The following is a 56300-nucleotide window of genomic DNA, read 5'->3' on the forward strand; positions in this document are numbered from 1 at the left end:
TGGTCGAAGTCCACCGGCGCATCGGCCAGGGGCAGGACGAACAACGGCGTGCCCTGGTCCAGGCCCTTTTGCTGGCCTTCGGTCATGCGCCCGGCACGCATCACAAAGCTTTTGATGCGGCGGTGCTTGGACTCGTCGCCTTCTTCCACGGGGTTCGGCGTTTCGTTTGATTCAGTCATCAATGGCTCTTACTTGATCAGACCATCCAGCGGCGAGGAGGCGCTGGCGTAAAGTTTTTTCGGCATACGCCCGGCGAGGTACGCCAGGCGGCCGGCGACAATCGCGTGTTTCATGGCTTCGGCCATCATGATCGGCTGTTGCGCGTTGGCGATAGCGGAGTTCATCAGCACCGCTTCGCAGCCCAGCTCCATGGCGATAGTGGCGTCGGACGCGGTACCGACGCCGGCATCCACCAGCACCGGGATCTTCGCTTCTTCGAGGATGATCTGCAGGTTGTATGGGTTGCAGATCCCCAGGCCAGTACCGATCAGGCCGGCCAGCGGCATGACCGCGATGCAGCCGATTTCGGCCAGTTGGCGCGCGATGATCGGGTCATCGCTGGTGTAGACCATCACGTCAAAACCTTCCTTGACCAGGGTTTCAGCGGCCTTGAGGGTTTCGATCACGTTGGGGAACAGGGTTTTCTGGTCCGCCAGCACTTCAAGCTTCACCAGGTTGTGGCCGTCGAGCAGCTCACGGGCCAGGCGGCAAGTGCGCACGGCTTCGATGGCGTCGTAGCAACCGGCGGTGTTGGGCAGGATGGTGTAGCGATCCGGCGGCAGGATATCCAGCAAGTTCGGTTCGCCCGGGTTCTGGCCGATGTTGGTGCGGCGCACCGCCACCGTCACGATCTCGGCGCCCGAGGCTTCGATAGCCAGGCGGGTTTCTTCCATGTCGCGGTATTTACCGGTACCTACCAGCAAACGCGACTGGTAGGTACGACCGGCCAGGACGAAGGGCTTGTCGCTACGAACGATGCTCATGGGAAATCCTCGAGTTGGGGTGAGGTTCTGCAGAATTCGGGTAGTTGCCCCAGGGCTAGCCGCCGCCGATGGCGTGGACTACTTCGACCTGGTCGCCTTCGGCAAGGGCGGTTTCGGTGTGCTGGCTACGCGGCACGATATCCTGGTTGAGCTCCACTGCGACGCGACGTCCGGTCAGTTCCAGACGGGTCAGCAGGGCCTCGACGGTTTCACCGTCGGGCAGTTCATAGGATTCGCCGTTCAATTGAATGCGCATGCCACGGGCCGCCATCGTTTTTAGGGGCCAGCATTCTAGCCTGATCGTGACCTGAAGGTCAGCTACAAGCGTCAGCCGGTCAGTTGCAGGCGCCAGGCGGCGAGCCCCAGGCACAGCCAGCCAATCAGGAATGCCAGGCCGCCAAACGGGGTGATGATCCCCAGTTTGCCGATGCCGACGGTAGTCAGCAGATACAGGCTGCCGGAGAACAACAGGATACCGATGCTGAACGACACCCCCGCCCACATCACCAGGCGCCCGGGAATATGCGCCGCCAGCAAGGCCACGCCAAACAACGCCAGGGCATGCACCAGTTGGTAAGTCACGCCGGTATGGAAAATCGCCAGGTATTCAGCACTCAGGCTTTTTTTCAGGCCATGGGCAGCGAACGCGCCGAGGGCAACACCGGTAAAACCGAAAAAGGCAGCCAACATCAGAAAGCCACGCAGCATGAGGAACTCCAGTCAGACTCAAAGGGCCGGGTCTGTATAATGGCCCGCTCAACGGGTTCGGCCAAGCCATCTCTATGCTGCGTGTCCTCTTCAGTCGTTTTCTCAAAGTCGTGAAATGGTTTGTCATCGCCAGTGTTTTGCTGGTGCTGCTGTTTCGTGTCGTCCCGCCACCGTTCACCGCGCTAATGGTCGAGCGCAAGATCGAATCCTGGGTCGACGGCGAGCCTATTGACCTGCAACGCAGTTGGGTGCCGTGGGACGAGATCTCCGATGACCTGAAATTGGCGGTCATGGCCGGCGAAGACCAGCGTTTCCCGCAGCATTGGGGTTTTGACTTTGGCGCAATCCAGGCCGCCCTGCTGCATAACGAGCGCGGCGGCTCGCTGCGTGGCGCCAGCACGTTGAGCCAGCAGGTGTCGAAGAACCTGTTCCTGTGGGCAGGCCGCAGTTATCTGCGCAAGGGCCTGGAGGCCTGGTTTACCGGATTGATCGAGATCCTCTGGCCCAAGCAACGGATCCTTGAGGTGTACTTGAACAGCGTGGAGTGGGATGAGGGGGTGTTTGGCGCAGAGGCGGCAGCGCGACACCATTTCGGGGTGAGTGCCAAGGGGCTTTCGCGGCAGCAGGCCAGCTATCTGGCCGCAGTGCTGCCTAATCCGCGGGCTTGGAGTGCTAGCCACCCAACCGCGTATGTGGCGCGGCGGGCGGCTTGGATTCGCCAGCAGATGGGGCAGCTGGGTGGCACGGGCTACTTGAATGAGCTGAACACCACGCGAAAGGCGCCGTGGTCCAATTGACGCCACACAAAGCCGGCTCCTACAGGGGCGCGACACAAACAAAAATGCCCCGATCTTTCGATCGGGGCATTTTTTTGGCCGTTCGCTGCGCGTTAGGCCGCGATCGACAGTTTCAGCTTGTTCATCGCGCTCTTCTCAAGCTGACGAATCCGCTCGGCCGACACGTTGTACTTTTGCGCCAGGTCGTGCAGCGTGGCTTTTTCTTCTGCCAGCCAACGCTGGTAGAGGATGTCACGGCTGCGGTCGTCCAGCACTTCCAGTGCTTCGTGCAGGTTGTGGTTGGAGTTGTCGCTCCAATCGGCATCTTCCAGTTGACGCGCCGGGTCGTACCGGTGGTCTTCCAGGTAGTTGGCCGGCGATTGGAAGGCGCTGTCGTCGTCCGCTTCGGCGGCCGGGTCGAAGGCCATGTCATGGCCGGTCAGGCGACTTTCCATCTCGCGCACTTCCCGAGGCTCCACACCGAGGCTTTCAGCCACACGGTGGACTTCCTCGTTGTTCAGCCACGCCAGGCGTTTCTTCTGGCTGCGCAGGTTGAAGAACAGCTTGCGCTGGGCCTTGGTGGTCGCCACTTTCACAATGCGCCAGTTGCGCAGGATGAACTCGTGGATTTCCGCCTTGATCCAGTGCACGGCGAACGACACCAACCGCACACCCATTTCCGGGTTAAAGCGCTTTACAGCCTTCATCAGGCCGACGTTGCCTTCCTGGATCAGGTCAGCCTGGGCCAGGCCGTAGCCGCTATAGCTACGGGCGATATGTACGACAAAACGCAGGTGGGCGAGCACCATCTGCCGAGCCGCCCCCAAATCCTGCTCATAGTAGAGACTCTCGGCCAGTTCACGCTCCTGCTCGGGCGTCAGCAAAGGAATGCTGTTGACCGTGTGCACATAGGCTTCCAGGTTCGCGCCTGGGACCAGAGCATAAGCAGGTTGCAAAGAAGTGGTCATACGAAAAAACCTCCGACTCACATAACTCGTGCAGTTCAGCACTGCGAAAATTGACCGGGAACCGTAGGACAAGTTCCCTATAAACGCTGAAAGGTCAATACAAGCAAAAAGACACTATTTCGGCGCCAGCTCCCTGAGATGGCGTGCGACTGCGATCCATGCACCGATATAACCCAACAACACCGCGCCAAGCAAGAGCGATAGACCATCGGCAGCGGGTACGCCCGCCAAGGCAAAGTCACTGCCATACAAACCGGCCAGGCCGACTACCGCGTCGTTCAGCCAATCCAGGCCAAACGCCAATACACCCCAGGACAGAATCCCGGCACCGAAGCCATAAAGCGCGCCCATATACAGAAAAGGACGACGCACATAGCTGTCTGTGCCGCCGACCAGTTTAATCACTTCTATCTCGGTGCGACGGTTTTCAATATGAAGACGAATGGTATTGCCTATCACCAAAAGTAATGCAGAAACCAGCAACACCGTCAGGCCGAAGACAAACCGGTCGCCCAGCTTGAGAATCGCCGCCAGACGCTCGACCCAGACTAAATCAAGCTGCGCCTGTTGTACCTTGGGCAGTTCAGCCAATTTTTGTCTTAATGCTTCAAGGGCCGTCTTGTCGATTTCATTTGGCGTCACCAGCACCACGCCCGGCAGCGGGTTCTGCGGCAGCTCCTTGAGCGCCTCGCCCAGACCCGATTGCTGCTGGAATTCTTCCAGGGCCTGGTCGCGGCTGATGTACTCGGCATCCGCCACGCCCGGCAGGTTCTTGATCTGCTCGCGCAAGGCCTCGCCTTCAGTGGCGCTGGCATCCAGTTGCAGGTACAGGGAAATCTGCGCCGCACGCTGCCAGGAGCCGCCAAGGCGCTCGACATTATTAAGCAGCAACGACAACCCCATCGGCAGGCTCAACGCCACAGCCATTACCAGGCAGGTAAAGAAGCTACCAATCGGCTGTTTGCCCAAGCGGCGCAGGCTATCCACCAGGCTGGCGCGATGGCTTTCGATCCAGGCGTGCAGCAAGGTGCTGAAATCGGGGCCGTCATCTTCGTCGCGTTTCTTTTTCTGCGGCTGCGGATCGGCCGCTTTCGGCGCGACGCGCTCGGAGACTTTAGGGCTGCGTGTGGCACTCATACGCCGGCCTCCCCGTCACCAATCAGGCGGCCGCGCTGCAGGGTCAACATGCGATGGCGCATGCGCGCGATCAATGCCAGGTCGTGACTGGCAATCAGCACGCTGGTGCCCAGGCGGTTGATGTCTTCAAAAACCCCCATGATCTCTGCGGCCAGGCGCGGGTCAAGGTTACCGGTGGGTTCGTCCGCCAGCAGCAAGGCCGGGCGGTGGACAATGGCGCGGGCAATGCCGACGCGCTGTTGCTGGCCGGTGGACAGGTCGCCGGGGTACAAATCAGTCTTGTCCGACAGCGCCACGCGCTCCAGGGCCGAATCCACACGCTTGACGATTTCGGCCTTGGACAGGCCGAGAATCTGCAATGGCAAGGCGATGTTGTTGAACACCGTGCGATCGAACAGCAACTGGTGGTTCTGGAACACCACGCCGATCTGCCGACGCAGGAACGGGATCTGCGCATTGCTGATGGTGGCCAGATCCTGGCCTGCCAGCAGCAGTTTGCCGGTGGTGGGGCGCTCCATGGCCAGCAACAGGCGCAGCAAGGTACTTTTGCCGGCGCCGGAGTGACCGGTGACAAACAAGAACTCGCCACGACGCACCCGGAAACTCAGCTCATGCAAGCCGACATGCCCGTTGGCGTAGCGCTTGCCCACCTGTTCAAAACGAATCATGAACGCTCCCGCTCGGCAAACAGTGCCTGGACAAAGGGTTCGGCCTCAAAGGTGCGCAGGTCATCAATACCTTCTCCGACACCGATATAACGAATCGGCAACCCGAATTGTTTAGCCAGGGCGAAAATAACCCCGCCCTTGGCCGTGCCATCGAGCTTAGTCAATGCCAGGCCAGTGAGTTGTACCGTCTGGTTGAATTGCTTGGCCTGGCTGATCGCGTTCTGTCCGGTGCCGGCGTCCAGCACCAACAGCACCTCGTGCGGCGCGTCGGCGTCGAGCTTGCCCATCACCCGGCGGACTTTCTTCAACTCTTCCATCAGGTTGTCTTTGGTATGCAGGCGACCGGCGGTATCGGCGATCAGTACATCGATGTTCCGGGCCTTGGCGGCCTGCACGGCATCGAAGATCACCGAAGCGGAGTCGGCGCCGGTGTGCTGGGCGATGACCGGGATCTTGTTGCGTTCGCCCCACACCTGCAATTGCTCCACCGCAGCGGCGCGGAAGGTGTCACCGGCGGCGAGCATGACTTTCTTGCCTTCCAGTTGCAGCTTCTTCGCCAGCTTGCCGATGGTGGTGGTCTTGCCGGCGCCGTTGACGCCTACCACCAGGATCACGAAGGGTTTCTTCTCGGTGATCACCAGCGGCGCTTCCACCGGCTTGAGCATGGCGGCCAGTTCGGCCTGCAATGACTTGTAAAGCGCGTCGGCGTCAGTGAGCTGCTTGCGCGCCACCTTCTGGGTCAGGCTCTGGATGATCACGGCAGTGGCTTCGACGCCCACGTCAGCAGTCAGCAGGCGGGTCTCGATGTCTTCGAGCAGCTCGTCATCGATGATTTTCTTGCCGAGGAACAGGCTCGCCATGCCTTCGCCGATGCTGGCGCTGGTTTTGCTCAGGCCTTGCTTGAGGCGGGCGAAGAAGCCGGTCTTGCTGGCTTCGGCAGGCGCTTGGACAGGCGCAGGTACTGCGACAGTCTCGATGACTGCGGGCGCAGCATCGATCACCAGCGGAGCGGGCTCGACTACGAGCGGGGCCGGCTCAACGACGACGGGTAGCGGTTCGACAGGCTCGACAATGGCAGGAATCGGCGGCGCTGCATGTTCGGCCTGCACATCCTCCACCAACGCAACGGGCTCTTCAGCCACCGGCAATGACGGCCATGGCCTGTGCTCTGGCTCTGGCTCTGGCGCAGCCTCCACCACCGGTTGCAACACCGGCTCGGCCATAGGCAATACCACCGGCGCCTCGACGACAGGCTCGGCCACCGGCTCAATCGCAGGTTCCGCCTGCAGAACAGGCTCGGGCACAGGCTCATGTTGGACTTGCGACTGTTCGACGACGGTTTCCTGCGGCTTTTTGCGCAGCCATCCGAACAGGCCTTTTTTCTCGCCAGCCGCAGCTGGGCTCTTCTTGTCGTCGTTGGAACCAAACATGGAGGACGGCTATCTCACGGTAGCGACGCGCCTAGGTGGCGCCTCGGTAAATAATATTCGATGCGCAACAGACTGTTTTTTAGCCAGCTTGTTCATGCGCAGCATTTTGTGAGGCGTTAATACAGCCTCAACAAATCGATTCAATATAGGACTGAAGCGATAAAATCGGCGAAAAGCGGATTAAAACCGGGGAAACCCACCGATAACTCCATCTTTACGACGACTGGATCCGAAACGATATGACAGCCGCAGTGGCCGCCGCTAATACGGATCAGTATCCTAGCACCTCCTCGCCCGCCGACGCTAAGACCAAGCGGGCAGCCCAACAGGTTTAAAAACGAATGAATGCTCTAGCCCGCCGCGCCGCAGGCCTGCTGCTCAGCACAGTTTGTCTGCCCCTTTCAGCCTTGGCTGCCGACCCACAACCCACCCATGAATTCACCCTGGACAACGGCCTCAAGGTCGTCGTGCGCGAAGACCATCGCGCCCCGGTGGTGGTCTCGCAGGTCTGGTACAAGGTCGGCTCCAGCTATGAAACCCCTGGCCAGACCGGCTTGTCCCACGCCCTGGAACATATGATGTTCAAGGGCAGCTCCAAGACCGGCCCCGGCGAAGCCTCGTTGATCCTGCGCGACCTGGGCGCCGAAGAAAACGCCTTCACCAGCGACGACTACACCGCCTACTACCAAGTGCTGGCCCGCGATCGCCTGGGCGTTGCCCTGGAACTGGAGGCCGACCGCATGGCCACCCTGCGCCTGCCGGCCGACGAATTCAGCCGCGAGATCGAAGTCATCAAGGAAGAGCGCCGCCTGCGCACCGATGACAACCCGCTGTCCAAGGCCTTTGAACGCTTCAAGGCGATGGCCTACCCGGCCAGCGGCTACCACACGCCGACCATCGGCTGGATGGCCGACCTGGACCGCATGAAGGTCGAGGAACTGCGCCACTGGTACCAATCCTGGTACGTGCCCAACAACGCCACCCTGGTCGTGGTGGGCGACGTGACCCCGGATGAGGTGAAAACCCTGGCCCAGCGTTACTTCGGCCCGATTCCCAAGCGCGACGTGCCACCGGCGAAAAAACCCCTGGAGCTGGCCGAGCCGGGCGAGCGCCAACTGACCCTGCATGTGCAGACCCAATTGCCGAGCGTCATCCTGGGCTTCAACGTCCCGGGCCTGGCCACCGCCGAAGACAAACGCTCGGTCAACGCCCTGCGCCTGATCTCGGCGCTGCTCGATGGCGGCTACAGCGCGCGCATCCCGAGCCAGCTGGAACGCGGTGAAGAACTGGTGTCCGCGGCCTCGACCAACTACGACGCCTATACCCGTGGCGACAGCCTGTTCACCTTGAGCGCCACGCCCAACCAGCAGAAGAAGAAAACCGTGGCCCAGGCCGAAGCCGGGCTCTGGCGCCTGCTGGACGAACTCAAGGCCAAGCCACCGACCGCCGAGGAGCTGGAACGCATCCGCGCCCAGGTCATTGCCGGCGTGGTCTACGAGCGCGACTCCATCACCAGCCAGGCCACGGCCATTGGCTCCCTGGAGACGGTCGGCCTGTCGTGGAAGCTGATGGACACCGAGCTTGCCGAGCTGCAAAGCGTGACCCCCGAGGACATCCAGAAGGCCGCGCGCACGTATTTCACCCGCGAACGCCTGAGTATCGCCCATGTCCTGCCCGAGGAGACCACCCATGAGTGATCGCAAAAACAACCGCCTGGTGCTGCCCGGCCTGATCGTCGTGACCCTGGTGGCGGCGGTCGCGGTGTATATCGGCCGCCCGGACGACTCCGTGGCCAGCCCGGCCCTGGAGCAGGCCAAGTCCAGCAAGACCCTGCAATCCCTGGCAGAGCTGGATGGCAAGAACCCGACTAACCGCAAGCTCAACGTGCAGACCTGGAATACCGCCGAAGGCGCCAAGGTGCTGTTCGTCGAGGCCCACGAACTGCCGATGTTCGACATGCGCATTCTGTTCGCCGCCGGCAGCAGCCAGGACGGCAACACGCCGGGCCTGGCCCTGCTGACCAACGCCATGCTCAACGAAGGCGTGCCGGGCAAGGATGTGGGGCAGATTGCCGCCGGTTTTGAAGGCCTGGGCGCCGATTTCAGCAACGGTGCCTACCGTGACATGGCGCTGGTCTCGCTGCGCAGCCTCAGTGCCGCCGACAAACGCGACGCCGCCCTTACGCTGTTTGACCAGGTGATCGGCCAGCCGACCTTCCCCGCCGACTCCCTGGCGCGGATCAAGAACCAACTGCTGGCCGGCTTCGAGTACCAGAAACAGAACCCGGGCAAGCTGGCGAGTATCGAGCTGTTCAAGCGTCTGTACGGCGACCATCCCTATGCGCACCCGAGCGAAGGCACGCCTGCGAGCGTTCCGGCCATTACCCAGGCACAGCTGAAGGCATTCCATGCCAAGGCCTACGCCGCCGGCAACGCAGTGATCGCGATGGTCGGCGACCTGTCCCGCGCAGACGCCGAGGCCATGGCGGACAAAGTCTCCGCATCCCTGCCCAAGGGCCCGGCGCTGGCGAAGATCGCCGAGCCAACCGAACCCAAGGCCGGCCTGGGGCATATCGAGTTTCCATCCAAGCAGACGCATCTGCTGTTCGCACAACTGGGCATCAACCGCGCCGACCCGGACTACGCCGCCCTGTCCCTGGGCAACCAGATCCTGGGGGGTGGTGGTTTTGGCACCCGCCTGATGAGCGAAGTGCGTGAGAAGCGCGGCCTGACTTATGGCGTGTACTCGGGCTTCTCGCCGATGCAGGTGCGTGGCCCCTTCATGATCAACTTGCAGACCCGCGCCGAAATGAGCGGCGGCACCTTGCGCCTGGTGGAGCAAGTGCTGGCCGACTACCTCAAGACCGGGCCGACGCAAAAAGAACTGGATGACGCCAAGCGCGAACTGGCCGGCAGCTTCCCGCTGTCCACCGCAAGCAACGCCGATATCGTCGGGCAACTGGGCGCCATGGGGTTCTACAACCTGCCGCTCAATTACCTGGAAGATTTCATGCAGCAATCCCAGGCCCTGACCGTCGATCAGGTCAAGGCCGCCATGAACAAACACTTGAGCAGCGATAAAATGGTGATCGTGACCGCTGGTCCCACCACCGCGCAAAAGCCACTACCGCCCCCCACTGATAAACCTGCCGAGCAGCCGCTCGGGGTTCCGGAGCATTAATGGCCAGTCCATCGCGCCCTAAAAAACCTGTCCATAACGTTCATAACGGTGTGGGCCAACTGCGCATCATTGGCGGCCAATGGCGCAGCCGCAAGCTGAGTTTCCCCGATGTGGTGGGCCTGCGCCCCACCCCGGATCGGGTCCGCGAGACCTTGTTCAATTGGCTCGCGCCGTACATCGAGGGGGCCAAGGTACTTGACCCGTTTGCTGGCAGTGGCGCGTTGTTCCTCGAGTCCCTGTCCCGTGGCGCCGCCCTGGGCCAGGCCCTGGACGCGAGCAACGTGGCGGTTTCCAGCCTGCGCGAGCACCTGGGCACACTGCGTTGCACCACCGGCCATGTACAGACCGCCGATGCCCTGCGCTACCTGGAAACCCAGCCAGCCAGTGCATTCGATGTGGTGTTCCTCGACCCGCCGTTCAACCAGAACCTGTTGCCAACCGTCTGCGCGCTGCTGGAAGAGCGCCAATGGCTGGCCGATGACGCCTGGGTCTACACCGAAAGCGAGACCGCGCCGTCGACCCTGGGCCTGCCCGGCAACTGGCGCCTGCACCGTGAGCAAAAGTCCGGGCGGGTGTATTACGCACTGTGGCAACGTACGCTGCAGACAGCTTAATAGGACCACTGCTTTTTTCAGGTGTACCGAGATAGCAGGTTTTTGGGGCTGCTGCGCAGCCCAACGGGGGACAAGCCCCCTCGCCACAACCCACTGGCCACACCCCCCTTAAGAGTTGTGTCGAGACCTTGATCGTGCCGAACCCCGCCAACCGTTTCACCCCAGCCTTCGGCCTCGGTAACCCCCACCTGCAAACGTTGTGGGGCCCACTCTGGCGCCCCACCACCCACCTCGATCGCCAGCGCGAGCGCCTGTGGCTGGAGGATGGTGACTTCCTCGACCTCGACTGGCATGGCCCCCATGACCCGCACGCACCACTGGTGCTGGTACTGCATGGCCTGACAGGCTCGTCCAACTCGCCCTACGTCGCCGGCCTGCAAAAAGCCTTGGCCAGCCAAGGCTGGGCCAGCGTCGCCCTGAATTGGCGCGGTTGTTCCGGCGAACCCAACCTGCTGGCCCGCAGTTACCATTCAGGCGCCAGTGAAGACCTGGCGGCCGCCATTGCGCACCTGCGGGCCAAGCGACCGTTGGCGCCACTGTATGCCGTGGGTTACTCCCTGGGTGGCAATGTGTTGCTCAAGCACCTGGGCGAAACCGGTGACAACTCCGGCCTGCAGGGAGCTGCGGCGGTATCGGTGCCGTTTCGCCTGGACCAGTGCGCCGACCGCATAGGCCTGGGGTTTTCACGGGTCTATCAAAAGCACTTCATGCGCGAGATGCTCGGCTACATCCGGGTCAAGCAGCGCCAGTTCCTGGTGGACGGACGCGAAGAAGCGCTGAAGACCCTGGCCGAACTGGGCTCGCTGGAGAAAATGCGCACGTTCTGGGATTTTGACGGCCGCGTCACCGCACCGCTGCATGGCTACTTGAATGCCGAGGACTATTACCGACGGGCGTCGAGTCGTTACTTCCTCGGGGCAATCCGCACGCCGACGCTGATCATCCACGCGGCAGATGATCCTTTTGTGTTTGCCCACAGCTTGCCCCAGGCCAGCGAACTGTCGGACTGCACCGAGTTTGAACTGCAGGCCAAGGGCGGGCATGTGGGGTTTGTCGACGGCTCGCTGAAGACGCCTGGGTACTACCTGGAGCGGCGGATCCCGCAATGGTTACGGGTAAAACACGGTTAATCATGTGGGAGCGGGCTTGCCCGCTCCTACATTTGATCGGGGATTACCCACTTAATCGCCGGTAGCAATTTCGCGCTGCGGATCATTGATCCACTCACTCCACGACCCCGCATACAACTTGCCCAACGGATACCCCGCCAGGCTCAGGGCAAACAGGTTGTGGCACGCCGTCACGCCCGAGCCGCAATACGCCACCAACTCATCCGGCGCACGACCTTGCAGTTTGTCGGCAAACCGCTGCTTGAGCTGCTCCACCGGCAAGAAACGCCCATCACTGCCCAGGTTCTCGTTGAACGCTGCACATTGCGCCCCGGGAATGTGCCCGGCAATCGGATCAATCGGCTCCACCTCGCCGCGAAAGCGTGGCAAGGCGCGGGCGTCGATCAGGGTCAGGCCCGGCTGGCCCAGGCGTTTTTGCAGGTGTTCGGCATCCAGCAGCAGATGGGTGTCCGGGCTGCCGCTGAAGGTGCCGGGCTCGGCGCTCGGCGCATCCAGGCTCAAGGGGAAACCCGCGGCATGCCAGGCTTTCAGCCCACCATCGAGGATCGACACACCGTTGCGCTTGCCCAGCCAGGCCAGCAGCCACCAGGCACGGGCGGCATACGCGCCAGGGCCGTCGTCATACAGCACAATCTCGCTGTCAGCATTGATGCCCCAGGCCTGCAACTGCTGGACCAGCGCCTGGGGCGCCGGTAGCGGATGGCGACCAGTCACACCCTTGGTCACCGGCCCGCTGAGGTGGCGCTCCAGGTCCGCATACTGCGCGCCCTCAATATGCCCCTCGGCATAGCTGCAACGCCCGTAGTCCGGGTCTTCCAGGGCAAAGCGGCAATCGAGGATGACGAGGCCTGCGTGCTTCTGGCGTTCGGCCAGTTGTTGCGGGCTGATCAGTTGCGCAAGCGGCATAACGGACTCCTGGAAATATGTTCGGGAAAGGGCCTACTTCACTTCTTCCAGTGCCTGACTCAACGGCACATAAAACTCCTTGAACAACGCGTCCACGGCCTCTTTGGCCTGGGGCGTGATAAACCCTGCCTCCAGCACCAGCACCTGGTACACCCCGCGCTTGATTGCCTCGGCACTCAGGTGTGCGGAGTTCTCGTTGGTGGTGCACAAAAAACGCACCCAGGAGGTGAGGATAATCCAGGCGTTGAGGGTCAAGGCTTCGGTCTGCACCGGGTCCATGTTCAGGATCCCTGCCTCGACAAACCCCCGGTAAATCGCGCCACCCTGGATCAGGCAACGCTGGGAGAAACGCCGGTAGCCGGTGGCCAGTTCCGGGTCGCTTTCCAGCAGATGCTCAAGATCGCGGTGCAGAAAACGATAGCGCCACATACCCGCCAGCACCGCCTGCAGGTAGAAGCGCTTGTCCTCGACCACCATGGCGCGCCCCTGGGGCGGGCGCAGGAAGCTGTCCACCAGAGCTTCATACTCGCGAAACAGCACCGCGATAATCGCCTGCTTGTTCGGGAAGTGGTAGTACAGGTTGCCCGGGGATATTTCCATATGGGCGGCAATATGGTTGGTGCTGATGCTGCGCTCGCCCTGCTGGTTGAACAGCTCCAGGCTGGTTTGCACAATGCGTTCGCTGGTCTTTACTCGTGGTGCCATAGGGGATCGGCTTCTTGAATCCTGATACAAACATCTTACGGTCTATCCTTGCCAGGATAAAACTGCATGTTGCAGCGAAGGCATTTGACAAAATAGAGTAATGACTCTAAAAACGCAGGTATTCCAATAACAATCGGGAACTGCGTCATGTCTGCCAACGTTGCTTACCTGCAAGATTCCCAGGCGCTGGACCAACTCCAGGACCTGTTCGCTGCCCAGCGCCGCGCGTACGCAGCCAACCCGATGCCACCAGCGGCGCAGCGCCAGCAGTGGCTCAAGGCCTTGCGCGACCTGCTCAGCGATGAGCGCCAGGCGCTGATCGAGGCCATCAGCAACGATTTCAGCCATCGCAGTGCCGACGAAACCCTGTTCGCCGAGCTGATGCCCAGCCTGCATGGCATCCACTACGCCAGCAAACACCTCAAGGGCTGGATGAAACCGTCGCGCCGCGCTGTAGGTATAGCCTTCCAACCGGCATCTGCCAAAGTGATCTATCAACCCCTGGGGGTCATCGGGGTGATCGTGCCCTGGAACTACCCGCTGTACCTGGCCATCGGCCCGCTGGTCGGTGCGTTGGCGGCAGGTAACCGGGTGATGCTCAAGCTAAGCGAATCCACCCCGGCCACTGGCCAGTTGCTCAAGAACCTGCTGGCGCAAATCTTCCCCGAAGACCTGGTGTGCGTGGTGCTCGGCGAAGCCGAAGTGGGCATGGCGTTTTCCAAACTGCCTTTTGATCACCTGCTGTTCACCGGCGCCACCAGCATCGGCAAGCACGTCATGCGCGCCGCCGCCGAGCACCTGACCCCGGTCACCCTGGAACTGGGCGGTAAATCCCCGGCGATTGTCTCGGCCGATGTGCCGCTCAAGGATGCCGCCGAACGGATCGCCTTCGGCAAGGCGCTGAATGCCGGGCAAACCTGTGTGGCGCCGGACTATGTGCTGGTCCCCGAGGACCGGGTGGATGGCTTCGTCGCGGCCTACACCCAGGCGGTACGCGGGTTTTATCCGACCCTGGCTGATAACCCGGACTACACCGCCATCATCAACGAGCGACAACTCGCCCGGCTCAATGCCTACGTCAAGGACGCCACCGACAAGGGCGCGACCCTGGTTCCGCTCTATGACCAGGGCCAGGCCCGGCGCATGGCCCATAGCCTGCTGCTGAACGTCAGCGATGAAATGACCGTGATGCAGGACGAGATTTTCGGCCCGGTGCTGCCCATCGTGCCCTATCGCGGGATCGACCAGGCCTTCGCCTACATCAACCAGCGCCCTCGCCCCCTGGCGCTGTATTACTTCGGCTACAACAAGGCCGAACAGAATCGCGTACTCCACGAAACCCATTCCGGCGGCGTGTGCCTGAACGACACCCTGCTGCATGTGGCCCAGGACGATATGCCTTTTGGCGGCATCGGCCCCTCGGGCATGGGCCACTACCATGGCCATGAAGGCTTCCTCACCTTCAGCAAGGCCAAGGGCGTGCTGATCAAACAACGCCTGAATGCGGCCAAGCTGATTTACCCACCGTATGGCAAAGCCATCCAGAAACTGATCCAGAAGCTATTCGTGCGCTAAAACCGTTATCACTGGGACAACAATAAAAATGAACCCTAGCCTGACTGAATCACCCGCGCTGTCGCGGCGCGGCGTCTTGAAAATCGGCCTGTGCGCCAGCGCCTTCCTGGCGACTGCAGGCCTTGGTGCCAGCCTCAGCGGCTGCTCCAGCAGCACTCCCGCCAGCGGCTTTGCCATGCTGCGCCACAGCGACCTGCCGTTTTTGCGCGCGGTGATCCCAGTGTTGCTAGAGGGCGCGGCCAGCGCCGAGGTCGTGGCGGCGGGTATCGAAGACACCCTGAAAAAACTCGATTACAGCCTGCAGCACCTGTCACCGGAGATGTTCAAGCTGACCCAGCAGTTGTTCGACGTGCTAGGCATGGCCGTCACCCGTGGCCCGCTGACCGGCATCTGGGGCAGTTGGGAAAACGCCAGCAGCGAGCAGATCCGCAACTTCCTGCATCGCTGGGAGAACAGCTTCCTCAACCTGCTGCGCATGGGCCAGGGCTCGCTGCTCAAGCTGGTGATCATGGCCTGGTACTTCCGGCCCGAGTCCTGGGCCCATTGCGGGTACCCCGGCCCGCCGCAAATCTGACCGTGATAGCTCCTACACGTCATGACCGCTGATAAAAACAAGAGAATAAGCTGATGCCCGTACCTGATGTGTTCCGCGATGGCATGGCCCGCGGCTGGAAAACCCATAATGGCGCTGCCCTCGACCAGGACCTGACGCTGGAAGCCGATGTCGCGATCATCGGCAGCGGCGCAGGGGGTGGCACCACTGCAGAGATTCTCAGCGCCGCTGGCTACAAGGTGCTGTTGATCGAAGAAGGCCCGCTCAAGACCAGCAGCGATTTCAAGCTACTGGAAGACGAGGCCTACGCCAGCCTGTATCAGGAAGGCATCGGCCGCATGAGCAAGGACGGCGCCATCACCATCCTGCAGGGCCGCGCCGTGGGCGGCACCACGCTGATCAACTGGACTTCGAGTTTTCGTACGCCGGACCCGACCCTGTCCCACTGGGCCAGTGAATACGCGGTCAAAGGCCATAGCAGCGCCGAGATGGCGCCATGGTTTGAAAAGATGGAGCAACGCCTGGGCATCGCCCCCTGGGCCCTGCCGCCCAACGCCAACAATGACGTGATCCGCAAAGGCTGCGAAAAGCTCGGTTACAGCTGGCACGTGATCCCACGCAACGTGCGCGGCTGTTTCAACCTGGGCTATTGCGGCATGGGCTGCCCGGTCAACGCCAAGCAATCGATGCTGGTGACCACCATTCCTTCGACCCTGGAGCAAGGCGGCGAGCTGCTGTACCTGGCCCGCGCCGAGCGCCTGAAGTTCAGCGGCGACACCATCACCAGCCTCGAATGCGTGGCCATGGACGCGCGCTGCGTAGCGCCCACCGGCCGCAAGATCACGGTCAAAGCCAAGCATTACGTACTGGCCGGCGGCGGCATCAACAGCCCGGCGCTGCTGATGCGCTCGGACGCACCCGACCCACACTCGCGCCTGGGCAAGCGCACCTTCCTGCACCTGGTGAATTTTTCCGCGGGGTTGTTCGACGAGGTGATCAACCCGTTCTACGGCGCGCCGCAGTCGATTTACTCTGATCACTTTCAATGGCAGGACGGCACCACCGGCAAAATGTCCTACAAGCTCGAAGCACCGCCCTTACACCCGGCCCTGGCCAGCACGTTGTTCGGCGGTTACGGCACGCAGAACGCCCTGGACATGAGCCAGTTGCCCAAGACCCATGCGATGCTGGCGCTGCTGCGGGATGGCTTCCACCCCGACAGCCAGGGCGGCAGCGTCGGCCTGCGCGGCGATGGCACGCCGGTACTCGACTATGAGGTCTCGCCCTACGCCTGGGACGGCCTGCGCCGGGCCTTCCATAGCATGGCCGAGATCCAGTTTGCCGCCGGCGCCAAGTCGGTCAAGCCGCTGCACCATGACGCGCGCTACGTCAGCACACTGGCCGAGGCACGCAGCCTGATCGACGGCCTTAACCTGGAACTGCATCGCACCTGCCTGGGCAGCGCCCATGTGATGGGCGGTTGTGCCATGGGTGAAGAGCCAAAAAATGCGGTCGCCGATAGCCTTGGAAGGCATCACCAGTTGCGTAACCTGTCGATCCACGATGGTTCATTGTTCCCCACCAGTATCGGCGCCAACCCACAATTGTCGGTGTATGGCCTGACCGCACAACTGGCGACAGCACTGGCCGAGCGTCTGAAAACAGCATGAAAAACCGATTATGCGCCCGTGTAGGAGCGAGCTTGCTCGCGAAGAACGTCAACGATAACGCAGCGCTATCAGATAGCCCGCGGTGCCTATGGGTTCTTCGCGAGCAAGCTCGCTCCTACAGGGGGTTCATAGGGGTATTCGCGGTGTCTATAGTGCTTTCTTCTGAATAAGTTGACTTGGCCGACCGGGATGGCTGCGATACCATCCGGTTCCCCAACGGACTCCGCCAGGACGACGCGATGAACCGAGTGTTGTACCCAGGTACCTTCGACCCGATTACCAAAGGCCATGGCGATCTGGTCGAACGCGCCTCGCGCTTGTTCGACCATGTGATCATCGCGGTCGCTGCCAGCCCCAAGAAAAACCCACTGTTTCCTCTGGAACAGCGTGTGGAGCTGGCCCGCGAGGTCACCAAGCACCTGCCGAACGTTGAAGTAGTGGGCTTTTCGACACTGCTGGCGCACTTCGCCAAGGAACAGAACGCCAATGTATTCCTGCGCGGCCTGCGCGCGGTGTCGGATTTCGAATATGAATTCCAGCTGGCCAACATGAACCGCCAACTGGCGCCGGACGTAGAGAGCCTGTTTCTCACGCCGTCAGAGCGTTATTCGTTCATTTCCTCGACGTTGGTCCGAGAGATTGCGGCTTTGGGCGGTGATATCACCAAGTTCGTACACCCTGCGGTGGCGGATGCACTGACTCTGCGCTTCAAGAAGTAAGACCGCTCAACCGGCGCCCGCTCGCACTGCGGGCGCCAATGCGGCACAATTGCGCGCATTAGTTTTCCAGATGCCTTGGCAGAGTGCCCTGGCAGGAGTTTCCATGTCCCTGATCATCACCGACGATTGCATCAACTGCGACGTCTGCGAACCCGAGTGCCCGAACGCTGCCATTTCCCAGGGTGAAGAGATCTACGTGATCGACCCCAACCTGTGCACCCAGTGTGTCGGCCACTACGACGAACCCCAGTGCCAGCAAGTGTGCCCGGTCGATTGCATTCCGCTGGATGAAGCCCGGCCGGAAACGGAAGAGCAGTTGATGGAGAAGTACCGGTTGATTACCGGTAAGGCCTGAAACCTTGTGGCGGCTGGGCGGGCCTCATCGCAGGCAAGCCAGCTCCCACATTTGAAGGTGCCCACAAGTCAAAATGTGGGAGCGGGCCCCGCGATGAGGCAAGCCGCAGCGCCTGCTGTCTTCAGCTCTGGCACTTAGGGCAAAACACACTCGCCCGCTGCCCCAGCATCACATTGCGCAACTCACTGCCGCACACCTTGCACGCCTCGCCCCCACGCCCGTAGACAAACAGCTCCTGCTGGAAATACCCCGGCTGCCCGTCGCCGCCAATAAAATCACGCAAGGTCGTACCGCCACGCTCGATGGCGGCCGCGAGGATGCGTTTGATCTCGATCGCCAGCTTCAGGTAACGCCCACGGGAAATGCCCTTGGCTTCCCGGCGCGGATCAATCCCGGCGGCAAACAGCGCCTCGGTCGCGTAGATATTGCCCACGCCCACCACCACCGCGTTGTCCATGATGAACGGTTTGACCGCCATGGAGCGCCCGCGGGACAGCTGGAACAGGCGCTCGCCATCAAACAGGTCGGTCAACGGCTCCGGCCCCAGGCGCAGTAGCAGTTCGTGGTTATGCGGGTCCTGGCTCCAGAGCATCGCGCCAAAACGCCGGGGGTCGGTGTAACGCAGGGCCAGGCCCGACTCCAGCTCGATATCCACATGCTCATGCTTGGCCGCCGGCAGACCGACTTCCACCAGGCGCAGATTGCCCGACATGCCCAAGTGGCTGATCAAGGTGCCGACTTCGGCGTTGATCAGCAGGTACTTGGCCCGCCGCTCCACCAGCACGATACGCTGCCCGGACAGGCGCACATCCAGGTCTTCGGGGATCGGCCAACGCAGGCGCCGCTCACGCACCACCACGCGGCTGACCCGCTGGCCTTCCAGGTGCGGCGCAATCCCGCGCCGGGTGGTTTCGACTTCTGGCAGCTCAGGCATATTCGTCTCGCGATAGAAAGGTTAGTGCGCGCCCAGTTCGCGGATCGACAACTTCATGCTTTCGAAGTCGTAGTCCGACAGGCCCACGTAATCCAGGACCAGATGGCCGATGCTCTCCCACTCATGGTCCACCGTCTGGTTGCCCAGCACCCGATAGGACGCGCAGATATGCTCGGCCATTTTCAGGATCGCCAGCAGGTTTTTCAGCGGGCTGTTGCGCGCCGACTCATCGCTGAAAATCGCCAGGGCGTTGTGGTGGTTGGCGATGGCGTTGGTCACATGTTCCGGCAGGCGCCAGGACTTGGCGGTGTAATAACCCACCACCGCATGGTTGGTATGGAACGCGCGGTTCTCGGTGTCGACCACCCGGCAATCAGGCCCGGCCTTGGCGTAGGAATCTTCCAGCACGCTCATGTAGTCCGGGAACCGCTTGAGCATCAGCGGCACGCCACAATCGTGGAACAGCCCCAGGGCGTACGCTTCGTCCACCGCCTGGGAGCCGGTGCGCTTGGCCAGGGTCAGGCAGGTCATCGCCACATCCTGGGCCGTGTCCCAGAACCGGTTGAGGGTGACGATGGTGTCGTCGCTCATCTCGCCCTTGATCGACTGGGCGTTGATCAGGTTGACGATGGAGCGGCTGCCCAGCAGGTTGACCGCGCGCTGGATCGAGGCAATTTTGTTGCTCAGGCCGTAATACGGCGAGTTGACGATTTTCAGCAGCGAGCCGGACAGGCCGGGGTCCTGGGAGATCAACCGCGCAATCACCTCCAGGTCCGGATCGGGCATATATTGCTCCATCTGCAAATCCACCATGATCTGCGGTTGGGGCGGCACGCTGATGCCTTGCAGGGCCTGTTGGATCTGTTCGGCGGAAAGCTCTTGGGACATAGGTACATACTCTGGGCTAGGGGGCGATTCTAACCCCGATGGGAACCTGACCGACACCTCAAAAGCCGGATTGGAAACCGGAGCAAAATGTGGGAGCTGGCTTGCCTGCGATGGCATCACTGCGGTGCGACAGACAGACCGAGTCGCCTGGATCGCAGGCAAGCCAGCTCCCACATGTCCGGCGGCGCGGCCAACAACGACACAACACGGTATACTCCCGCTCTTTTTTCCGGAGCGACGTCATGTCCCTGCCAAGCCTGCGTCTCAAAGCCAACGCCGATCGTCGTTTGCGCAACGGCCACCTGTGGGTCTACAGCAACGAAATCGATGTGGCCGCCACCCCACTTCACGGCTTCCAGGCAGGCGACCAGGCCATCCTCGAAGCCGCCGGCGGCAAGACCCTGGGCATCGTGGCCATGAGCCCGAACAACCTGATCTGCGCGCGCCTGCTGTCGCGTGACATCAAGTTGCCTTTGGACAAGTCGCTGCTGGTGCACCGCCTCAACGTCGCCCTGTCCCTGCGCGACCGCCTGTTCGACAAGCCGTTCTACCGCCTGGTCTACGGCGATTCCGACCTGCTGCCAGGCCTGGTAGTCGACCGTTTCGGCGACATCCTGGTGGTACAGATCGCCTCGGCGACCATGGAAGCCCATAAAGAAGACGTGATCGCCGCACTGACCCAAGTGCTCAAGCCCAGCGGCATCCTGTTCAAGAACGACTCCGCCGCGCGCGATGCCGAAGGCCTCAACCGCTACGTCGAAACCGTGTTCGGCCTGGTGCCGGAGTGGGTTGCGCTGGAAGAAAACGGCGTGAAATTCGAAGCTCCGGTGATCCAGGGCCAGAAGACCGGCTGGTTCTACGACCACCGCATGAACCGCGCACGCCTGGCCCCGTACGCCAAAGGCAAACGCGTCCTCGACCTGTACAGCTACATCGGCGGCTGGGGCGTGCAAGCTGCAACGTTCGGCGCCAGTGAAGTGTTCTGCGTCGACGCCTCGGCCTTCGCCCTCGACGGCGTCGAGCGCAACGCCGCGCTCAACGGCGTCGCGGAGAAAATGACCTGCATCGAAGGCGACGTGTTTGAAGCGTTGAAAGAACTGAAAGCCAGCGAAGAACGCTTCGACGTGATCGTCGCCGACCCACCGGCCTTCATCAAACGCAAAAAAGACATGAAAAACGGCGAAGGCGCCTACCGCCGCTTGAACGAGCAAGCCATGCGCCTGCTCAGCAAGGACGGCATCCTGGTCAGCGCCTCGTGCTCCATGCACCTGCCGGAAGACGACCTGCAAAACATCCTGCTGACCAGCGCCCGCCACCTGGACCGCAATATCCAGATGCTGGAACGCGGCGGCCAGGGCCCGGACCATCCGGTGCACCCGGCGATTGCCGAGACCCGCTATATCAAGAGCATTACGTGCCGGTTGTTGCCCAATAGCTAAGTAACACAGATCAAATGTGGGAGCGGGCTTGCCCGCGATAGCGGTGTATCAGTTACAGATTTTTAATCTGTTACACCGCTATCGCAGGCAAGCCAGCTCCCACATTTTTTTGTGCTGTATCAGAAAGATTTTTCCTACCGTCGCAACCCACACGAGCCCAGGAAACTTCCGCCAACGGTTTTGATTGAATTCCACTTTTCGCAGACTAGTATCGGTTTCTGGTTCTACTCCGGAAAACAAAAACAATGTCTGGGCCCACCCTCTCGCGCTTCATCCTCATCACCTGCATCTCTCTGATCAGCTTCTTCCCGATCAATATCCTTTTGCCCTCCTTCCCCGCGCTGTCCGCCCATTTCGATACGCCCACCGCCGACGTCGCGCTGTCCATCAGCCTGTTCACGCTGGTCTTTGCGATTTCCCAACTGGTGGCCGGCCCGCTGTCGGATAAATGGGGGCGCAAGGAAGTGCTGATCGGCTGTATCAGCCTGTCGATCCTCGGTGCCATCGGTTGCGCAATGGCGCCGGATTACCTGAGCTTCCTGCTGTTTCGCAGTGTGCAGGCCATGGGCTGTGGATTTTTCGTGCTGGGCCACGCGCTGGTGGAAGATTTGTTCGACGAACAAGACCGCGCCCGCGTACGCCTGTATTACATGACCCTGAGCGGCTCGTTTGTAGCGCTGTCACCGCTGATCGGCTCCTGGCTGCAAACCACCTTCGACTGGCAAGGGAGCTTTTATGGGTTTGCGCTAATGGCATTGGGCATGTTGATCCATGCGTTTTGCATCCTGCCGCCCAAGGCTACCAGCCCGCACCGCGCGCCCGTCTCGATCCTGGGCACGCTCAAAGCGGTCGCCGCCAATCGCGACTTCCTGCGCTACTGGTGGATCGCCGCCTTGGTGTTTGCCTGCTATTTCGCCTTGATCAGCGTGACACCGCTGATTTTCATGGATGCGTTGAAACTGTCCGAATACCAGTACGCGCTGGTACTGATGGTGTACGGCGTAGCCTACCTGCTCGGCGGCGTGGCGGCTTCGTACCTGCAAAAGCGCATGGCGCTGTCCCGGCAAATCAACATCGGCCTCGGCTTGCTGCTCGTCGCGGGCGCGCTGCTAACGCTGGTCGTCAGCCTGGAAGCCATCACCACCGTGACCTTGCTCATCCCCATGTTGATCAGCGCCCTGGCCGTCACCCTGGTTCGGCCCGCTGCGATTTCCGCAGCGATGCTGTTGTTCTCGAGCAGCGCGGGCACCGCTGCATCAGCCGGGAACAGCATCATGTTCCTCACGGCCGCCATAAGCAGTGCGGCCTTGGCACAAACCGGAACGCATCTGCTGCTGACCATTGCGGTCAGCTTCATCGTGTTCAGCCTCTGGGGCTGGTTGACGAATTTACGGGTCGGGCGCTAACGCTTTCCCCTGTAGGAGCGAGGGGGACGCCTAGTTCTTGCTCGCGAAGAACGCCAACGATAACGCAGCGCTACCTGGTAACCCGCGTCGCCTATGGGTTTTTCGCGAGCAAGCTCGCTCCTACAGGAAGACGGTGTAGAATCGGCCGTATTCATCGCCAGTCATCCCCCGGCGGGTTTATGAGCTCAAGGCCAATGCGCACGGCGATCCCGTCACGTTTGCGGCAACTTCCGGACACCAGGGCCATTTTTCGGGTGTTCCAGACGTCAATAGAAGCTCACTCCCCTTTGATTCCTGATTAGCCGCCCGGAGTGCTCCATGCCAGATTACCGCTCGAAAACATCCACCCACGGCCGCAACATGGCCGGCGCGCGCGCTCTGTGGCGTGCCACGGGGATGAAAGATGACGACTTCAAGAAGCCGATCATCGCGATTGCCAACTCGTTCACCCAGTTCGTACCGGGCCATGTCCACCTCAAGGACCTGGGCCAACTGGTCGCCCGTGAGATCGAACGCGCTGGCGGCGTGGCCAAGGAATTCAACACCATTGCCGTGGACGACGGCATTGCCATGGGCCATGACGGCATGCTGTATTCCCTGCCGAGCCGCGAGATCATCGCTGACTCCGTGGAGTACATGGTCAACGCCCACTGCGCCGACGCCATCGTGTGCATCTCCAACTGCGACAAGATCACCCCCGGCATGCTGATGGCCTCCCTGCGCCTGAACATCCCGGTGATCTTCGTCTCCGGCGGCCCGATGGAAGCCGGCAAGACCAAGCTCGCCTCCCACGGCCTGGACCTGGTGGACGCCATGGTCATCGCCGCCGATTCCAGCGCTTCTGACGAGAAGGTCGCGGAATACGAGCGCAGCGCTTGCCCAACCTGCGGTTCGTGCTCCGGCATGTTCACCGCCAACTCGATGAACTGCCTGGTGGAAGCCCTGGGCCTGGCGTTGCCGGGCAACGGTTCGACGCTGGCGACCCACAGTGACCGCGAGCAGTTGTTCCTGCAGGCCGGCCGCACCATCGTCGAGCTGTGCAAGCGTTACTACACCGAGAACGATGAGTCGGTATTGCCGCGCAATATCGCCAACTTCAAGGCGTTCGAAAACGCCATGACCCTGGATATCGCCATGGGCGGTTCCACCAACACCATCCTGCACTTGCTGGCCGCCGCCCAGGAAGCCGAGATCGATTTCGACCTGCGCGACATCGACCGCCTGTCCCGCAACGTGCCGCAACTGTGCAAAGTCGCGCCGAACATCCAGAAGTACCACATGGAAGACGTGCACCGTGCCGGCGGCATCTTCTCGATCTTGGGCTCCCTGGCCCGTGGCGGCCTGCTGCACACCGACCTGCCGACCGTGCACAGCAAGTCCCTGGCCGAAGGCATCGCCAAGTGGGACATCACCCAGACTGACGATGAAGCCGTGCACACCTTCTTCAAGGCCGGCCCTGCCGGGATCCCCACCCAGACGGCATTCAGCCAGTCGACCCGTTGGGACACCCTGGACGACGACCGTGAAAACGGCTGTATCCGTAGCGTCGAGCACGCCTACTCGCAAGAAGGCGGCCTGGCCGTGCTGTACGGCAACATCGCCCTCGACGGCTGCGTGGTGAAAACCGCCGGCGTGGACGAGTCGATCCATGTGTTCGAAGGTCGCGCCAAGATCTACGAAAGCCAGGACAGCTCGGTGCGCGGCATCCTTGCCGACGAGGTGAAAGAAGGCGACATCGTGATCATCCGCTACGAAGGCCCCAAAGGCGGCCCGGGTATGCAGGAAATGCTCTACCCGACGTCGTACCTCAAGTCCAAGGGCCTGGGCAAAGCCTGCGCACTGCTGACCGATGGTCGCTTCTCTGGCGGTACGTCCGGCCTGTCCATCGGCCACGCTTCGCCCGAAGCTGCAGCCGGTGGCGCGATTGGCCTGGTACAGGATGGCGACAAGGTGCTGATCGACATTCCGAACCGCTCGATCAACCTGTTGATCAGCGATGAAGAACTGGCCGCACGCCGGGTTGAGCAGGACAAGAAAGGCTGGAAGCCGGTGGAGAAGCGTCCGCGCAAAGTCACCACCGCCCTCAAAGCCTACGCCCTGCTGGCCACCAGTGCCGACAAGGGTGCGGTGCGTAACAAGGCCATGCTCGACGGCCTGTAAGCCCCGCCCATGAAAATGCCCCGCCAAGTGCGGGGCATTTTTTTGCCTGCCTGAATCGCCAAGCCACAGGAGATCAAATGTGGGAGCTGGATTGCCTGCGATGCGGACACCACGGCGTACCTGATACACCGCGTCGATGCCATCGCAGGCAAGCCAGCTCCTACAGGGTTACTGGATTTCGTCGGGCTTGACGATCACCCAGTTCTTGTCCGCCGTCACCGGCAAGCCTTCCTTGGCCTGGGCCGCGGCGTGCTTGGCGATCATGCCGTTGAGTTGGGTCATGTACTTGTCCTTGCGGTTGATCCACAAGTGAATGCCGCCCTTGGCTACGTCCACATCGTGGAACAGCATGTAGCCGTCGCTGGTGGGGGTGTCGCCGCCGACCAGTACCGGTTTTTTCCATTCATCGATGTAGGTGAGGATCGCCGCGTGCTTGCCTGCCATCCAGGTTGCCGGGGTCCACAGGTAGGGGGTCAGTTCCAGGCCCAGGTTGGCTTTTTCGTCATATTTGCCGGCGCTGATCTGCTTACGCGCGGTGGTCAACTCGCCGGTCTTGCGGTCCTTGAGCAGGGTGGTGACGCCAATGACGTTCTGCGGCTTGACGTTGTAGCCGTACTTGGGATCCGAAGCGACCATGCGCACCAGCTCTTCAGAGGCCGCCGTCATCACGTACACGTCGATGCCGTTTTCCATCAGCTTGTTGTACAGCTCGGTCTGGCCGGTGAAGATTTTCGGTGGCTGCACCTCCATGTTCTTCACCACATCGCCTTCGAAGTAGGTGACCGGCACCGGCTTGCCGGAGGCCATCAGCTCATCGACGTAGCCCTTGAGTTCCTTGAGGGTAAAGCCCGAGAACACCTGGGCGACCCACGGGTAGCAGACCATGTCGTCCACTTCGCACAGGCGATAGTAGTAACTGAACAGACTTTCCTTATGGTCGGCAGTGTCTTTGAACGGCATAAGCTTGAGCGACGGGTCGAGACTGTCACGGGTGATCAGGCCCTTGTTTTCCATGTACGGCAGCAGCGACTCTTCAAGGTCGAAGCGGTAGCTGGTGTTGTCCATGTCGAATACCGCGTAGTTACCCTTGTTGGCGTTGGCGGTGATCATTTCATTCAGTTGCTTGGCGGCGGGTGCCGGCCAGTGTTTCAACTCGGTGGCGGCCATGACCTGGCTGGCAAGCCCCAGGCACAGCGCGGCGGCAAACAGTCTCGGCGCGAGCTTCATGTGCGTTTTCTCCCTGAGTGAAAAACACCAACGCTAACAAATCTGTATGACAGCCCCCGCCACACGCACGACCGACGGCGTCCTGATCCCGTCACCCACTTACACAGGAGCGTCAACGCCTTATTCCAAAAACGACAGTCGCCATTCCATAACGGTATTAAATCAATATATTTCAAGCTGTTAGGATTTCCGGTTCGCAGTCGCACGCTCATGCGATTGGCAGTCCTTTACCTGGAGCTTCAATGAATCTGCCGCTGATTCTCAACCTGTTGGTGTTCCTCGCATTATTGCTGGGCCTGACACAAACCCGCCGTACTCACTGGAGCCTGGCCAAGAAGGTGTTGTTCGCCCTGGTCCTGGGCGTTGCCTTCGGTGTGGCCCTGCATACGATCTACGGCGCAGGCCACCCGGTGCTCAAAGCCTCGATCGGCTGGTTCGACCTGGTCGGCAATGGTTATGTGCAACTGTTGCAGATGATCGTGATCCCGCTGGTGTTCGCCTCGATCCTCAGCGCCGTAGCCCGCCTGCATAACGCCGCATCCCTGGGCAAAATCAGCTTCCTGACCATCGGCACGCTGCTGTTCACCACCGCCATTGCGGCGCTGATCGGTATCGGCCTGACCAACCTGTTCGGCCTCACCGCCGAAGGCCTGGTGGCCGGCACTCAGGAACTGGCGCGCCTGCAAGTGATCCAGAGTGATTACGCAGGCAAGGTCGCCGACCTGAATATCCCGCAGTTGCTGCTGTCGTTCATCCCGCAGAACCCGTTTGCCGACCTGGCCCGGGCCAAGCCGACGTCGATTATCAGCGTGGTGATCTTCGCCGCGTTCCTGGGCGTTGCCGCGCTGCAACTGCTCAAGGACGACGTGGAAAAAGGCCAGAAAGTGATCAACGCCATCGACACCCTGCAAGCCTGGGTGATGCGCCTGGTGCGCCTGGTGATGAAGCTGACCCCTTACGGCGTGCTGGCGTTGATGACCAAAGTGGTCGCCAGCTCCAACCTGCAAGACATCATCAAGCTCGGCAGCTTCGTGCTGGTTTCCTACCTGGCACTGGGGCTGATGTTTGTAGTCCACGGCCTGCTGCTGTCGCTGGCCGGGATCAATCCACTGCGCTTCTTCCGCAAGGTGTGGCCGGTGCTGACCTTCGCGTTTACCAGTCGCTCCAGCGCAGCAAGCATCCCGTTGAGCATCGAAGCGCAAACCCGTCGCCTGGGCATCCCGCAGTCCATCGCCAGCTTCGCCGCCTCGTTTGGCGCGACGATTGGCCAGAACGGTTGCGCCGGCCTGTATCCGGCGATGTTGGCGGTGATGGTGGCGCCGACCGTGGGCATCAACCCGCTGGACCCACTGTGGATCGCAACATTGGTGGCGATTGTGACCTTGAGCTCGGCCGGCGTGGCCGGTGTGGGCGGCGGTGCGACGTTTGCCGCGCTGATCGTGCTACCGGCCATGGGCTTGCCGGTGGCGTTGGTGGCGTTGCTGATTTCCGTGGAGCCGCTGATCGACATGGGCCGCACGGCGTTGAACGTGAATGGTTCGATGACCGCCGGGGCGATTACCAGCCAGATCATGCAGCAGACCGATAAAGAGCTGCTCAATGCCGATGAGCATCCGGAATTAGCGCAGGCCTAAATCCCCCCCTGTGGAGAGGGGGCTTGTCCCCCGTTGGGCTGCGTAGCAGCCCCAATAAGGCATACCAAGGTGTGTCAGGTAGACCGCGAGGGCCTGGTTTTGGGGCTGCTTCGCAGCCCAACGCGGGGCAAGCCCGCTCGCCACAGAGATTTAGGCCTTTTCCCAGACTTCGAAGTTGTACGCCGGCTTGTCGCCTTCTGCCGGATTCTGCACATTCGACACCAGCTTCCACCGGTTCAAGTCAAACTCCGGAAACCACGCATCCCCCTGCGGGCTCAACGCAACCCGCGTCAGATACAGGCGATCCGCCTGCTCCAGGCCTTGCGCATACAGCTGCGCGCCGCCGATCAGCATCAGCTCATCCACACCCTGCTCCAGCGCCCAGGCCTCGGCCCGCGCAACGGCTGCATCCAGTGAAGGAAAAACTTGCGCACCTTCAAGCTTAAGATCGGTCTGACGGCTGACCACAATGTTCAGGCGCCCCGGCAACGGTCGGCCCAGGGAATCCCAGGTCTTGCGCCCCATGATGATCGGCTTGCCCAGGGTGGTGGCCTTGAAATATTTGAAATCCCCCGGCAAATGCCAGGGCATGCTGTTGTCGACGCCGATCACGCGGTTTTCACCGAGGGCTGCGATCAGGCTTAAAGGGAGAGTTTTTTTCATGGCAACGAGAATACCAGAGGCGCGGGCCAGGGGTTATGCTCCAGGCTCACTGACACAACAGGACCGCGCGTGACAGCACTGAACCCTCTGCAAAAACTGTGGCTGACGGAAACCGTGCGCCTGCGTGAAGAACACGCCGGCCCCCTGGAAGACCAGGAAGCCAATCGCCTGGCCCGCAGCAACGGCGGCGACCTGCCGACACGTATTCAAAACCGTGCACTGTGGCTGGCCGAGCGCGACGGCCTGAGCGCCGCCCTGCTGCACTGGTTGCAAGGTGCGCGGCTGGCGCTGATCGCGCTGATGGTGCTGGCCGTGGTCAGCGGTGCCGGCCTGGCCTTCGCCGCCCTGGGCAACGGCCTGGCCCCGGTCAATGTGTTCTGGGCCCTGGGCAGCCTGCTGGGCTTGAACCTGATCCTGCTGCTGAGCTGGGCCCTGGGCCTGGTGTTTGCCGGCGAGCACAGCGCCAGCCTCGGCCGCCTGTGGTTGTGGCTCAGCGAAAAATTCGCCCGTGATGCCAAGGCCGCGCAACTGGCACCGGCGTTGTTGTTGCTGCTGCAACGCCACAAGCTCAACCGCTGGGCCGTGGGTGTGCTGGTCAATGGCCTGTGGCTGCTGGCGCTGTGCAGCGCGCTGGTGATCCTGCTGACATTGATGGCTACCCGGCGCTACGGGTTTGTCTGGGAAACCACCATCCTCGGCACCGACACCTTTGTCAGCGTGACCCAGGCCCTGGGCAGCCTGCCCGCCCTGCTCGGCTTCAGCGTGCCGACCGTCGAGATGATCCGCGCCAGTGGCGACTCTGCCCTCAATATCGAAAGCGCCCGCCAAGCCTGGGCCGCCTGGCTGGTGGGCGTATTGCTGGTCTACGGCCTGCTGCCCCGACTGCTCCTCGCCTTGCTCTGCCTATGGCGCTGGCGACGCGGGCGTGCCGCCTTGGGCCTGGACCTCAACCTGCCCGGCTACAGCCACTTGCGCGAAGCCTTGATGCCCAGCAGCGAACGCCTGGGTGTCAACGATGCAGCTCCAGAACAGTTGCATCACGTCAGCGGCGGCGCCAGCGAACTGCACAGCGATGGCGCCCTGCTGGTGGCCATCGAACTGGACGACCAACACCCCTGGCCGCCCAAACTACCGGCCACGGTCAAAAACGCCGGCATCCTCGACAGCCGCGAATCACGCCACAAGCTGCTGGAGCAACTGACCCGCTTCCCGCCCGCACGCCTGGTGATCGCCTGCGACCCACGCCGCTCGCCGGATCGTGGCAGCCTGGCACTGATCGGCGAACTGGCCCGCAGCGCCAGCGCCACCCGTGTCTGGCTGCTGCAAGCACCACCGGGCCAGGCGCTGGATGCCGAGCGCCTCGGCGATTGGCACACGGCCTTGCAGCAACTGGACCTGCCCTTCGCCGACTGCGCGCCACTCACCTGGCTGGAGACCGGTCATGACTAACCCCCTGAAACTGGCGGTGGTCGGCCACACCAACGTCGGCAAGACCTCGCTGCTGCGCACCCTGACCCGTGACGTGGGCTTTGGCGAAGTGTCCCACCGCCCCAGCACCACCCGGCATGTCGAAGGCGCGCGTTTGTCGGTCGACGGCCAAGCCTTGCTGGAGCTGTACGACACGCCAGGCCTGGAAGATGCCATCGCCCTGCTCGATTACCTTGAGCGCCTCGACCGACCAGGCGAACGCCTCGACGGCCCGGCTCGCCTCGCCCGTTTCCTGGAAGGCAGCGAAGCCCGTCAACGCTTCGAACAGGAAGCCAAGGTGTTGCGTCAGTTGCTGGCGTCCGACGCCGGTCTGTACGTGATCGACGCCCGAGAACCGGTGCTGGCCAAATACCGCGACGAGCTGCAAGTACTGGCCAGTTGCGGCAAGCCGCTGTTGCCGGTGCTCAACTTTGTCAGCAGCAGCGACCACCGCGAGCCGGACTGGCGCGAAGCCCTGGCCCGCCTGGGCCTGCATGCACTGGTGCGCTTTGACAGCGTGGCGCCCCCCGAAGATGGCGAGCGACGGCTGTATGAAAGCCTGGCCCTGTTGCTGGAAAGCTCACGCCCCCAGCTGGAACGGCTGATCCTTGATCAGCAGGCTCAACGCCAGGCGCGCCAGCAAAGCGCTGCACGCCTGATCGCCGAGCTGCTGATCGACTGCGCCGCATGCCGGCGCAGTGTGGTCACCGAGGATGAACAGCAAGCCATCAGCGATCTGCGCAAAGCCGTACGCCAGCGCGAACAACGTTGCGTCGAAGCCCTGCTCAAGTTGTTCGGCTTCCGCCCGCAGGACGCTGCGGCCAGCGACCTGCCGTTGCTGGACGGGCGTTGGGGCGATGATTTGTTCAACCCCGAAACCCTCAAGCAACTGGGGGTGCGGGTCGGCGGCGGGATTGCGGCGGGGGCAGCGGCCGGGGCCGGTGTGGACTTGCTGGTCGGCGGCCTGACCCTGGGCGCCGCCGCCCTCGCCGGAGCGATTGCCGGCGGCGCACTGCAAACCGCGCGCAGCTACGGCAGCCGCCTGCTGGGCAAGATCAAGGGCCAGCGCGAGCTGACGGTGGATGACAGCGTGCTGCGCCTGCTGGCCCTGCGCCAACGGCAATTGCTCAAGGCCCTGGCCCTGCGCGGGCACGCGGCGATGCACAGCATCAAGGTCGACACTCCGCAAGACAAGACCTGGCGCGAAGGCAAGCTGCCGGACGCCCTGCACAAGGCGCGCGCCCATCCGCAATGGTCGTCGCTCAACACTCACCCAAGGTTAAGCCAGGCCGAACGTCAGGAACAGATCGAAGCCCTGGCCCAGCGCCTGGACGAGGCTTAAGCCGCCAGCAATTGCCGGGCCTTGGCCTTCAGCACCTCAAGGTCCAGCACCGGCACGTGCATGTCCTTGGCCTGCTCATCCCAGTGGCGCATGCGCAGGCTCACCGCGCACAGCGGGTCCTGCTCGAACGCCAGGGCCTCATCGGCCGTCATCACTCCACCCTGATAGCCCAAGGTGCGGCGGCTGGCCTCGCTCAAGCGATGGTAATAGTCCGGCTGGCTGAAGGTCAGGTAGCGCTTGGCCTGTACGTGATATTCCACCAGTTTCGCCAGGCGCTCGCTGAAGCCGGCGCGCCGCAGATAGTCGGCGCCCAGGCGTTCATGGCTGACTACGCCGTAGCCGCCCATGTTCGCTTCACCCTGGCCGCAGATATGCCCGATGTCGTGGAAGAACGCCGCCAGCACCACTTCATCGTCGAAGCCCTCGGCCATGGCCAGTTGTGCGGCCTGGGACATATGCTCGATCTGCGACACCGGCTCGCCGATGTAGTCGGCGGCGCCATGCTGTTCGTACAGGCCGAAGACTTCGGCGACTACCTGCTCAGCGTTCATCACGCCTCCCCCCACAGTTCAGTGATATTGCGCTCGGCCATCGCCGGCCCCACGCTCATGCCTACGCCCGTATGCATCAAGGCCACACGCACGCCATCTGCAGCGCGCAGGAACGAAAACGGCCCCGGCCCACGGGAACCATAGACGCCCTGCCAGCGTTCCACGACCTGAATCTGGCAGCCCAGGGTCTGTTCTGCCAGCTCGATCATCCAGTTGTCCACCTGTTCGGCATTGAATGGCGACGGATCGCTGCCGTAATGGTGGGAGTCGCCGATGATCAACTCGCCATGGGGCGTCGGGCTGATCAACAGGTGGATGCCATGTTCATCCAGGTGCGGCGTGTCGCGCAGGATCTGTGCCTGCACGGCGGCGGCTTGCGGCAAGTCGGCGAAGGCGCCGTAATGCACGCAGCTCAGGCCCGTGAGCAGCGCATGTTGCAGGTTCAAGTCGGCCTTGGGCCGCGCGCGCAGCATTTGCAACTGGCAGATTTGCGGTGTGAGTTGGGCGATCTGCTCGGCCAGCAGGGTCTGGTAGTCGTGGCCGGAGCAGACAATGATCTGCTCGCCGCGAAAGCTGCCGGCGGTGGTGTGCAGTTGGCCGGGCTCGATGTCGCGTACCAGGGTGGAGAAGTGGAACTCTACCTTGAGTTCGCGGCGCAGGTAGTCGATCAGCGCCGGCAGCGCCTCACGGGAATACAGCTGCTGATCGTCGAGGCCGTGCAGCGCAGCGCGATGATGGCGGAACTGGCCGCCGTACAGATCATTCATGGCGGCGCCTTGCAGCAGGTTGACGCGGTAGCCGTGCGCCTTGGCGCGACCGGCGCAAAAGGCTTGCAGCAAATGCTCTTCGGCTTCGGTGCGGGCAAACAGGTAAGAGCCATTGCGCTTGAGTTGCAGGTTCGCCAGTTGTGCCCACTGGCCCCAGATCTCGCGGCTTTGCCGGGCCAGGTCGAGCATCTGCCCAGGCGGTTGGCCGGTAACCAGGGCCTGGCCGAAGTTACGCACCGAGGCACCCAGGGGAGTGGCCGTGCGTTCGAAGACCCTGACCTTGAGCCCGCGCTTGGCGGCGGCGTAGGCGTGGGACAGGCCGAGGATACCGGCGCCGACGATCAGCAAATCACTGTGGTGTGTCATGGTGTTCGCCCCCTGTAGGAGCGAGCTTGCTCGCGAAGAACGTGAACGATAACGCGGGCAGTCAGAATACACGCTGCGCCCTCAGGTTCTTCGCGAGCAAGCTCGCTCCTACAGCTTTAGAAACGGTTGAAGTTATTGTTTTTCCGACTTGCCGTCATAGCGCTTGCGCCATTCAGTCAGGATGTTGTCGCGGTTTTTCGAGGCCCAGGCAAAGTCGTTCTTGATCAGGCGCTGCTCGTAGTCCGCCGGCAATTCGGTCTGTGGCTTGGCGATTCCCGGCTGGGCCAGGACGGCAAAGTTTTCCTTGTACAACTCCATCGCCGCCGGGCTTGCAGAGAAGTCGGCGAGTTTCTGTGCCGCTTCCTGGTGGGCGGTGCCCTTGATCACCGCAGTGGCTTCAATGTCCCAGCCCAGGCCTTCCTTGGGCAAGACGATATCCAGCGGCGCGCCCTGGCGCTTCAACTGCACGGCCGGGTATTCGAAGGAGATACCGATCGGGAATTCGCCGGACGCCGCCAACTTGCACGGCTTGGAGCCGGAGTGCACGTACTGGCCGATGTTCTGGTGCAGGTCATCCATGTACTGCCAGCCCTGCTTCTCGCCGAAGGTCTGCAGCCAGGCGCTGACGTCGAGGAACCCGGTGCCGGACGACGCCGGGTTCGGCATGACGATCTTGCCTTTGTATTCCGGCTTGGTCAGGTCTTGCCAACTGATCGGCTTGCTCAGGCCCTGTTTTTCGGCTTCGACGGTGTTGAAGCAGATGGTCGCGGCCCATACGTCCATGCCGACCCAGGCCGGTGGGTTGGCGGCGTCGCGGTAGTTCTTGCCAATCTTGTCCAGGTCCTTTGGCGCGTAGCTTTGCAGCATGCCTTGCTGATCGAGGATCGCCAGGCTGGAAGCCGCCAGGCCCCACACCGCATCGGCTTGCGGGCGGGCTTTTTCCGCCAGCAGCTTGGCGGTGATGATGCCGGTGGAGTCCCGCACCCACTTGATCTCGACGTCCGGGTTGGCCGCTTCGAAGGCTTTTTTGTAGGTCTTCAATTGCTCGGCTTCAAGGGCCGTGTACACGGTCAACTCGGTCTTGGCAGCAAAGGCATTCAGGCTGAACGCGGTGAGCACAGCAGCGGCGAGGGCCAGGGGCTTGAACATGGTGCGTTTCCTTGTGTGGGGCAGGGTTATTGACCGGGCGCGGTTTGGCGCCAGGCCTGGGAGCGGCGCAACAAGCCGCGTGAGGCCCACGCCAGCAGCAGCGAGACGCCGGCTGAAGTGAACAGAATCAGGGTCGACATGGCCGCCGCGCCGCCAACGTTGCCGGCGTCGTCCATGTTCAACACGGCGACTGCGGCGAGGATGGTGTCGGGGCTGTAGAGAAAGATCGCCGCCGACACAGTGGTCATCGCCGAGACAAACAGGTAGCGCAGGATGTCCAACAGCGCCGGCAGGCAGATCGGCACGGTGACCCGCAGATAGTGGCGGTACAACGGCGCCTTGAGCGACAGCGCGGCGGCTTCGAACTCGGCGTCGAGTTGGCGCAGGGCGGTGGTGGCGGTCATCTGCGCGGTGGTCAAATAGTGCGCAATGGTGCACACCACCAGCAGCGTCATGGTCCCGTAGAGCACATGCAGCGGGTTGCCGTTGAGGTTGAAAAAGAACACATAACCCAGGCCCAGCACCAAGCCCGGCACTGCCATCGGTACAAAACTTAGCATGCGCAGCGCCAGGTTGAGGCCTTTTTGCCCTTTGGTCTTTTCCATCAGGTAAGCGCCGGTGAAGATCAGCACACTGCCGATCAATGCGGTGCAGATCGCCATGGTCAAACTGTTGCGATAGGCCAGCCAGCCGCCACCGGCGGTGTCGTTGAACTGGTAATGGTTGAGCGACAGCGACAGGTTGTACGGCCAGAATTTCACCAGCGACGAATACACCGCCATACCGAACACCAACAGCAGCACCGCGCAGATCAGCAACACAATCGCCAGGTAGCAGGCATCGCGCAGGCGCGACGGCGCCGGCTGGAACACTTGGGCGCGGCCACTCATGGAGTCGCCGTGGCGCCGGCGCAGCCAGGTATCCACCGCAAAACTGAGCAGCGCTGGCAGTAGCAACACCATGCCGATCAAGGCGCCGCGACCGAACTGCTGCTGGCCGACCACCGCCTTGTAGGCTTCCAGCGCCAGTACTTGATAGTCCCCGCCCACCACCACGGGCACGCCGAAGTCGGTGATGGTCAGGGTGAACACCAGGCAGAACGCGGCGAACACAGCCTGGCGCGTCGCCGGCCAGGTGATGCTGCGAAACGCCCGCGCGGGGCTGGCGCCCATGCTTGAGGCAGCATCGAACAGCCGCGCATCCGCCAAAGACAGCGCCGACAGCAGGATCATCAGGGCATGGGGAAAGGTGTAGATCACTTCACCGAGGACAATGCCCCAGAAGCCGTAGATGTTGTCTGACAGCAGGCCGCGCAACATGCCCTGGTTGCCGAACAGATACACCAGAGCGATGCCCGGCAACATCGAGGGCGCCATCAGCGGCAGCAATGACAAGCCACGCCAGAGCGTCTTGCCGGGGATCAGCGTGCGTTGCAGGGCGTAGGCAAACAGGTAGGCCAGGGGTACGACGATGGCCGCAACGCTCAGGGAAACCTTCAGGCTATTGCCCAGCAGCCAGTGGAAGTTGGCGCTGGTCAGCAACTCGCGCGCCGCCACCAGCCCGCCGCCCTGGCCGTCTTCGGCGCTGAAGCCGCGCCAGAAGATCGCCAGCAACGGCAGCAGCACGGCGATGCCCAACAGGCACAGCAACAGCACCTTGCCGCCCACTACAAAGATGCGGTCGCCGATTTCGGCACGGGAAACCTGGCGAGCCACGCGGCCGGGTACCGGCAGGGTCATATCGGCGGCCATCTCAGGCAAACACCTGCAGGCTGCGCGGCGGCAGCGCGACCCAGATATCCTGGGCGCCCAGGCGCGGCATGGCTTCCGGCGCCAGTTCGGCGAGCAGCGGATGGCCGGGCAACTGGTCCAGTTCAAAGCTCATGCGGCAACGGTTGCCGAGGAAGGTGATCTCGCGGACCTTGGCCGGGAACAGGTTTTCTTCGTGTACCGGCGGGTTGACGCTGATTGCTTCCGGCCGGCAGAACAGGCGGCCTGAGGCGGCCTTGCCGCTGTCTTCGGCCAGGCGCACGTTCATCCCGCCGACCTGGGCGTGGCTGGCGCTGTTGCGGCTGAACGGCAGCCAGTTGCCCTGGCCGACAAACTCGGCCACGAACGGCGTGGCCGGGCGATCATAAATCTCTTGAGGAGTGGCGTATTGCTCGACCTTGCCGTTGTTCATCACGGCGATGCGGTCGGCCATCAGCATGGCCTCATCCTGGTTGTGGGTGACCATCAAGGTGGTGATGCCCAGGCGGCGTTGCAGTTGGCGCAGTTCGGTACACAGGTGCTCACGCACCCGGGCGTCGAGGGCTGACATGGGTTCGTCCAGCAGCAACAGCGACGGGGCCGGCGCCAGGGCACGGGCCAGGGCGACCCGTTGTTGCTGACCACCGGACAGTTGGCCGGGGTATTTCTTTTCGCTGCCGGTCAGGCCGACCAGCTCCAGCATCTGCGCCACGCGCTTGCGCACTTCATCGCGGCCGCTACCGGTCAGGCCGTAGCCGATATTGGCCTCGACGCTGAGGTTGGGAAACAGCGCGTAGGACTGGAACAGAATGCCGTAGTCCCGCGCCTGCGGTGCCAGTAGGGAAACATCGCGATCACCCAGGTACAGCTCGCCGCTGTCCTGGCGTTCCAGGCCGGCGATGCAGCGCAGCAAGGTGGTCTTGCCACAACCCGAGGGGCCGAGCAGGCACACCAGCTCACCGGCAGCGACGTCCAGGGACACATGGTCCAGGGCGGTAAAGGCGCCGAAGCGCTTCTGGATACCACGCACCTTCATCGGCGCGCCGGGGTTGAGCTGGGCTGTGTTCATGGTGGCACCTCATCAAACTGATGAAGGCCATGCTAGGGAGCAAATGCGTCCCTGGTGTGGCAGGAAGGCAAAAGCGGGTGATAGTGGTATTGGTGGATTTGGGTAGGGTTGTGGCGTTGTGGTGACTGGCCTGGCGTTATCGCGGGCAAGCCCGCTCCCACATTTGGGGCTGTGAATACATGCAAATGTGGGAGCTGGCTTGCCTGCGATGGCGATTTCAAAGCCACCAACACCCTCAGAGTGGCGACATTTCCTGCGCCAACCCCAGAAACGCCGCCGGCAACCGCGCACCTTTGCGCTCCTTGAGGCAATACAGATACTCCGGGATCTGCGGCGCATTCTCGATGGTCAGCACCCGCAGTTGCGGGTCATGGGGCACTTCCTGGCGGGCAATGATGCTGATGCCGATATTGCGCAGCACCGCCTCGCGAATCGACTCGCGGCTGCCGATCTCCAGCAGTGGCCCATAGCTTACGCCAGCGCCATCGAGCATCTCCTCGGTCAGGCGCCGGGTGGTGGAACCCGCTTCGCGCATCAACAGGGTGTGCCCCACCAACGCACTGAGTGGCACATGTTCCAGCACGGCCAACGGGTGATTGCGATGCACCGCCAGCACCAACGGGTCAGTGCCCAGCACCCGGCGGATCAGGCGAGGGTCTTCCAGCAGTTGCGAGGACGCGGCGACATCCACCCGGTAATCATCCAGCGCTTCGAGCACCTGCTGGGAATTGCCGATTTCCACCGCCACTTCCACGTGGGGCAAGCGTTCGCGAAAGGTCTTCACCAGGTCGAGGATGTAGTAAGGCGCGGTCGCGGCGATCCGCAAAGTGCCCTGGACCTGACCGCTGTTGCGCAGGAAAAACTCGATATCCGCTTCCTGCTGCAACAGCGCCTTGACCATCGGCAACAGCCGCGCGCCCTCGTCGCTGACGGTGAGGCGCCGGCCACCGCGATAGAACAGCTCAACCGAGTACTGGCTTTCCAGGTGGCGGATCTGGGTGGTTACCGTGGGTTGGCTCAGGCCGAGTTTCTTCGCCGCCTGGGTAATGCTGCCCAGGCGGGCAACCATGTAAAACGCCTTCAGCTCGGCACTCAGCACACCACCCTCTCATCGACTATTTGCGCAACAGGCGCAGACCATTGAACACCACCAGCAGGCTGACGCCCATGTCGGCGAACACCGCCATCCACATGGTGGCCATGCCCAGGAAGGTCACTGCCAGGAAGATCGCCTTGATCACCAGCGCCAGGGCGATGTTCTGCTTGAGGATACTCGACGTTTGTCGCGACAAACGTATGAATGCCGGAATCTTGCGCAAATCGTCGTCCATCAGCGCTACGTCGGCGGTTTCTATGGCGGTGTCGGTGCCTGCCGCGGCCATGGCAAAGCCAATCTCCGCGCGGGCCAGGGCCGGGGCGTCGTTGATACCGTCGCCGACCATGCCAACCCGGTGGTTTTTGCCGTACAGATCCTCGATGGCTTTGAGCTTGTCAGTGGGCAGCAGGTCGCCTTGAGCCTGGTCGATACCCACCTGGGCGGCAATCGCCTGGGCGGTGTGGGTGTTGTCGCCGGTGAGCATCAGGGTCTTGATGCCAAGCTCGTGCAACTGCTCGATGGCTTCGCGGCTGCTGTCCTTGACCGTGTCGGCCACGGCGAACAGCGCCAGCGGGCCGGACTTGTCGAGCAGCAGCACCACGGACTTGCCTTGTTTTTCCAGGGCGAAGAGTTTTTCTTCAAGGGCTGGCGAGCACAGGCCAAGTTCTTCCACCAGGCGGTGGTTGCCCAGGTGATAGACCTCGCCGTTGATCTCGCCACGTACCCCGCGCCCAGCCAGGGCCTCGAAGTTATCCACAGCGAGCAGCGCCAGGTTTTTATCCACAGCCGCGTTGGCGATGGCCAGCGACACCGGGTGGTCGGAGCGCCCGGCCAGGCTCGCGGCCAGGGCCGGGGCGTTGTCTTGGGTGGACAGCGCCAGGTAGTCGGTCTGTACCGGCTTGCCATGGGTGATGGTGCCGGTCTTGTCCAGGGCCAGGTAGTCCAGTTTGTAGCCGGCCTCCAGGTACACGCCGCCCTTGATCAGGATGCCTTTGCGCGCGGCCGCGGCCAGGCCACTGACGATGGTCACCGGAGTGGAAATCACCAGGGCGCATGGGCAGGCGACCACCAGCAGCACCAGCGCACGGTAGATCCAGTCGAACCACACCCCGCCCATGAACAGCGGCGGAATCAATGCCACGCCCAAGGCAAACAGGAATACCGCCGGGGTGTAGATTTTCGAGAAGCTGTCGACAAAGCGCTGGGTCGGCGCCCGTGAGCCCTGGGCCTGCTCCACCGCATGGATGATGCGCGCCAGGGTGGAGTTGTTGGCGGCGGCGGTCACCCGATATTCCAGGGAACCAGCCTGGTTGATGGTGCCGGCGAAGACTTTATCGCCCACGGTCTTCTCGATCGGCAGGCTTTCGCCGGTGATCGGCGCCTGGTCGATGGTGGACTGGCCCGCGGTGACTTCCCCGTCCAGGCCAATGCGCTCACCGGGACGTACCCGCACGATGGCGCCCAGCTCAATGACTTTGACCTCCTGTTCGACCCAACTACCGTCAGCCTGGCGCACCGTGGCCTGTTCCGGTGTCATCTGCATCAGGCCGCTGATCGCGTTGCGCGCGCGGTCCAGGGACTTGGCCTCGATCAATTCGGCCACGGTAAACAGGAACATCACCATCGCGGCTTCCGGCCACTGGCCGATCAGGATCGCACCGGTCACGGCGATGCTCATCAGCGCGTTGATGTTCAGGTTGAGGTTCTTCAGGGCAATCCAGCCCTTTTTATAGGTAGTGAGGCCGCCGCTGAGGATCGACACCAGCGCCACCAGCGCCACCACCCAGGTCGGTGCAGCGTTGGTGAAATGGATCACCTCCGCTGCCAGCGCACCCACGCCGGACAGGGCCAGCGGCCACCAGGGTTTCTTGGCAGCAGGCTCGGCGGCAGGCGCACCCTCTTCGATCGGATCGGCCTGCATGCCCAGGGATTTGATGGCCTCGATGATCGGCGCGGTGCTCGGCAAATCGTGGGTCACGCCGAGGATGCGGTTGATCAGGTTGAACTCCAGTTGCTGCACACCGGCCAGCTTGCCCAGCTTGTTCTGGATCAGCGTCTGCTCGGTGGGGCAGTCCATGGCTTCGATGCGGAAAGTGCTCAGCCGCGCGTTGGCGCTGGGCGCTTCGGTCAACCTCACCAGAGAAGGCGCAGCCGCGCCGGAACAGCAGGAGCCGCCATGATCGTGCTTTTGCACAGGCTGCAGTTTTTCGCCGTGATCATGATCGTGATCGTGGTCATGCTTATGCGGGGTGTGAATGGAATCGCTCATTGTCTCGCGTCCGTGAAGGTGCCTGTTGCCAAGTAAAGACCCTGTAGCCACTATAGGGTCAAGCACCCTTTTGGAGATTGCTGCGATGAAGATCGGCGAACTGGCAAAACTGACCGACTGCCCGGTGGAAACCATCCGCTATTACGAGAAGGAAGGCCTGCTGCCGCCCCCGGCGCGCAGTGAGGGCAACTACCGGCTGTACACCCAGGCGCACACCGAGCGCCTGACCTTTATCCGCAACTGCCGCAGCCTGGACATGACCCTGGAAGAGATCCGCAGCCTGCTGGGCCTGCGCGACAGCCCCCAGGACCAGTGTGAAAGCGTCAATGCGCTGATCGACGAGCACATCCATCACGTCAAGGCGCGGATTGATGGGTTGTTGGCCCTGCAGGAACAATTGATCGACCTGCGCCAGCGCTGTGGCGAAGGGCCGGAGATTGACCAGTGCGGGATTTTGCAGCGGTTGGAGGTCAGTGGGAGTGTGGCGGCCAGTGAGGCGGAGCATTCACATGTGGGTAGAAGCCACGGCCATTGACTAATGTGAACACGGACTAAATGTGGGAGCGGGCTTGCTCGCGAATGCGGCGGATCAGTCGATTAAGATGTCGACTGACACACTGCTTTCGCGAGCAAGCCCGCTCCCACATTTGCCTTAGACCGCCATCGGCGCCGTCATCGGCGCATGGTGCTCATAGCCTTCGAGCGAGAAGTCGCCCGGTTCGATCAATTCCAGCCACTCCGGCTGGTACACCCCAGTCTTGGCAAACTCCGGCACACGCTCGCTGATCACCAGCTTCGGCGCGGCGAATGGCTCGCGCTTGAGCTGTTCGTTGAGCATGTCCAGGTGGTTTTCGTAGACGTGCGCATCACCGATGAAATAGGTGAACCAGCGCGGCGTGTAGCCAGTCAGGCGGCCGATCAGGCTCAGCAGCGCGGCGCCTTCGGTGAGGTTGAACGGTGTGCCCAGGCCCAGGTCGTTGGAACGGATGTAGAGGGTCAGGGAAATCTCCTTGGTCTCGACATTCGGGTGGAACTGGTACAGCAGGTGGCACGGCGGCAAGGCCATTTCATCGAGCTGGGCGCAGTTCCAGCCGTGGAACAGGATGCGCCGGCTGCCCGGGTCCTTGATGATGGTGTCGACACACTGGCGGATCTGGTCGATGGCCTTGTACAGCACCACGTAGGCCTGGCCATCTTCCTCGCCTTCGGCGATCTGGCGATAGCCCTGGGCCAGGGTCTGCTCGATAGCGGCCTGGTTGCTCAACGGGATCTGCTTGTACGCCGGCCACTTGCGCCATTGCACGCCGTAGATCTCGCCCAGGTCATCCTCGCCCTGGCGGAACGGGTTGGCCAGCCACTGCGCGTTTTCGTTGGCGTTCTGGTCCCACACCTTGCATCCCAGGGCGCGAAACTCGGCAGCGTTGTTCACCCCGCGCAAAAAGCCGCACATCTCGCCAATCGCCGACTTGAAGGCCATTTTGCGGGTGGTGATGGCCGGAAAACCTTCCTGCAGGTCAAAGCGCAACATCGCACCAGGGAAGCTGATGGTGTTCACGCCCGTGCGGTTGGCCTGCTTGGTGCCGTTGTTGATGACGTGGGAAACCAGCTCGAGATATTGCTTCATGACATTACCTGTATCGGTGAAGCCGAGGCCCTCAGGCCTCGGCGTTCGAATTTATAGCGCGGCGTTCTTGATCGCCTGCGGGCGATTGTAAGCCCACCAGAGCATGCCCAGGCCTGCGAGGATCATTGGGATACTCAGCACCTGGCCCATGGTCAGCCAGCCGAACGCCAGGTAGCCCAGTTGCGCATCCGGCACCCGCACGAACTCGACGATAAAGCGGAAGATCCCGTAGAACAGGGCGAACATCCCGGAAACCGCCATGGTCGGCCGCGGTTTGCGCGAGAAGATGTAGAGGATCAGGAACAGTGCCACGCCTTCCAGGGCGAACTGGTACAGCTGCGACGGGTGGCGCGGCAGTTGCGCCGGGTCGCTGAAGGGTGGGAACACCATCGCCCACGGCACGTCGGTCGGTTTGCCCCACAATTCGGCATTGATGAAGTTACCGATACGCCCGGCACCCAGGCCAATCGGCACCATCGGCGCGACGAAGTCCATCAACTGGAAGAATGACTTGCCGTTGCGCCGGCCAAACCACCAGGCCGCGAGCATCACGCCGATAAAGCCGCCGTGGAACGCCATACCGCCCTTCCACACCTCGAAGATCAGGGTCGGGTTGGCCAGGTACGCGCTCAAGTCGTAGAACAGCACATAGCCCAGGCGACCGCCGACGATCACCCCCATCGACATCCAGAACACCATGTCGGAGAGTTTCTCCTTGGTCCAGGTCGGGTCGAAGCGGTTCAGGCGCCGAGAAGCCAGCAGCCAGGCACCGCCGATGCCGATCAGGTACATCAACCCGTACCAGTGGATTTTCAGCGGACCGATGGCCAGGGCCACCGGGTCGATCTGCGGGTAAGGCAGCATTGCGACTCCTCGTTAAATCATTCGTTATTGCGCACGGACCATGCCGGTGGGCGATTAAGCCTGCGTTACAGCAGTTCGATCAAATGAAGAAGTTCGCCCCCACGCCAAGCAGCCTGGCATGTTAACGGATGGGAGGCATCTGGCCCAACTTCGATACGATGGATAGCCGGCGGTTCTATGGGTAGAGTGAACAAAACACAAAAGGATCGCCTTATGTGCCTGATTGTTTTCGCCTGGCGGCCGGGCCACGCCCAGCCCCTGATCGTCGCGGCCAACCGTGACGAGTTCTACGCCCGGCCCAGCCTGCCCCTGGCCCAGTGGCCCGATGCACCGCAGGTATATGCCGGCCGCGACCAGGAAGCGGGTGGCTCCTGGCTGGGGATCGGTGCCGATGGGCGGTTTGCCGCGCTGACCAATATCCGCGACCCGCACCAGCCACCGGCGCGCAAGTCCCGGGGCGAGCTGGTGGCGCGCTTTCTCAACGGTTCCCTACCGGTTGATGACTATTTAGCCGATGTTAACGGCAGATCGATTGAATATGCCGGGTTCAACCTGTTGATCGGCACGCGGGATGAGTTATGGCATTACAACGCCAATGAGTCGACGCCCACGCAACTGATGAACGGGATCTATGGGTTATCCAATGCCGGGCTGGACACGCCGTGGCCCAAACTGCTCAAGGCCAAGGCCGCGCTGGCCGAAGTGCTGGACGATCCCCATCCTGAAGCCCTGCTGGGGATTTTGAGCGACCCCCAGACCGCACCGTTTGCCGAGCTGCCGGATACCGGGGTCGGGCTCGCCACCGAGAGTTTGTTGTCGAGTGTGTTTATCGCCAGCCCCAGTTATGGAACACGGGCGAGTACCGCACTGATTGTGCATGCCGATGGGACGCGGCGGATGGTGGAACGTAGCTTCGGGCCCCATGGTGGACGACTCGGCGAGGTAGACATCAACCTGTAGGAGCAAGCTTGCTCGCGAAAAGCCTGAGCGCGACACGTTTAATCAGCGGGTACGCGTTATCGTTGACGTTTTTCGCGAGCAAGCTCGCTCCTACAGGGTTTTGGTCGCCGTCGGATTGATCATCCGCGCCAACCCCAGGCTTTTCAGGGCCAACTGCAGCGAGCTGTGGATAACTTGCGGGTTGTCGATGGTCATCAACTCCGCCAACAGCTCCTTGGCCTTGCTCAGGTTGATCTGGCGCAGCATCCACTTGACCTTCGGCAGGTTGGTGGCGTTCATCGACAGGCTGTCAAAACCCATGGCCATCAACAGCACCGCCGCTGCCGGATCACCGGCCATTTCCCCACAGATACTCACCGGCTTGCCTTCGGCATGGGCGTCGCGCACCACGTGTTGCAGGGCTTGCAGCACTGCCGGGTGCAGGTAGTCGTAGAGGTCGGCCACCCGTGGGTTGTTACGGTCCACGGCCAGCAGGTATTGGGTCAGGTCGTTGGAGCCCACCGACAGGAAGTCCACCTGCCGCGCCAGTTCCTTGGCCTGGTACACGGCTGCCGGAATTTCGATCATTACGCCAATCGGAGGCATCGGCACATCGGCGCCTTCGTCGCGCACTTCGCCCCAGGCCCGGTGGATCAGGTGCAGGGCCTCTTCCAGTTCGTGGGTGCCGGAGATCATCGGCAGGAGGATACGCAGGTTGTTCAGGCCTTCGCTGGCCTTGAGCATGGCGCGGGTCTGGACGAGGAAGATTTCGGGGTGGTCGAGGGTAACGCGGATGCCGCGCCAGCCAAGGAAGGGGTTGTCTTCCTTGATGGGGAAATAAGACAGTGACTTGTCGCCGCCGATGTCCAGGCTGCGCATCGTCACCGGTAGCGGATGGAAGGCGGACAGTTGCTCGCGATAGATCGCCAGCTGCTCCTTCTCGCTCGGGAAACGTTGGTTGATCATGAACGGCACTTCGGTGCGGTACAGGCCCACCCCTTCAGCGCCACGTTGTTGAGCACGCGCCACGTCCGCCAGCAGGCCAGTGTTGACCAGCAGCGGTACACGGTGGCCGTCGAGGGTCACGCAGGGCAGTTCGCGCAGGGCATCGAGACCCTGGGACAGCTGGCGCTCCTCCTCTACGACTTCGGCGTACTGCTTGCGCAGCAACTCGCTGGGGTTGGTGAAGACCTCGCCCCGGTGCCCGTCGACGATCATCGAGATGCCGTCAACCTTGGAATACGGCAGGTCCACCAGGCCCATTACCGTCGGGATACCCATGGCCCGGGCCAGGATCGCCACGTGGGAGTTGCCCGAACCCAATACCGAGACCAGGCCCACCAGTTTGCCTTCCGGCACTTCGCCGAGCATGGTGGCGGTCAGTTCTTCACTGATCAGGATGGTGTTGTCGGGGTACACCAGGTTGGTGGTGCGGTCTTCCTGCAGGTAGGCCAGCAGGCGCCGGCCCAGGTCGCGCACATCCGAGGCGCGCTCGCGCAGGTAGGCGTCGTCCATCAGCTCGAAGCGGTTGACGTGATCGGTGACCACCTGGCGCAGCGCGCCCTGGGCCCACTGGCCGGTCTTGATCACGGTCTTGACTTCGTTACCCAGGGACGCGTCGTCGAGCATCATCTGGTACACGTCGAACAGCGCCCGTTCTTCGGGGCGCAACTGGGTGGCCAGTTTGGTCGACAGGTTGCGCATGTCGGCGCGCACCCCTTCCAGGGCGGTCTTGAACAGTTTGATTTCCGCATCGATGTCGTCGATGGACTTGTCCGGCACCACATCCAGGTCAGCCGGCGGCAGCATGACCACCGCAGTACCGACCGCAGCGCCCGGTGAACCCGGCACGCCAACGAACTTGGCCTCCTGGATGCCCTTGCCCTGGCGACCCAGGCCGCGAATCGAGCCGGTGGCCTCGGCATGGGCGATAACCCCGGCCAGCTGCGCGCTCATGGTCACGAGGAAGGCTTCTTCACCTTCATCGAACTGGCGGCGTTCTTTCTGCTGGATGACCAATACGCCGACAACGCGGCGGTGGTGGATGATCGGGGCGCCGAGGAAGGAGGCGTAGCGCTCTTCGCCGGTTTCGGCAAAGTAGCGATAACGCGGGTGATCGGCCGCGTTCTCAAGGTTCAGGGGTTCTTCACGCGTCCCCACCAGGCCCACCAGACCTTCATTGGGCGCCATGCTGACCTTGCCGATGGAGCGCTTGTTCAAGCCCTCCGTGGCCATCAGCACAAAACGGTTGGTCTCGGGGTCCAGCAGGTAAACCGAGCAGACCTGGCTGCCCATGGCTTCCTTGACGCGCAACACAATAATCCCCAACGCCGCCTTGAGATCCTTGGCGGAGTTAACTTCCTGGACGATCTTGCGCAGCGTATTGAGCATGGCTCGGGGTCGAACTCCGTCGTCAGTCGCGCGCTAAAAGGCGCGGGGCAAGCTCTTTGAGAGCGCGACGATAAACCTCGCGCTTGAATGTCACCACCTGGCCCAACGGATACCAATAACTGACCCAGCGCCAGCCATCGAACTCCGGTTTACCGGTCAAATCCATCCGCACCCGCTGCTCGTTGGAGATCAGGCGCAGGAGAAACCACTTTTGCTTCTGGCCGATGCACAGTGGTTGGCTGTGGGTACGCACCAGGCGTTGCGGCAAACGATAGCGCAACCAGCCTCGGGTACAGGCGAGAATTTGCACATCTTCGCGTTCCAGGCCTACTTCTTCGTTCAACTCGCGGTACAAGGCGTCTTCAGGGGTTTCGTCGGGGTTGATCCCGCCCTGGGGAAACTGCCAGGCATCTTGGTTGATACGGCGAGCCCATAGCACCTGTCCGGCATCATTCGTAAGAATAATCCCGACATTTGGACGGAAACCATCGGGGTCGATCACGGCAACAACCTCGCAAACGCATGTCGCCGCATTGTTCCACAAAGCTTGTTGCAGCGGCAACGAGGCTGCTTACCTTATGTGCACTCTTGTGAAAAGACCGTATTCTGGACGCCTTTTTACAGACTTTTCAGCGAGTAACCGCAATGCGCCTGGCTTTATTCGACTTGGACAACACGCTTTTGGGCGGCGACAGTGACCACGCCTGGGGTGATTACCTGTGTGAGCGCGGCATCCTCGATGCCGTTGCCTACAAAACCCGCAACGACGAGTTCTACCAGGATTACCTGGCCGGCAAGCTGGACAACGCCGCGTACCTGAACTTCAGCCTGGAAATCCTCGGCAACACCGAGATGGCCCAACTCGACGAATGGCACCGCGACTTCATGCGCGACTGCATCGAACCGCTGATGCTGCCCAAGGCGGCTGAACTGCTGGCCAAACACCGCGCCGCCGGTGACACGCTGGTCATCATCACCGCCACCAACCGCTTTGTCACCGCGCCGATTGCCGCACGTTTGGGGGTTGAAACCCTGATCGCCACCGAGTGTGAGATGGCCGATGGCCGCTACACTGGGCGCAGCACGGATGTTCCGTGCTTTCGCGAGGGCAAGGTGACGCGCTTGAATCGGTGGCTGGAAGAGACCGGGTATAGCCTGGACGACAGCTATTTCTACAGCGATTCGATGAACGACCTGCCGTTGCTGGAGCAAGTGACTCACCCGGTGGCGGTGGATCCGGATGCGAACCTGCGGGCCGAGGCCCAGAAGCGTGGATGGCCGGTAATCAGCCTGCGCGGCTGATCACGCCTTCGCGAGCAAGCCCGCTCCCACACTCAACCGAGTTCCACCTTTGGAATGCGGTCGAGTGTGGGAGCGGGCTTGCTCGCGAATGAGGCCAACTCGGTCTCAAGTGTTAAACAGGCTTAGCCCCCATCAACCCGGCAATCGCCACAAACCCCACCAGGCTGACAACCGCCAGGGCCAGGGTGAATTTCGCGCTGCCCGTACCGCCCAGGCGCAGGCGATTGAGGCGCACCACCAGCCAGAACCAGGCCAGCGCCGCGACGGTATAGATCACGCTGGAGCCCAGGATCCATGTCTGCCCCAATGGCCAGCCGATCAGGTGCACCAACCACCAGCCGGTGAATGGCATGCTCACCAGGCTTACGCCCATCAACAACCACACAAACAGCCATGGCCGTTGCAATGTAATCGCCGGCCCGGCTGCGCGCTTGCGCCAGCTCAGCACCGCCAGGGCCAGGCCGCTGGCCAATAGCAGCACCGTTGCCACCATGTGGATGGTCTTGAGGGTTGTCAGATATTCCATGCTCTTGATTCCTTAAAGGCCGCCCAATCAGCGTAGTCGCTCAACCGAGGAACAGTTGATAGGCCGGGTTGTCACTTTCATCCCAATACGGGTAGCCAATGGCTTCCAGCGCTGCCGGCACCAGGTGCCGCTCGTTGGCTGGCACTTGCAGCCCCGCGACCACCCGACCGTCAGCCGCGCCGTGGTTGCGATAGTGGAACATCGAGATGTTCCAGCGACCGCCCAATTTGTTAAGAAAGTTGAACAAGGCTCCCGGACGTTCCGGGAATTCGAAACGGAACACCACTTCATTGCTGACATGCGCCGCATGCCCACCGACCATATGGCGGATATGCAGCTTGGCCAGCTCGTTCTCGGTCAGGTCCAGCACCGGGAAACCCTGCTCGGTCAGGCTCGCAATCAGTGCGCTGCGCGGGTCGTTTTCCGGGTGGGTCTGCACCCCGACAAAAATGTGCGCCTCGCTGCCGGAGTGGTAGCGGTAGTTGAATTCGGTGATCTGGCGCTTGCCCACGGCCTCGCAGAAGGCCTTGAAGCTGCCTGGGCGCTCGGGGATGGTCACGGCGATGATCGCTTCACGGCCTTCGCCCAACTCGGCGCGCTCGGCCACATGGCGCAGGCGGTCGAAGTTGACGTTGGCCCCGGAATCAATGGCAACAAAGGTCTGGCCGCTGACGCCACGGGTCTCCACGTACTTCTTGATCCCGGCCACGCCCAAGGCCCCTGCTGGCTCGGTGATGGAGCGGGTGTCGTCGTAGATATCCTTGATTGCCGCGCAGATTTCATCGGTGCTGACGGTGATGACTTCGTCGACATAGTCTTTGCAGATATCGAACGTGTGCTGGCCGATTTGCGCCACCGCCACGCCATCGGCAAAGATCCCCACGGCTGGCAGCACCACACGTTCGCCCGCGGCCATGGCGGCTTGCAGGCAGTTGGAGTCGTCCGGCTCGACGCCGATGATCTTGATCTCCGGGCGCAGGTACTTCACGTACGCGGCGATGCCGGCAATCAGGCCTCCACCGCCCACCGGGACGAAAATCGCATCCAGCGGCCCTGGGTGCTGGCGCAGGATCTCCATCGCCACGGTGCCCTGCCCGGCAATGGTGTGCGGATCATCGTAGGGGTGAATGTAGACGTAGCCTTTTTCGTCGACCAGCTTCAGCGAATACGCCAGCGCTTCCGGGAAGGAGTCGCCATGCAGCACCACTTTGCCGCCACGGGAGCGTACGCCTTCAACCTTGATTTCCGGGGTGGTCTTGGGCATCACGATCGTGGCCTTGACCCCCAGCACCTTGGCCGCCAGGGCCAGGCCCTGGGCATGGTTGCCGGCCGAGGCGGTGACCACGCCACGCGCGCGTTCTTCAGCGGTCAGTTGGGTCAGCTTGTTGTAGGCACCGCGAATCTTGAAGGAAAACACCGGCTGCAAATCTTCGCGCTTGAGCCAGACCTTGTTGCCCAGGCGCTCGGAGAGCTGGCGGGCAGTCTGCAACGGGGTTTCCACGGCAACGTCGTAAACGCGCGAGGTGAGGATCTTTTTGACGTACTGTTCGAGCATCGGAAAGCATCACTGGGCGGGTTGGGCAGGGCCGAGGAGTCTAACCCGCCTTTTGGCCGGACGACCACACGAATCCAGAGGTTTTGTTGGGTTATACTCGCGCCCCTCTTTACTCCCCGCCCGTTCCGGAGCCCGCATGACCCAGGATCAACTCAAACAGGCAGTGGCCCAGGCCGCCGTCGATTTAATCCTTCCTAAACTCGACGATAAAAGCATCGTCGGTGTTGGCACCGGCTCCACCGCCAATTGCTTTATCGACGCGCTGGCCCTGCACAAGGGCGCGTTCGACGGCGCCGTGGCCAGTTCCGAAGCCACCGCCGCGCGCCTCAAGGGCCATGGCATTCCGGTGTACGAGCTCAATACCGTGAGCGACCTGGAGTTCTACATCGACGGCGCCGATGAAAGCGACGAGCACCTGAACCTGATCAAGGGCGGCGGCGCAGCCCTGACCCGCGAGAAAATCGTCGCGGCCGTGGCCAAGACCTTTATCTGCATCGCCGACGCCAGCAAACTGGTGCCGGTGCTGGGCAACTTCCCGCTGCCAGTCGAAGTGATCCCCATGGCCCGCAGCCACGTGGCCCGCGAGCTGGTAAAACTGGGCGGCGACCCGGTGTACCGCGAAGGCGTGCTGACCGACAACGGCAACATCATCCTCGATGTGTTCAACATGCAGATCACCAACCCGGTGGAGCTGGAGACCCAGATCAATGCGATCGTCGGCGTGGTCACCAACGGGTTGTTCGCCGCGCGCCCTGCGGATGTGCTGCTGCTGGGGACCAGTGAAGGCGTGAAAACCCTCAAGGCCTAAGTACACGCAGAACCCCTGTGGGAGCGGGCTTGCTCGCGAATGCGGCGTGCCAGTCACCGAACTTGCTGGCTGACACACCGCATTCGCGAGCAAGCACGCTCCCACATTTTTGACCGCGCTCCGTTCGATGGGCATGTAACAAAAACGCTACTTTTCGCAGCAGCCTCTCCCCCGCCCGCCCCAATTTGTGCGCCAAGTCACGGCATCCCCTGCCGCATCTGGTATCAAATCCGTTACAACTTATAGCCAGGCGACCCCCACTTCCAACAACGCGCCAATTCGCGACCGCCCCACGGAATGAGGCGCGCATTGTGCAATCGGTCCCGCCGAGCAACTCCCTCAACCTCTTCAAGGAAGACCTTGTGATCAAGCCCCTAGCCCTCGCTGTCAGCGTTGCCTGTGCCCTGCTGTCGACTCAATCCAATGCCTACGATTACGGCGAGCACGCCAATATCACCCTGGAAAAGCTGATCACCGACTACCCCGGCCGCTACCGAGGCACGGCCAACTTCGCCGGCGCCGCCGACTGGATGCAGAGCCAGATGGGCAGCGCCTATAACATCAGCCGCCAGGACTTCACTTGGAATAGCGGCAGCCGCGCTTCGCAGAACGTGGTGGCCTATGCCGCCGGCACCAAACCGCAATACGTGGTGATTGGCGCGCACTTCGATACCTATTTTGGCCGCCCGACCCTGCAAGGCCTGGACGACAACGGCTCCGGCGCCAGTGTGCTGACCGAAGTGGCGAAGAACCTTGGCGGCCTGCAACTGGAAAACGGCTTGCAGATCGTCGGCTTCGGCGCCGAAGAGGAAGGCCTGCGCGGCTCCCGGGCATTTGTCGATTCGCTGAGCGCCAGCCAGCGCGCCAATATGCTGGCCATGATCAACCTCGACAGCCTGATCACCGGCGACATGATGTACGCCCACGCCGGCCAGAACAGCACCGCCAACCCGGCCCTGGCATCGTTGCGCGAACACACGTTCCAGATCGCCAAGGAATTGAACATCAACCTGTTCACCAACCCCGGCCTGGACGCGCAATACCCCGCCGGCACCGGTTGCTGCAGTGATGGCGAAGCCTTCGAGGCGCTGAATATCCCGATCCTGTATATCGAAGCCACCAACTGGGAACTGGGCGACCTGGACGGCTACACCCAGACCGACAACCCAGCGATCCCCGGCGGCTCGACCTGGCACGACCCCAACGAAGACAACAAGACCGTCCTGACCAATGCTTTCGGCCAGGAACGCATCGACCAGCGCCTGCGCGATTATTCGCGCCTGCTCAGCCGCCTGGTGCTGGAGCTGACCAATGCCGACTTGATGGCCTCCACCACCTCGGGCGGCGCGGTTGCGCGCAATATGCAGGACAACCTGCAGCGCCAGCACCAGGCCATGGTGCGTTTGCACGATCGCCGCTGGCTGACGTTGCAATCGGCCAGCCGTGAAGTGGGCACCTTCGATGGCGAGATCGGCGTGGACGGCGAGTACAACCCGGACAGTGGCTTCGACACCGCTCCCAACCCCGAAGCGCGACGCCTGGGCCTGCATGCCCTGGGCGACTATCAACTGAGCAGCAGCTTGAACATCGGCGCCAGCCTCAGCTACCTCAACGGTCGCGACAAACTCGAGCACCGTGGCAAGCTGGAAAGCGACACCTGGCAAGCCGCAGTCTATGCCTTGTTGAACGATGGCGGCCCGACCTGGCTGGCCGGCGACCTGAGCGTGGGCCACAGCAGCTTTGACTCAAAACGTAACCTGGTGATCCAGGCCAATGGCGGCCCCGTGTTGCTTGACCAGCAACTGACTGGCGAGACCGATGCCTTGTCCCTGGGTGCCCGGTTGCTCGGCGGCTATGACTTCGACCTGGGTGCGATCAAGACCGGACCGTTTGCCGGCCTGGATTACAGCCACTCGCGTATCGACAAGTTCCACGAGAAGCAGAACCTGCGCACGGCCCTTGAATATGAAGAGCAGTCTTTCGATTCCCTGGAAGCCAGCCTCGGTTGGCGCATGCGTGGTGCTGTGGCCCTGCCTTACGGCCTGAGCCTGATGCCCTACGGCGATATCGCCTGGGTCAAGGAGCTGGCCGACGGCCGCCTGGACGACCTGGACCTGACTGCACGAGCTGATGGCCAGGTGCGCACTGCGCGCCTGGGTTCAGTAGACAAGAGTTTTGGCCGCGCACAGGTCGGCAGCCAATTGGCGATCACCCCGCAGCTTGGGGTGTACGCCGAAGTGAACGGGCGCCTGGGCCATGCCGAAGGCAGCCAGACCGGCTATTCCCTGGGCGTACAGTGGATGTTCTGATCCTTGCAGGAGCGAGCTTGCTCGCGCCTACATTGGGTCGGTTTTTTTCTTGAACACGTAGAACAAGTTCGGCTCACTGACCAAATACAGCGTGCCATCGTCATCCATGGCGATGCCCTCGGCCTGGGGCACGCGCTTCTTCAGGCCATGGCGCCCCTTGAGCAATGACAGACTGCTCAAGGGGCGACCGTCGATATCCAATTCCAACACCAGGTACGACTCATCGGACAGCGCCAGCAAGTGGCCGCTGCGCTCATCGTATTGCAAGCTGGACAGGTCCCGCACAAACAGCCCGGCATCGCGCCGTGGGTTGTTGACGACATGGACCGAGTAGGTCTTTTCGGGTTTGAAATGGGGAAACCCATGCACTTCGTAGATCAACATCGGGTCCCGCTCCTTGGCGACAAACAGGCGCTTGCCCACCGAGTCATAGGCCAGCCCTTCAAACCCTTTATTGCCCTTGAGGTGCACACCCAGGGTCATCTGCTCGGCATCGGCCGCGTCGAGGAACTGCGTGTCGTCCTCCAGATGTATCTTGATCAAGCGCTGTTGGCGTTCATCGCTGACCACATAGGTGTTCTCGCTGATGAACTCCACCGCTTCGGCATCGCCAAAGCCCACCAGGTTGATACGCCGCAAGATCTTGCCGTCCAGGGACAGTTCGACCAGTTCGGCGTTTTGGTTGGTCACGGTAAACAGGCTCTTGCGCACCGGATCGAAGGTCAATGCCGAGACGTCATCGTCCAGGCCGTCGATCACCTGGGCTTCCAGCACCACGTGATAATCCGCCAGGCCAATGGATCGTTCGTCCACCGGCTGGCGCCAAGCCTGCCAGTTGAACCAGGCACGCTCGAATAAACGAAACTGCTGGGCGACCACGCCCACAGCAACCAGGGCGATCAACAACAGGATAAACAGGGCGGGTTTGGGGCGGGCAAATCGGCGCATGGGGGCTGGCTCAAAGTCAAAACTGGCAAATGAATATCACAGCCATCTGAATTTAAACTTAAACGCAGCTCAGTGTCTGGGGAATGCCGCTCATAGAGAAGAATCCGACGTATCAGTCGGCTATTTCTGCTTTTCGAAGCGGTAGAACAGATTGGGCTCGCTGACCATGTACAGCGTGCCGTTTTCATCCATGGTCACGCCTTCGGCGCGGGGGATGGTGTTTTTCAGGCCATTGAAGCCGCCAAGCACCGTCATGAAGCTGACTTGCTTGCCTTCTTCGTCCAGCTCCAGCAACAAATGGGAGTCGGCGGACAGTACCAACAGGTGGCCGGTACGCGGATCGACGCTCAGGGCCGAGAGGTTGCGAATATCCAACTCGGAGCTGGGCAGTTTCTGCTTGTTGCCAGCCAGGACCTGGCCGCCGTCGCTGTGCCAGGTGAACAACTGCGCTGGCCGTTCGATACCCAACACCAGTTGTTGATTGCGCTTGTCCCAGGTGATGGCCTCGAATGCCTTGTTCTGGTTTTCGGAGGGCCCCAGGTCGTAGCTGGGGAAGTCAGCGAAGGCCAGTTGGCGCGTGTCGGCATCGACCTTGACCAGCGTCATGTTGTGCCTGCGCTCATCAACGATGGCCAGCACGCCGTTTTCCATGACCGTCACGCCTTCCGGGTTGCTCCAGCCCACCAGGGGGATCTTGCGCAACACATCGCCCTGCAGGCTCAACTCCACCAGGAACGGGTTGCGGCCCATGACCGCGTACAGGGTCTTGGTCCTGGGGTCGTAGGCCAGATCCGACGCTTCGTCCTTTTCCATGCCGGGCAAGGGCTTGGCGTCAATCACCGTCTGGTAATCCGGAAGCCAGACACTCTCCCGACGCTCCATGGGGCTTTCAAACCGCTCCAACACCCATAACGCGCCCCGGTCGTCCCAGTGCATCAACCAGGAAATCCCATACATGACGGCCCCGACCAGCAACAGCCAGGAGTACCAACGCATATTCAGGCGCGGGCGCGGAGCGGGTTTCACAGAAGGGAGAGGTACGGCCATGGAGGCATTCCAGATAATCGGCTGTAGGTGATAGCCCAGGCTTAGACCGCCTGCGTGCCATATGGCCGAGGATTATCCAGATGGCGTGTGAAAAAAATGCAAAGCGCCGATTTGCGCAGTACGCACAAATAATCTGTGTACGAGCTTGTGTGGGAGCCGGGCTTGCCCGCGGTGCAAGCACTGTGGTGTATCAGGCACACCGCGGTGATGCTATCGCAGGCAAGCCAGCTCCCACACAAGCCGGCACCTACAGAGGGATGGGGTTAGCGTACGGAGCTTTCGAAGCGGCTCACGCCGGGCAATTCCAGCACCAGTTCATCACCCACTTCCAGCGGGCCCACGCCCACAGGCGTACCGGTCAGGATCACATCACCGGCCTGCAGCGAGAAGCAGCCGGCCATGTGCTGGATCATCGGCACGATCGGGTTGAGCATCTGCGCACTGTTGCCGTCCTGGCGCACCTGGCCATTGATGGTCAGGCGAATACCGATATCGGTCAGGTCCGGGAAGGTGCTGCCCACCACGAACGGCGCAATGACTGCCGCACCGTCGAAGGACTTGGCAATTTCCCACGGCAGGCCCTTGGCCTTGAGCTCGGACTGCTTGTCGCGCAGGGTCAGGTCCAGGGCCGGGGCGAAGCCGGAGATGGCGTCCAGCACTTCTTCACGGCTCGGGGTTTTCGACAAGGGCTTGCCGATCAGCACCGCAATTTCCGCTTCGTAGTGCACCGACCCACGGTCGGCTGGAATGGCAAAACCGCCTTCCAATGGCACCACGCAACTGCCCGGCTTGATAAACAGCAGGGGCTCGGTCGGCACCGGGTTATCCAATTCCTTGGCGTGTTCGGCGTAGTTGCGCCCGATGCAGACCACTTTGCCCAGCGGAAAGTGGATATTGGTGCCGTCGACGTACTTGTGCTGATAGCTCATGGACCGCTTCCTCTTTCGTGATGGTTAAACAGCGAAGATCTTGCCCGGGTTCATGATCCCGTTCGGGTCAAACACGGCCTTCACTGCCTTCATATATTCGATTTCAACCGGGGAGCGGCTGTAGGTCAGGTAGTCACGCTTGGTCATGCCCACGCCATGTTCGGCGGAGATCGAACCGTTGTACTTCTCGACGGTTTCAAACACCCACTTGTTGACGGTGGCGCACTTGGCGAAGAACTCGTCCTTGGACAGGTTTTCCGGCTTGAGGATGTTCAAGTGCAGGTTGCCATCGCCGATGTGGCCGAACCAGACGATTTCGAAGTCGGGGTAGTGTTCGCCGACGATCGCGTCTATTTCCTTCAAGAACGCCGGCACTTTCGACACGGTGACCGAAATGTCGTTCTTGTATGGCGTCCAGTGGGAGATGGTCTCGGAGATGTACTCGCGCAGCTTCCACAGGTTGTGCAGTTGGGTTTCGCTCTGGCTCATCACGCCATCCAGCACCCAGCCCTGCTCGACACAGTGCTCAAAGGTTTCCAGGGCGTGGTTGGCGACTTCTTCGGTGGTGGCTTCAAATTCCAGCAGGGCATAGAACGGGCAATCGGTCTCGAACGGCGCCGGCACATCGCCACGGCCGAGGACTTTGGCCAGGGCCTTGTCGGAGAAAAACTCAAAGGCCGTCAGATCCAGCTTGCTCTGGAACGCATGCAACACCGGCATGATGGAGTCGAAGTCAGTGGTGCCAAGCACCATGGCGGTGAGGTTTTTCGGCGCACGGTCCAGGCGCATGGTGGCTTCGACCACAA

52 protein-coding genes (2 of these 52 cut by a window edge) are annotated in these 56300 nt (G+C 61.9%); 21 read left to right on the forward strand and 31 right to left on the reverse strand.

The features are described 5' to 3' along the window. From trmB to GDV60_RS25635, 4 genes are all read right to left on the reverse strand, one after another. Positions 1-179, reverse strand: partial view of a tRNA (guanosine(46)-N7)-methyltransferase TrmB gene (gene trmB / locus GDV60_RS25620; RefSeq protein ID WP_029300750.1) — the 5' portion only. 547 nt of this gene lie to the left of the window's left edge; 179 of the gene's 726 nt are visible here — the first part of the coding sequence; it begins with the start codon at positions 177-179; its stop codon lies beyond the left edge, outside the window. Between the two features lie 9 nt (positions 180-188). Next, a complete protein-coding gene (locus tag GDV60_RS25625; RefSeq protein WP_017845016.1) occupies positions 189-983 on the reverse strand; it encodes a thiazole synthase in 795 nt (264 codons plus the stop codon). A 55-nt stretch (positions 984-1038) separates the two neighbouring features. After that, positions 1039-1239 carry a sulfur carrier protein ThiS gene (gene thiS / locus GDV60_RS25630; protein ID WP_218585577.1) on the reverse strand — a complete coding sequence of 67 codons (201 nt, stop codon included), beginning with the start codon at positions 1237-1239 and terminating at the stop codon, positions 1039-1041. 71 nt (positions 1240-1310) lie between these two features. After that, complete coding sequence (locus tag GDV60_RS25635) at positions 1311-1691, reverse strand: DUF423 domain-containing protein (RefSeq protein WP_159909080.1); 381 nt, start codon at positions 1689-1691, stop codon at positions 1311-1313. A 74-nt stretch (positions 1692-1765) separates the two neighbouring features. Between GDV60_RS25635 and mtgA the strand changes: the two genes are divergently transcribed. Beyond that, a complete protein-coding gene (mtgA, locus tag GDV60_RS25640) occupies positions 1766-2488 on the forward strand; it encodes a monofunctional biosynthetic peptidoglycan transglycosylase (protein WP_029300744.1) in 723 nt (240 codons plus the stop codon). A 92-nt stretch (positions 2489-2580) separates the two neighbouring features. Here the strand turns inward: mtgA and rpoH are convergent, their stop codons facing one another. The 4 genes from rpoH to ftsY form a co-directional block, all read right to left on the reverse strand. Next, a complete protein-coding gene (rpoH, locus tag GDV60_RS25645; protein WP_003176698.1) occupies positions 2581-3435 on the reverse strand; it encodes an RNA polymerase sigma factor RpoH in 855 nt (284 codons plus the stop codon). 114 nt (positions 3436-3549) lie between these two features. Further along, positions 3550-4572 carry a permease-like cell division protein FtsX gene (ftsX, locus tag GDV60_RS25650; protein ID WP_029300742.1) on the reverse strand — a complete coding sequence of 341 codons (1023 nt, stop codon included), beginning with the start codon at positions 4570-4572 and terminating at the stop codon, positions 3550-3552. Next, positions 4569-5240: a cell division ATP-binding protein FtsE gene (gene ftsE, locus GDV60_RS25655; RefSeq protein ID WP_003213784.1), complete on the reverse strand. Its 672-nt coding sequence runs from the start codon at positions 5238-5240 to the stop codon at positions 4569-4571. Before ftsE ends, ftsX begins: the two co-directional genes overlap by 4 nt. Then, positions 5237-6670 (reverse strand): signal recognition particle-docking protein FtsY, encoded by a 1434-nt coding sequence (gene ftsY, locus GDV60_RS25660; protein ID WP_159909082.1) that lies wholly within the window; start codon positions 6668-6670, stop codon positions 5237-5239. The genes ftsE and ftsY overlap by 4 nt, the downstream gene beginning before the upstream one ends. Before the next feature lie 341 nt (positions 6671-7011). On the opposite strand from ftsY, the gene GDV60_RS25665 reads away from it, so the two are divergent. The 4 genes from GDV60_RS25665 (at position 7012) to GDV60_RS25680 (ending at position 11594) form a co-directional block, all read left to right on the forward strand. Beyond that, positions 7012-8367 carry a pitrilysin family protein gene (locus GDV60_RS25665; protein WP_029300738.1) on the forward strand — a complete coding sequence of 452 codons (1356 nt, stop codon included), beginning with the start codon at positions 7012-7014 and terminating at the stop codon, positions 8365-8367. Further along, a complete protein-coding gene (locus GDV60_RS25670) occupies positions 8360-9850 on the forward strand; it encodes a pitrilysin family protein (protein WP_159909084.1) in 1491 nt (496 codons plus the stop codon). The genes GDV60_RS25665 and GDV60_RS25670 overlap by 8 nt, the downstream gene beginning before the upstream one ends. Continuing rightward, positions 9850-10464 carry a 16S rRNA (guanine(966)-N(2))-methyltransferase RsmD gene (rsmD, locus tag GDV60_RS25675; protein ID WP_070993981.1) on the forward strand — a complete coding sequence of 205 codons (615 nt, stop codon included), beginning with the start codon at positions 9850-9852 and terminating at the stop codon, positions 10462-10464. The genes GDV60_RS25670 and rsmD overlap by 1 nt, the downstream gene beginning before the upstream one ends. 134 nt (positions 10465-10598) lie before the next feature. Beyond that, positions 10599-11594, forward strand: coding sequence for a hydrolase (locus GDV60_RS25680; RefSeq protein ID WP_371923804.1), 996 nt, complete (start codon positions 10599-10601; stop codon positions 11592-11594). Between the two features lie 51 nt (positions 11595-11645). Here the strand turns inward: GDV60_RS25680 and GDV60_RS25685 are convergent, their stop codons facing one another. Together GDV60_RS25685 and GDV60_RS25690 are read right to left on the reverse strand one after the other, a co-directional pair. Next, the gene (locus GDV60_RS25685) at positions 11646-12500 is read right to left on the reverse strand and encodes a sulfurtransferase (RefSeq protein WP_133715521.1); all 855 of its coding nucleotides are present in this window, start codon (positions 12498-12500) and stop codon (positions 11646-11648) included. A gap of 33 nt (positions 12501-12533) precedes the next feature. After that, positions 12534-13205 (reverse strand): TetR/AcrR family transcriptional regulator, encoded by a 672-nt coding sequence (locus GDV60_RS25690; protein ID WP_029300622.1) that lies wholly within the window; start codon positions 13203-13205, stop codon positions 12534-12536. A 147-nt stretch (positions 13206-13352) separates the two neighbouring features. On the opposite strand from GDV60_RS25690, the gene GDV60_RS25695 reads away from it, so the two are divergent. The 5 genes from GDV60_RS25695 to GDV60_RS25715 all read left to right on the forward strand — a co-directional run bounded on the left by GDV60_RS25695 (position 13353) and on the right by GDV60_RS25715 (position 18077). Continuing rightward, positions 13353-14780, forward strand: a complete 1428-nt coding sequence (locus GDV60_RS25695) for a coniferyl aldehyde dehydrogenase (RefSeq protein WP_029300620.1) — start codon at positions 13353-13355, stop codon at positions 14778-14780. Positions 14781-14808: 28 nt separating this feature from the next. Then, positions 14809-15354: a twin-arginine translocation pathway signal protein gene (locus tag GDV60_RS25700; RefSeq protein ID WP_154907069.1), complete on the forward strand. Its 546-nt coding sequence runs from the start codon at positions 14809-14811 to the stop codon at positions 15352-15354. Between the two features lie 53 nt (positions 15355-15407). Further along, positions 15408-17003 carry a GMC family oxidoreductase gene (locus GDV60_RS25705; RefSeq protein ID WP_154907070.1) on the forward strand — a complete coding sequence of 532 codons (1596 nt, stop codon included), beginning with the start codon at positions 15408-15410 and terminating at the stop codon, positions 17001-17003. A gap of 239 nt (positions 17004-17242) precedes the next feature. Next, positions 17243-17722: a pantetheine-phosphate adenylyltransferase gene (coaD, locus tag GDV60_RS25710; protein ID WP_003176711.1), complete on the forward strand. Its 480-nt coding sequence runs from the start codon at positions 17243-17245 to the stop codon at positions 17720-17722. 103 nt (positions 17723-17825) lie between these two features. Beyond that, positions 17826-18077: a YfhL family 4Fe-4S dicluster ferredoxin gene (locus GDV60_RS25715; protein ID WP_029300613.1), complete on the forward strand. Its 252-nt coding sequence runs from the start codon at positions 17826-17828 to the stop codon at positions 18075-18077. Positions 18078-18198: 121 nt separating this feature from the next. Here the strand turns inward: GDV60_RS25715 and mutM are convergent, their stop codons facing one another. Together mutM and GDV60_RS25725 are read right to left on the reverse strand one after the other, a co-directional pair. Beyond that, a complete protein-coding gene (gene mutM / locus GDV60_RS25720) occupies positions 18199-19011 on the reverse strand; it encodes a bifunctional DNA-formamidopyrimidine glycosylase/DNA-(apurinic or apyrimidinic site) lyase (protein WP_057440389.1) in 813 nt (270 codons plus the stop codon). A gap of 21 nt (positions 19012-19032) precedes the next feature. Further along, a complete protein-coding gene (locus tag GDV60_RS25725; RefSeq protein ID WP_169851357.1) occupies positions 19033-19845 on the reverse strand; it encodes an HDOD domain-containing protein in 813 nt (270 codons plus the stop codon). Between the two features lie 296 nt (positions 19846-20141). Here GDV60_RS25725 and GDV60_RS25730 point away from each other — a divergent pair, with 296 nt between their 5' ends. From GDV60_RS25730 to ilvD, 3 genes are all read left to right on the forward strand, one after another. Continuing rightward, entirely contained in the window at positions 20142-21338 is a 1197-nt protein-coding gene (locus GDV60_RS25730) for a class I SAM-dependent rRNA methyltransferase (RefSeq protein ID WP_029300608.1), read from the forward strand. Positions 21339-21583: 245 nt separating this feature from the next. After that, entirely contained in the window at positions 21584-22744 is a 1161-nt protein-coding gene (locus tag GDV60_RS25735; RefSeq protein WP_159909086.1) for an MFS transporter, read from the forward strand. 318 nt (positions 22745-23062) lie between these two features. After that, positions 23063-24904: a dihydroxy-acid dehydratase gene (ilvD, locus tag GDV60_RS25740; protein ID WP_029300604.1), complete on the forward strand. Its 1842-nt coding sequence runs from the start codon at positions 23063-23065 to the stop codon at positions 24902-24904. 168 nt (positions 24905-25072) lie between these two features. On the opposite strand, the gene GDV60_RS25745 is transcribed toward ilvD, so the two are convergent. Next, positions 25073-26131: a phosphorylcholine phosphatase gene (locus GDV60_RS25745; RefSeq protein WP_029300603.1), complete on the reverse strand. Its 1059-nt coding sequence runs from the start codon at positions 26129-26131 to the stop codon at positions 25073-25075. A 242-nt stretch (positions 26132-26373) separates the two neighbouring features. Here GDV60_RS25745 and GDV60_RS25750 point away from each other — a divergent pair, with 242 nt between their 5' ends. Then, entirely contained in the window at positions 26374-27765 is a 1392-nt protein-coding gene (locus GDV60_RS25750) for an L-cystine transporter (RefSeq protein ID WP_159909088.1), read from the forward strand. A 150-nt stretch (positions 27766-27915) separates the two neighbouring features. Here GDV60_RS25750 and GDV60_RS25755 read toward each other — a convergent pair whose 3' ends face one another. Continuing rightward, positions 27916-28428, reverse strand: coding sequence for a dihydrofolate reductase (locus GDV60_RS25755; RefSeq protein WP_092231169.1), 513 nt, complete (start codon positions 28426-28428; stop codon positions 27916-27918). 69 nt (positions 28429-28497) lie between these two features. Between GDV60_RS25755 and GDV60_RS25760 the strand changes: the two genes are divergently transcribed. Together GDV60_RS25760 and GDV60_RS25765 are read left to right on the forward strand one after the other, a co-directional pair. After that, positions 28498-29877 carry a DUF2868 domain-containing protein gene (locus GDV60_RS25760; protein WP_104911138.1) on the forward strand — a complete coding sequence of 460 codons (1380 nt, stop codon included), beginning with the start codon at positions 28498-28500 and terminating at the stop codon, positions 29875-29877. Beyond that, entirely contained in the window at positions 29870-31237 is a 1368-nt protein-coding gene (locus tag GDV60_RS25765; RefSeq protein WP_159909090.1) for a GTPase/DUF3482 domain-containing protein, read from the forward strand. The genes GDV60_RS25760 and GDV60_RS25765 overlap by 8 nt, the downstream gene beginning before the upstream one ends. Here the strand turns inward: GDV60_RS25765 and GDV60_RS25770 are convergent. From GDV60_RS25770 to GDV60_RS25800, 7 genes are all read right to left on the reverse strand, one after another. Next, on the reverse strand, positions 31234-31788 hold the full coding sequence (locus tag GDV60_RS25770) for a phosphonate degradation HD-domain oxygenase (RefSeq protein WP_070993987.1): 555 nt from the start codon (positions 31786-31788) through the stop codon (positions 31234-31236). The genes GDV60_RS25765 and GDV60_RS25770 overlap by 4 nt on opposite strands. Further along, entirely contained in the window at positions 31788-32921 is a 1134-nt protein-coding gene (locus GDV60_RS25775) for a TIGR03364 family FAD-dependent oxidoreductase (protein WP_070993988.1), read from the reverse strand. The genes GDV60_RS25770 and GDV60_RS25775 overlap by 1 nt, the downstream gene beginning before the upstream one ends. Before the next feature lie 132 nt (positions 32922-33053). Further along, complete coding sequence (locus GDV60_RS25780) at positions 33054-34070, reverse strand: putative 2-aminoethylphosphonate ABC transporter substrate-binding protein (protein ID WP_029289369.1); 1017 nt, start codon at positions 34068-34070, stop codon at positions 33054-33056. A 26-nt stretch (positions 34071-34096) separates the two neighbouring features. Further along, positions 34097-35821, reverse strand: a complete 1725-nt coding sequence (locus tag GDV60_RS25785) for a putative 2-aminoethylphosphonate ABC transporter permease subunit (protein WP_159909092.1) — start codon at positions 35819-35821, stop codon at positions 34097-34099. A 1-nt stretch (position 35822) separates the two neighbouring features. After that, on the reverse strand, positions 35823-36887 hold the full coding sequence (locus tag GDV60_RS25790) for a putative 2-aminoethylphosphonate ABC transporter ATP-binding protein (protein ID WP_029289373.1): 1065 nt from the start codon (positions 36885-36887) through the stop codon (positions 35823-35825). Between the two features lie 235 nt (positions 36888-37122). Beyond that, positions 37123-37986 (reverse strand): LysR family transcriptional regulator, encoded by an 864-nt coding sequence (locus tag GDV60_RS25795; RefSeq protein WP_159909094.1) that lies wholly within the window; start codon positions 37984-37986, stop codon positions 37123-37125. Positions 37987-38002: 16 nt separating this feature from the next. After that, on the reverse strand, positions 38003-40252 hold the full coding sequence (locus GDV60_RS25800; protein ID WP_159909096.1) for a heavy metal translocating P-type ATPase: 2250 nt from the start codon (positions 40250-40252) through the stop codon (positions 38003-38005). Positions 40253-40337: 85 nt separating this feature from the next. Between GDV60_RS25800 and cadR the strand changes: the two genes are divergently transcribed. Continuing rightward, positions 40338-40787 carry a Cd(II)/Pb(II)-responsive transcriptional regulator gene (cadR, locus tag GDV60_RS25805; protein WP_029289380.1) on the forward strand — a complete coding sequence of 150 codons (450 nt, stop codon included), beginning with the start codon at positions 40338-40340 and terminating at the stop codon, positions 40785-40787. 117 nt (positions 40788-40904) lie between these two features. On the opposite strand, the gene GDV60_RS25810 is transcribed toward cadR, so the two are convergent. After that, on the reverse strand, positions 40905-41876 hold the full coding sequence (locus GDV60_RS25810) for a thymidylate synthase (RefSeq protein WP_029289382.1): 972 nt from the start codon (positions 41874-41876) through the stop codon (positions 40905-40907). Between the two features lie 51 nt (positions 41877-41927). Further along, positions 41928-42740, reverse strand: a complete 813-nt coding sequence (lgt, locus tag GDV60_RS25815; RefSeq protein ID WP_070993991.1) for a prolipoprotein diacylglyceryl transferase — start codon at positions 42738-42740, stop codon at positions 41928-41930. Between the two features lie 213 nt (positions 42741-42953). Between lgt and GDV60_RS25820 the strand changes: the two genes are divergently transcribed. After that, positions 42954-43700: an NRDE family protein gene (locus GDV60_RS25820; protein ID WP_070993992.1), complete on the forward strand. Its 747-nt coding sequence runs from the start codon at positions 42954-42956 to the stop codon at positions 43698-43700. 90 nt (positions 43701-43790) lie between these two features. Here GDV60_RS25820 and ptsP read toward each other — a convergent pair whose 3' ends face one another. Further along, the gene (gene ptsP, locus GDV60_RS25825; RefSeq protein WP_029289388.1) at positions 43791-46070 is read right to left on the reverse strand and encodes a phosphoenolpyruvate--protein phosphotransferase; all 2280 of its coding nucleotides are present in this window, start codon (positions 46068-46070) and stop codon (positions 43791-43793) included. A gap of 22 nt (positions 46071-46092) precedes the next feature. Beyond that, positions 46093-46572, reverse strand: a complete 480-nt coding sequence (locus GDV60_RS25830) for an RNA pyrophosphohydrolase (RefSeq protein WP_003176750.1) — start codon at positions 46570-46572, stop codon at positions 46093-46095. 143 nt (positions 46573-46715) lie between these two features. On the opposite strand from GDV60_RS25830, the gene GDV60_RS25835 reads away from it, so the two are divergent. Continuing rightward, entirely contained in the window at positions 46716-47372 is a 657-nt protein-coding gene (locus GDV60_RS25835; protein WP_070993993.1) for an HAD family phosphatase, read from the forward strand. Positions 47373-47484: 112 nt separating this feature from the next. Here the strand turns inward: GDV60_RS25835 and GDV60_RS25840 are convergent, their stop codons facing one another. Both GDV60_RS25840 and ilvA read right to left on the reverse strand, forming a co-directional pair. Next, positions 47485-47898 carry a DUF2269 family protein gene (locus GDV60_RS25840; RefSeq protein ID WP_070993994.1) on the reverse strand — a complete coding sequence of 138 codons (414 nt, stop codon included), beginning with the start codon at positions 47896-47898 and terminating at the stop codon, positions 47485-47487. A gap of 40 nt (positions 47899-47938) precedes the next feature. Further along, complete coding sequence (ilvA, locus tag GDV60_RS25845) at positions 47939-49453, reverse strand: threonine ammonia-lyase, biosynthetic (RefSeq protein WP_029289404.1); 1515 nt, start codon at positions 49451-49453, stop codon at positions 47939-47941. Between the two features lie 136 nt (positions 49454-49589). On the opposite strand from ilvA, the gene rpiA reads away from it, so the two are divergent. Together rpiA and GDV60_RS25855 are read left to right on the forward strand one after the other, a co-directional pair. Beyond that, on the forward strand, positions 49590-50261 hold the full coding sequence (gene rpiA / locus GDV60_RS25850; RefSeq protein ID WP_029289406.1) for a ribose-5-phosphate isomerase RpiA: 672 nt from the start codon (positions 49590-49592) through the stop codon (positions 50259-50261). Between the two features lie 362 nt (positions 50262-50623). Next, complete coding sequence (locus tag GDV60_RS25855; RefSeq protein ID WP_159909098.1) at positions 50624-52570, forward strand: autotransporter domain-containing protein; 1947 nt, start codon at positions 50624-50626, stop codon at positions 52568-52570. A gap of 27 nt (positions 52571-52597) precedes the next feature. Here GDV60_RS25855 and GDV60_RS25860 read toward each other — a convergent pair whose 3' ends face one another. The 4 genes from GDV60_RS25860 to GDV60_RS25875 form a co-directional block, all read right to left on the reverse strand. Continuing rightward, the gene (locus GDV60_RS25860) at positions 52598-53518 is read right to left on the reverse strand and encodes an SdiA-regulated domain-containing protein (RefSeq protein ID WP_159909100.1); all 921 of its coding nucleotides are present in this window, start codon (positions 53516-53518) and stop codon (positions 52598-52600) included. 120 nt (positions 53519-53638) lie between these two features. Then, positions 53639-54565 (reverse strand): SdiA-regulated domain-containing protein, encoded by a 927-nt coding sequence (locus tag GDV60_RS25865; RefSeq protein ID WP_070993996.1) that lies wholly within the window; start codon positions 54563-54565, stop codon positions 53639-53641. A 263-nt stretch (positions 54566-54828) separates the two neighbouring features. Further along, positions 54829-55494 carry a fumarylacetoacetate hydrolase family protein gene (locus GDV60_RS25870; protein ID WP_029289416.1) on the reverse strand — a complete coding sequence of 222 codons (666 nt, stop codon included), beginning with the start codon at positions 55492-55494 and terminating at the stop codon, positions 54829-54831. A gap of 24 nt (positions 55495-55518) precedes the next feature. Beyond that, on the reverse strand, positions 55519-56300 hold the 3' portion of the coding sequence (locus tag GDV60_RS25875; protein ID WP_029289417.1) for an FAD-binding oxidoreductase. It continues 613 nt past the right edge of the window; only the last 782 of its 1395 coding nucleotides appear in the window; its start codon lies off the right edge, out of view — the gene reads right to left on this strand; the stop codon is at positions 55519-55521.

It is taken from the genome of Pseudomonas sp. DTU12.1, assembly GCF_009873475.1.
Classification (GTDB): Bacteria; Pseudomonadota; Gammaproteobacteria; order Pseudomonadales; family Pseudomonadaceae; genus Aquipseudomonas; species Aquipseudomonas proteolytica.

What these genes read in the sequence shown, in the direction of transcription:
- GDV60_RS25625 (WP_017845016.1), bottom strand. Translation starts at nt 983, where the DNA reads ATGAGCATCGTTCGTAGCGACAAGCCCTTCGTCCTGGCCGGTCGTACC.
- thiS (WP_218585577.1), bottom strand. Translation starts at nt 1,239, where the DNA reads ATGCGCATTCAATTGAACGGCGAATCCTATGAACTGCCCGACGGTGAA.
- GDV60_RS25635 (WP_159909080.1), bottom strand. Translation starts at nt 1,691, where the DNA reads ATGCTGCGTGGCTTTCTGATGTTGGCTGCCTTTTTCGGTTTTACCGGT.
- mtgA (WP_029300744.1), top strand. Translation starts at nt 1,766, where the DNA reads ATGCTGCGTGTCCTCTTCAGTCGTTTTCTCAAAGTCGTGAAATGGTTT.
- rpoH (WP_003176698.1), bottom strand. Translation starts at nt 3,435, where the DNA reads ATGACCACTTCTTTGCAACCTGCTTATGCTCTGGTCCCAGGCGCGAAC.
- ftsX (WP_029300742.1), bottom strand. Translation starts at nt 4,572, where the DNA reads ATGAGTGCCACACGCAGCCCTAAAGTCTCCGAGCGCGTCGCGCCGAAA.
- ftsE (WP_003213784.1), bottom strand. Translation starts at nt 5,240, where the DNA reads ATGATTCGTTTTGAACAGGTGGGCAAGCGCTACGCCAACGGGCATGTC.
- ftsY (WP_159909082.1), bottom strand. Translation starts at nt 6,670, where the DNA reads ATGTTTGGTTCCAACGACGACAAGAAGAGCCCAGCTGCGGCTGGCGAG.
- GDV60_RS25665 (WP_029300738.1), top strand. Translation starts at nt 7,012, where the DNA reads ATGAATGCTCTAGCCCGCCGCGCCGCAGGCCTGCTGCTCAGCACAGTT.
- GDV60_RS25670 (WP_159909084.1), top strand. Translation starts at nt 8,360, where the DNA reads ATGAGTGATCGCAAAAACAACCGCCTGGTGCTGCCCGGCCTGATCGTC.
- rsmD (WP_070993981.1), top strand. Translation starts at nt 9,850, where the DNA reads ATGGCCAGTCCATCGCGCCCTAAAAAACCTGTCCATAACGTTCATAAC.
- GDV60_RS25685 (WP_133715521.1), bottom strand. Translation starts at nt 12,500, where the DNA reads ATGCCGCTTGCGCAACTGATCAGCCCGCAACAACTGGCCGAACGCCAG.
- GDV60_RS25690 (WP_029300622.1), bottom strand. Translation starts at nt 13,205, where the DNA reads ATGGCACCACGAGTAAAGACCAGCGAACGCATTGTGCAAACCAGCCTG.
- GDV60_RS25695 (WP_029300620.1), top strand. Translation starts at nt 13,353, where the DNA reads ATGTCTGCCAACGTTGCTTACCTGCAAGATTCCCAGGCGCTGGACCAA.
- GDV60_RS25700 (WP_154907069.1), top strand. Translation starts at nt 14,809, where the DNA reads ATGAACCCTAGCCTGACTGAATCACCCGCGCTGTCGCGGCGCGGCGTC.
- GDV60_RS25705 (WP_154907070.1), top strand. Translation starts at nt 15,408, where the DNA reads ATGCCCGTACCTGATGTGTTCCGCGATGGCATGGCCCGCGGCTGGAAA.
- coaD (WP_003176711.1), top strand. Translation starts at nt 17,243, where the DNA reads ATGAACCGAGTGTTGTACCCAGGTACCTTCGACCCGATTACCAAAGGC.
- GDV60_RS25715 (WP_029300613.1), top strand. Translation starts at nt 17,826, where the DNA reads ATGTCCCTGATCATCACCGACGATTGCATCAACTGCGACGTCTGCGAA.
- mutM (WP_057440389.1), bottom strand. Translation starts at nt 19,011, where the DNA reads ATGCCTGAGCTGCCAGAAGTCGAAACCACCCGGCGCGGGATTGCGCCG.
- GDV60_RS25730 (WP_029300608.1), top strand. Translation starts at nt 20,142, where the DNA reads ATGTCCCTGCCAAGCCTGCGTCTCAAAGCCAACGCCGATCGTCGTTTG.
- GDV60_RS25735 (WP_159909086.1), top strand. Translation starts at nt 21,584, where the DNA reads ATGTCTGGGCCCACCCTCTCGCGCTTCATCCTCATCACCTGCATCTCT.
- ilvD (WP_029300604.1), top strand. Translation starts at nt 23,063, where the DNA reads ATGCCAGATTACCGCTCGAAAACATCCACCCACGGCCGCAACATGGCC.
- GDV60_RS25745 (WP_029300603.1), bottom strand. Translation starts at nt 26,131, where the DNA reads ATGAAGCTCGCGCCGAGACTGTTTGCCGCCGCGCTGTGCCTGGGGCTT.
- GDV60_RS25750 (WP_159909088.1), top strand. Translation starts at nt 26,374, where the DNA reads ATGAATCTGCCGCTGATTCTCAACCTGTTGGTGTTCCTCGCATTATTG.
- GDV60_RS25755 (WP_092231169.1), bottom strand. Translation starts at nt 28,428, where the DNA reads ATGAAAAAAACTCTCCCTTTAAGCCTGATCGCAGCCCTCGGTGAAAAC.
- GDV60_RS25765 (WP_159909090.1), top strand. Translation starts at nt 29,870, where the DNA reads ATGACTAACCCCCTGAAACTGGCGGTGGTCGGCCACACCAACGTCGGC.
- GDV60_RS25770 (WP_070993987.1), bottom strand. Translation starts at nt 31,788, where the DNA reads ATGAACGCTGAGCAGGTAGTCGCCGAAGTCTTCGGCCTGTACGAACAG.
- GDV60_RS25775 (WP_070993988.1), bottom strand. Translation starts at nt 32,921, where the DNA reads ATGACACACCACAGTGATTTGCTGATCGTCGGCGCCGGTATCCTCGGC.
- GDV60_RS25780 (WP_029289369.1), bottom strand. Translation starts at nt 34,070, where the DNA reads ATGTTCAAGCCCCTGGCCCTCGCCGCTGCTGTGCTCACCGCGTTCAGC.
- GDV60_RS25785 (WP_159909092.1), bottom strand. Translation starts at nt 35,821, where the DNA reads ATGGCCGCCGATATGACCCTGCCGGTACCCGGCCGCGTGGCTCGCCAG.
- GDV60_RS25790 (WP_029289373.1), bottom strand. Translation starts at nt 36,887, where the DNA reads ATGAACACAGCCCAGCTCAACCCCGGCGCGCCGATGAAGGTGCGTGGT.
- GDV60_RS25800 (WP_159909096.1), bottom strand. Translation starts at nt 40,252, where the DNA reads ATGAGCGATTCCATTCACACCCCGCATAAGCATGACCACGATCACGAT.
- cadR (WP_029289380.1), top strand. Translation starts at nt 40,338, where the DNA reads ATGAAGATCGGCGAACTGGCAAAACTGACCGACTGCCCGGTGGAAACC.
- GDV60_RS25810 (WP_029289382.1), bottom strand. Translation starts at nt 41,876, where the DNA reads ATGAAGCAATATCTCGAGCTGGTTTCCCACGTCATCAACAACGGCACC.
- lgt (WP_070993991.1), bottom strand. Translation starts at nt 42,740, where the DNA reads ATGCTGCCTTACCCGCAGATCGACCCGGTGGCCCTGGCCATCGGTCCG.
- GDV60_RS25820 (WP_070993992.1), top strand. Translation starts at nt 42,954, where the DNA reads ATGTGCCTGATTGTTTTCGCCTGGCGGCCGGGCCACGCCCAGCCCCTG.
- ptsP (WP_029289388.1), bottom strand. Translation starts at nt 46,070, where the DNA reads ATGCTCAATACGCTGCGCAAGATCGTCCAGGAAGTTAACTCCGCCAAG.
- GDV60_RS25835 (WP_070993993.1), top strand. Translation starts at nt 46,716, where the DNA reads ATGCGCCTGGCTTTATTCGACTTGGACAACACGCTTTTGGGCGGCGAC.
- GDV60_RS25840 (WP_070993994.1), bottom strand. Translation starts at nt 47,898, where the DNA reads ATGGAATATCTGACAACCCTCAAGACCATCCACATGGTGGCAACGGTG.
- ilvA (WP_029289404.1), bottom strand. Translation starts at nt 49,453, where the DNA reads ATGCTCGAACAGTACGTCAAAAAGATCCTCACCTCGCGCGTTTACGAC.
- rpiA (WP_029289406.1), top strand. Translation starts at nt 49,590, where the DNA reads ATGACCCAGGATCAACTCAAACAGGCAGTGGCCCAGGCCGCCGTCGAT.
- GDV60_RS25860 (WP_159909100.1), bottom strand. Translation starts at nt 53,518, where the DNA reads ATGCGCCGATTTGCCCGCCCCAAACCCGCCCTGTTTATCCTGTTGTTG.
- GDV60_RS25865 (WP_070993996.1), bottom strand. Translation starts at nt 54,565, where the DNA reads ATGGCCGTACCTCTCCCTTCTGTGAAACCCGCTCCGCGCCCGCGCCTG.
- GDV60_RS25870 (WP_029289416.1), bottom strand. Translation starts at nt 55,494, where the DNA reads ATGAGCTATCAGCACAAGTACGTCGACGGCACCAATATCCACTTTCCG.